Below are 55,827 nucleotides of genomic sequence, written 5' to 3'. Positions count from 1 at the left end.
GTGCTGTGCTGCGCCGGTGACGCGCCGGTCGGGGCAGCAGGACGCTGCGATCGTGTGAGGCGATGCTGCAGCAGCTCCTCCCGTACCTGGCCGCGGTGCTGGTGGAACAGGTGCGGGTAGAGGGGGAAAAGGTACTGATCGTCGCGCGGACCCGGGACGGCACGATCGTGCCCTGCCCTGACTGCGGTACGCCAGCTCGGCGAGTCCACAGCCGCTACCGGCGGCGCCTGGCCGATGCCGCCCTGGGCGACCGCCCGGTCGTCATCAACCTGTGCGTCCGGCGCTTGTTCTGCGACAGTGCTCACTGCGCTCGTCGAACCTTTGTCGAGCAAGTAGCGGGGTTGACCGTGAGATACGGGCGCCGCACGGCTGCCCTCGTCGAGATCGTGCAGGCGATTGCTCTGGCATTGGCGGGGCGGGCCGGTGCCCGGCTCGCGGCCGTCCTCCACGTGCCGATTAGCCGGGCCACCTTGCTCAACGTGGTGAGGGCGCTGCCGGACCCGCCCCAACCTGCATTGCACGTGCTCGGCGTTGACGATTTCGCGACCCGCCGGGGCCGACGCTACGGGACCGTGCTCGTCGACCTGAACTCCCATCGCGTCGTGGATCTGCTGCCCGGCCGTGAGAAAGCACCCCTGGCCGCCTGGCTGGCCGATCACCCCGGCATCGAGATGGTCTGCCGGGACCGGGCTGGCGCCTACGCGGAGGCGGCAAGCGCCGGAGCACCCCAGGCCCGCCAGATCGCCGACGCCTGGCATCTGTGGGACAACCTGGCCCACGCGGTCCAGCGCACCGTGATCGCCCACCGGTCCTGCCTGACGCCACCGCCACCGGAGCAGGCCGGGCCCGTATCGGTGAAGGCGCCCGATCCCGCCCTCAACCCGGACACCGGTGCCGAGAAGTGGCTGGTCACCCGCACCCGTGAGCGCTACCAGGCCGTCCAGGACCTGCTGGCCCAGGGATGGACGATCAGCGCGATCGGACGCGAACTCGGACTGGCCCGCCACACCGCCCGCCGCTACGCACGCTGCGAAAGCCCCGAGGCCCTCGCCGACCGCGCCATCCGCACCACCCGGCTGGACGCCTGGCGGCCCTACCTGATCAGCCGCTGGAACCAGGGCTGCACCAACGCCTCCGCCCTCTTCCGCGAGATCCAGGCCCAGGGCTATCCAGGCCGCACACCGCAAGCCGTCCGCCGCTTCCTGCGTCCACTGCGCGACACCGCGAAGGCGGCGCCCGCACCGCCGCCCAAACCCCAGGACCTCACCAACTGGATCACTCGTCACCCCGGACGCCTACGCGCCGAGGAGGAACGACAACTCGACGATGTCCTCTCCCGCTGCCCCGAACTGGCCGCACTGCGCACCCATGTCCATGCCTTCGCCCGCATGATCTGCGACCGCACCGGCACCGACCTTCCTGCCTGGATCCGCGCGGCCCGCGCCGACGACCTGCCCCAGCTGCACGCTTTCGCCGACGGACTCGAACGCGACTGGGATGCTGTCCTGGCCGGCCTCACTCTGCCCTGGAGCAGCGGTCCGGTCGAAGGTCACGTCAACCGGATCAAGATGCTCAAGCGACAGATGTATGGACGGGCCTCGCTTCCACTCCTACGCAAACGAGTCCTTCTCGCATGACTTTCCGTCACTGCTTCACGGAAATCTTGGCAGAGCCCATCGAGAAGCCGGCTTCGTCCTCGAAGACGATCCAGCCGCCGAGCGCCGCCGCGGTCCTTTTACCTGAGGCCAGGTCTCCTTCACCCAGCCGACGACCGCGTCCTCGTCACGCTCCAGTGCCCGTCGGGCCGGAACCTGGTGGCTCCACCCGTGACGCCGGAGCATCCGCGCGATGGCCGAGAGCGTGAGGGTCCGGTGGAACCGGCGCCCGATCAGCGTCTTGATCCTGGCCAGGGTCCAGGTCTGATCCGGCCAGCCGTGGGCGACCGGCCCCTTGGCCAGCTCCTGCTCCAGAACCGCGAACAGGGCCTCGTTCAGCTTGGGCCGGGCGGCCGATCCCTTGGAGTGCAGGGTCTGCCGGCCGCCTTCCTGCCAGGAACGGCGCCAGCGCTGCACCGAGCGCACACTGACCCGCAGCTCCTTCGCCACCGCCGCGTTGTCCTGTCCTTCAGCGAACATCTCGGCCGCCTCCATGCGGATGCGTTCGCGAAACGCCCGCCGCTCGGCGGTCAGGCCGCCACCTTGCGGATACCTCATAGTTCCGGCATACCGCGACAATCGTCACTTGTCAGCCTCGCGACATCACGCCGACAAGCTCAGTAGAGGGCCAGTTCTTCCGCGCCGGACATATCGCGCAGGCGGCTGTAGTGGAACTGGTGGGCCACGGTCACGGTGGCGGTGGGCCCGTTGCGGTGCTTGGCCACGATCAGGTCGGTCTCCCCGGCGCGCTCGGACTCGGGCTCGTAGTAGTCCTCGCGGTGCAGCAGGATGATCGCGTCGGCGTCCTGCTCCAGCGCACCGGAGTCGCGCAGGTCGCTCACCGCCGGGCGCTTGTCCTGCCGTTGCTCGGGCCCGCGGTTGAGCTGGGCCAGGGCGATGATGACCGCGCCGGTGTCGGAGGCGAGGATCTTCAGCTCGCGGCTGATCTCGGTGACGCGGTCGTAGGTCGACTGCCTCGGATTGCGCTGGTCGGTCTGCATCAGCTGGAGGTAGTCCACGACCACCAGCGGCGCGCGGCCGGTCTCGCGGATGATGGTCTTGATGCGGGAGCGGATCCGGGCCGGGCTGACGCGGGCGCTGTAGTCCATCCACAGCGGCAGGTCGCGCAGTTCGGGGGTGTGCCGGTCGAGGCGGTCCCAGTCGTCCTGCGTAAGGCTGTCGACGCCGTCGCGGATGTGGTGGAACGCCACCCGGGCCCGCGCCGACAGGATCCGGTTGCTGACTTCTGCGCGGCCCATCTCCAGGCTATGTACGAGGGTGGGAGCTCCCTTGCGGGCGTTGGCGGTGGCGACGCCGAGCGCGAACGCGCTCTTGCCCATGGCCGGGCGTGCGGCGACCAGAACCATCTGTCCGGGCATCAGCTTCATCAGGTTGTCCAGGTCGGTGAACCCGGTGACGGCGGCCGGCGGGACGGAGACGGCAAGGCTGTCCAGGTGCGCGTCCAGGTGGTCGCCGAACCGGCCGAAGGTGTCGTCGTCCTGGTCGTCGGCGGCCAGATACTCCAGCTCCGCCTGGTGGGCGGCGATCGTCTCCGGCACCGAAAGCGGATCCGCCTGGCGGGCGCCCTGCATTCCGCGCACCAGCGCCTGCTGGTAGCGGCGCACCTGAGCGTAGCCGTGCACAAGGTCGGCGTAGTGGCCGGCCTCAGCCGCGGAGCACGCCTCACCCGCGATGCGGGACAGACCGACCGCACCGCCCACGCGTTCCAGGTCACCGCTGCGCCGCAGCTCTGCTTCCACGGCCGGCACTCCGGTCGGGCGGCTGGCGCCGTGCAGCCGCTGCACGGCCGACCACACCAGCTCGTGCGCGGGCTCATGCCAGTCGCCCGCGCGCACGGCTCGCGCCACGTCGGCCACCGGATCGTAGGCCGGGGTGGCCATCAGACAGGCGCCCAGCGCTCGACGTTCGGAGTCCACGGAAACGGCCTGCTCCTGGTCCAGGGTCGTGGTCACTTGGCCGCCTCCACTTCGCTACGGGTGATGCCGGGGTGCGTGCAGCGGCGCTGCGGGCCGCTGTCGTCGTCGTCCAGGAGCCAGCCGTACTCGTCGCACGCAGGGCAGGCCGCGATGACGGCGCGGGCGGCCGTCGGCCGCGGGCCGCTGCCGGTCGGCGCGGGAGCGGTCTGAGGGCGCACCAGGGCGTACCGGCGCAGGTCCTCCACCCAGCCGGGCAGGCACTTGGTCCAGGACGCCGCGCCGCCGGTGTTCTTCAGCACCTCCGCCTCGAGCAGCGTGTGCTGCTCAGGACCCATGTCCAGCAGTGACGGCCAGCCCTGCTTGTGCATCGTGCGCAGCAGCTTGGGCGCGCACCTGTGTGCCGTGGCCGCGCCCGCTTGCCAGCGCTGCATCTGCTGGAGGAAGTCCTCGGCCGCAGTGATCTCCTCCGGAGAGAACTCCGCCTCCTCCCGCTGTGACGGAAGCGACCGCGAGGTGCGCGTGGGAGGGGTAGGGGAGGAGGAATCCTCCTCCCCCGGGGGGTGTGGGGGGGGCGAAGCGGATCGCGGGTTTTCCGCATTCCGGCTCTGACCAGGCGAAACGCGGGTTTCCGGATCGCGGGTTTTCCGCGATCCGGAGCCGGATTGCGGGTTTTCCGCATTCCGGCTCTGACCAGGCGAAACGCGGGTTTTCCGCAATCCGGGGGGCTGGGAATCGCGGGTTTCCCGCACTTCGGCGCTGACCTGCTGCGATGCCGCGATGCCGAGGTCGACGTACTGCTCGTTGTTCGCGGGGTTGCGGTAGACCCGCGTGACCCAGGTGGGGCGCTGCGTGGTGTCGTCATAGACCGGGATGCGGGCGAGGTGGCCGGCCTTCGTCAGGCGCGCTGCGATGGCGTTGTATCGGTCCTTGCCCATCTTCCAGCCCTGCGCCTGCAGGTCCCGGCGGATGGCTTCCATGGTCGACGGCAGGCGTGGGTCGCGCAGCAGCAGCTCTGCCAGGACTCCGATGTCTTCGGGCTGCAAGCCCGGCGTGCGTACCAGCTCGCGGCGCAGCACGACTTCCTCAGGCGGCTCCCAGCCGCGCTCGAGGTAGCTGGCGCCGAAGTCGTCAGGTGATGGCAGACGGTGTGGGCTGTGCAAGGGGGCATCTCCCCAGTTAGGGGAGTCATGACCAGCGACTGTGACGTACTGCCGACCCGGGATAGTGGCGATGCGCGCGGAGCCGCGCATATCCTGGGTATAGGTGACCACGCGGGCTCTAGGGTCCACGGGCATCACCCGGCAGACGAGGTCACCTCGCTGCTCACGACTCGAGCTTTTGGAAGGGTTGCGAGTCGATCGCTAGGAAGCGGTCCCGTTGTGGCGACGGGGCCGCTTCGGCGTTTACGGGCTGGTTGGCATCAGTCTCCTTATCCAGCCTGTCGTTCCGGTTCTGGAGCCTGTACCGCCTCTGGATGCTTTGCCGCCCAGCCGTTCAACAGGCGAACGTAAGCCTCGAGGTGGCGTCGGCGAGGCTTGGCCAGGCCGGTCTCCCAGCGGTGGAAGGCCACGCGGGTGACGCCGAAGACTTCGGCGACTTCTTCTTGCGTCAGCCCGTCGGCTTTCCTCAGCCGAGCCCGGACGTCCGGCGGCGGCATGGTGTCCGGCCGTGCGAGCAGAGCATCGACTGCGTTGAGTAGCTCAGACACTGATCCCCCTCTCCTTACGTGATCCGGAACTATACATAACGCTGCACTTTTTCAGGCAGAGATGACAGTGTGTCATGCGAAAACTTTGATCTGTGTGCAGTTCTAAGCGAGCCTGGCGCAGGCACAGGCTGACGAAGAGAGGGGCAAGGTTAAGGTCAATCGCATGCGCCTCGCCCTCTTCGACCTGGATGGCACCCTGGTCGACCGCACCGCTGCCTTCGCGGACGCCATAGCCGTCCTCAGCCACGACCACGGGTATGGGCCGGAGATTGAGCAGTGGCTGCTGAGCGAACTTGCCGACCGGGCTGAACGTCACGACTTCGTCCGCCTTTGTGATGCCTTCAACCTCGATGAGGACCCTGATCACCTGTGGCGGGTCTACATTGATCGCATGGCGACTGCCGTCACCTGTCGCCCAGAAGTTTTCGAAGCCCTGAGTCGCCTCAAGGAGGCTGGTTGGCGGATAGGCGTCGCGACTAACGGAGCCAGCGACATCCAGCGTGCCAAGGTGCGCGCGACTGGTCTTGCTGACCTGATCGACGGCATCGCCGCCTCGGGTGACATTGACGTTCGAAAACCCGATCCGCGACTGTTCGAGCTTGCCGCAGCCCGCTGCGGCACTCAACTGACCTCCAGCGACTGGATGTGCGGAGACAACCCCGAGACCGATGCTGTCGGCGGCTACAACGCCGGCCTGCGTGTGATCTGGGTACGTGACCGACCCTGGCCTGACGGCCTTACAACCCCACACCACACAGTCGATGATGTCACCCAAGCCATCGAGTACCTGCTCACCCACTCCGTGGAGTAGTCCAGTGACCCACCAGCCTGTCGTTGGCATCCTCCACCCCGGCAGCATGGGCGCCCCCGTCGCCGCCTGTGCTGCGACGAACGCGGCTGCAGTCCTATGGTGCGAGGCCGGGCGTAGCCCTGCGTCCGCGGCGCGCGCCCAGCAGTTCGGCCTGACGCCGGTGGCCACGCTACGGGACCTGCTGGACCGCAGTGACATCGTCATCAGTCTCTGCCCACCGGCTGCCGCCGAAGACCTGGCCCGCGATGTCGCCGAGCACGGCTTCGCCGGGGTGTATGTGGAGGCGAATGCCATCAACCCCGAGCGCATGGTCCGCATTGCTGAGCTGCTCAAACCTGCGGCGGCCGTTGTGGACGGCGGCGTCGTAGGCTCCCCGCCCGTACGCGGCAAGACGCCGACGTTGTACTTGTCCGGACCTGTTGCCGCGACCGCGCAGATCGAGGCACTTTTCGCTGATACTGCCGTGCAGATGAAGACGCTGGGCAGAGAGGTTGGGAAGGCGTCCGCGCTGAAACTGTCGTATGCATCGTTCCAGAAGACCAGCCGAGTACTGGTGGCGCTCGCAGTTGGCATGGCGCGTGAGCACGGCGTCGACCAGGAACTCGTCGAGGTCGCCTCCCGGCGCACCGACTCGTACCTCGCGGAACCGGAGTACGTCGCCAAGACCGCCGCGCGCGCCTGGCGCTGGGGCCCGGAGCTGCAGGAAGCCGCCGACGCCCTCGCGGCCGCTGGCCTTCCACCGGAGATGTTACGCGCAGCCGCGTCCACGCTGGCACGGTGGAACGACGCCAAGGGCGGCGAGCTTACGCTCACCGACGCCTTGGACCGACTCGCCCAGCCGTAGCCCGCTCTCATGCCGTCGCCGCTCTTGCCCGCTGCGCCAGCAGCTGGTCAATGAGCCGTGCCGCGTCCTGCGGAGACGCCGCCGTGGTGTCCACCATCAGGTCCCAGATCATGCCCGGGTGCGCGTCCAGGTCCTCGCGGGTCGCGTCCCATGCCGCCAGGCGCGCCGCAGTGTCTCTGTCGCCGCGATCCACCGACCGCTGCCCGGTCGCTTCACGAGGGCACCACAGCAGCACCGCCGACCAGTCGGCCGGATAGCCGTCGACCAGGGCCCGGATGCCGTCGACCTGCCCGAGGTGCACTACCGGCACCCCGGCGGCGAACGCCGCGTCTAGGCCGGGCGTGTCTATGACGTACGTGTTGCCGTATCGCGAGTTCGCGTAGACGACGTCGCCCGCGGACTCCAGCTCGCGCAGCTGCTCCGCCGTACCCATCCGGTAGCCGGCCGACTTGCCGGTGCCGACCTTGAGCCGCGCGAACTGCGCGTACCGAAGGCTCAGCTCGGTGAGGGCTGCGGTGACGGTGTCCTTTCCGGCGGCCGGCGGACCGTAAAGGATTACGCCTTGTCGTTCGGTCACGCGTACATCGCCCCCATCGCCTGCCGGGCTTGGTCCGCGAGCGACACTGCGGTGCCTAGACGGTTGTCGACGACCAGGTGCGGCACTGCCGGGCGCAGGTCCAGATCGATGGTTGCCATGTACTCGTCCCAGCGCTGGAGCTTCCATGCGTCCCGTGCGGCTGAGCGGAAGGTGATGTACTCGCGCATCGACTCTTCGTCGCACCGTACCCACACGGGGAAGACATCGACGCCCAGTGAGTTAGCGCGATTAGTCAGCCGCTGCATCCAGTCCGCATCCGTCATCTCTGAGATGAACGGCGCGGTCAGCACGGTTGAGATGCCGCACTTGATGTTGGCCATGGCGGACTGCATGAGGCAGTCGTACTCCACAGGCCGGACACGTTCCCGATAAAGCTCTGTGTGTCGATCGTTGGGGTCGCTGCCCAACGCCACCAGGAGCCGCTCCACCAGCGGTCTGGTGAGAGGGTCCTTATCGAGCAACGGCCAGCCGGTGAGCTGGACGAAGAACCTGGCTAGCTCTGTCTTCCCGCTGCCGGCGAATCCGCCGACCAGGATCAGGACAGGCCGGTGCGGGTCGCCGCCAGTATGCCGTCTCTTCCAGGCGTCGATAATGCGCTGCTGGAGCGCGATGTGGTCCGCACCGTCGCTGCCGGGTGTGATGCGGTGGATTGCACGCTCAACGGCGAGGACGTGCGATCCGTTGAGGCGACCGTCCATTGGCGTGAGCTTGAAGGACGTCTCTTCTCCGGGCAGTGGATTGCGGAAGCCGAGATCAGGTTCGGTGGCCCGGTAAAGGAGGCAGTAGGCGCGCCGGTAGTGGGGGCCTGGGTAGACCTCCCCCTGCTCATGCTGCCAGAGCGTCTGTGGATTGGCGGCGGGGATGCCCTTCAACCTGGCTTGCTCGGCCACCTGTCGGAGACGTTCGCCCGCCTGCTCCAGGGTCAGCCCGTGCGCTTCACGATGCTCACGCAACCGTTCAGGCCGCCACCCGATGTGGTTTTTCCCCACCTTTTGCGCCTCCGTCGTCATGATCTCGGAGCCTAGAGGTAGATCCCAAAATCCCATGTATACGCGGATGTTGAAACCGTGTGTATGAACAGGTGTAGGAGCTTCGACAAGCCGCCGTGATTCTGTTCCGAGCTCGCTACCGCTGTGATGTCCCCACAAGGAGAACCGTCAGACGGAGGGCGCGGTGAGTGGTGCTTGGTCAGCTTCTCCTGTTGTCGCCGGACTCAAGCCGCTCCAAGCGCTCAGTCAGGTCAGCCACCTGCTGTTCCAGTCGCTTGATCGCCTGGGCTGTTGGATCGGCGACGGCATCGACAGCCGTCTCCCGGATGAAGGATCCGCGACCCTGGTGGGAGTAGATGACGCCGTCTGTGCGGAGCTCTGTCAGCGCTCGCTGCACTGTGCCTGGGGCAACGCCGTAGTGGTCTGCGAGTTCTCGGGTGCTGGGCAGTTTGTCGTTGCCCTTCAGGCGGCCAAGCCGGACCTGGTCTTTCACTTCCTGCACGATGCGCTGGTAGGGCTGCAGGTCCTCGGTTGCCATGAGCCACATCGTAGAGACCCTTCGCTGATTTAGACAGGTTTACCAACTTGGTTGACACGGTTATGACTGTATCAGCTAAGTTGTGTAACGCAGCACGGTATGACGCCTGGAGAGCTCGTAAGGGCTCGAAGGAAGCGCCGAAGGAAGCGCCGGTTGATTGACAACTCAACAGAGGACACCCGGAGCCACGACTCGCTGACGCCTCCGAGCAAGAGATCTGCGGAGGGGCGTCATAGGGCGAATCCAATGGCCACCCGGGATCAGGCAACTGCGATAAGCCAGCCCTGCCTGCGCGAGCAGCCACGCACCTTCTCCCATGCCGCCCTCACAGGCGGACAAGTGATCCGAACGCGCAGGTGAGACAAGGGCAAAGATCGCGCCGCACCTTCGCAGCCCGCCGTACACCGCCCCACCTTCCTGGTCGGGCCGGTGGCCGGCGGAGTGCGCAGGACGCACTCATGCGACGGCCCCCAGGGATTGCGCCCCTGGGGGTCTTGTCGCGGTCACCCTTCGCGAGAGGACGACCCACCACATGCCCAGCATGACAGCACCTCCGGCCTTAACCACCCGACCGCCGCTACCGGTGAGGCCCCAGCCGCACGAGCGCGACGGACGCCAGCCCCAGCCCCAGGCCGACAGCCGACCGCACCCGCACAGCGCGCGGCATGAGGACACCGACACCCGCCAGCTCCTCGACAGCCTGTACCGCCAGTACGCCCCGATGGTCACCCGGGCCGCTGCCCGCGCGCTGCGCCCCGAAGACCGCGGCTTGGTCGACGACATCGCCCAGGACGTCTGGCTGGACACCTGGCAGCACCTGCTGCGCGGAAACCCGCTGCACTCCCCGGCCGGGTTCCTCACGATGCGGGCCCGCCGCCGGGCTGTCGACCACTACCGCTTGGCCCGGGTCCGGCGCGAGCAGTCCACCGACTTCACCGACGCCCTCGCCCTGCATCGCCTCGCCCAGCTGATCGGAGCCGCAGCATGAACCCCGCCACCGCTCTTCCACTGTCCAGCGCCGCCGACGAGATCGGCCCGCGTCGCCCCGGCGCGATCTACCAGAACGTGGACGGCCGCTTCGAGGTCTTGGTCCTGGTCACCGATCCGGCCGACGCGGCGAAGCTGCTGCGCCGTGACAGCGCCCGGTGGGCGGTCATCGTCCGCGACACCCTGCGCCCGGACGGCCAGCCCTTCGCGGTCGGTTCGGTGTGGACGACGTCGGACTACCTGATCCGACCGGCCAGGACGGCCTACGCCCCCGCCGCCTGACGGCCCGCCACGGTCCCTCTCCCGCCCCACCAGAGCGTCAGGGGGCGGGAGAAGGGCCGTGGCTGGCCGCCTGGCCAGTCACAAGGTGACAGCCCCGGAAGGTGAGAGCTCCGGGGCTGTCCGGTCAACGGAACCTTAGGAGAACCCTTGACCACGACGATCATGACACGGGCCATGGCCCGTGTGACAGAGTCTGCAGCCAACCCGGAGTACGCGTGCACCTGGTGCGGCAACTTCCACACCGGGGCCTGCCTCACCGTCGCGCATCGCCAGCTCGGTGACCTCCTGGAGCGCATGGTGCGCGAGGCTGACGCCCGGATCCCGGACGGCCGGCGCGCGCGCCGCACGCTGCAGGAGATGGCGCCCGGCTACACCCGCCAGCCGGTGCTCACCCTGCACCGGCCGGTGATGGCTGACGACGCCTGCCCGCTGTGCGGGAGCTGGTCGTGCGACCCGAGCACCTGCCCGCCCGCGTCGGTGGCCCCCGCGTCGGTTCCGGCCACTGCGTCCGGCAAGTGGCAATGCGACACCTGCGGCGGCTGGTTCGGCGTCACCGGCGCCCGGCCGGCCCCGGCCACCGCCTGGACGTGCGACGTCTGCCGCGCCATCGGCCGGTGACATCCCGCCTCATATACGCGGCCTGGGCAGCGCAGCACCGCGCGACCCGGGCCGCGTGCGCGGTCGGCCCCGCGCACCCGCTTACCCGCCTGTTGTTCGCGGCCGCCGCCGTGGCGGCAGCTGCGGCATGGGAGGCGGGGTACCGCGTCACCGACCTTCACCCCAACCGCCGGCACCAGCACCAAGGACAACCCCGTGCCTGACGACCTGTACCAGCGCTACCAGTCAGCGCACCGCGTCCACCAGGCGCACCGCGCTGACTGCACCCACTGCACGGACCGCGCCTGCTGCCCCGAGGGCACGCGGCTGTGGTCGGCGTTCGAGCGGCTGCAAGACGCCTACCTCGCACGCCAGCGCACCACCCGCTGAGGCATTCCTGCTCAGCCGACATCGCCACCTCTGTCGGTTGCCTGACCCGCCCGGCCTCGCCCCTCGCATTTCGCGTGCGGGGGCGAGGCCGGGCGCGGTCCAGGGGAGCCGCACAGCCCCGGCACCCGCCGTTTCGGCTCCACCGGCCGCTGTTTCGGGAACGCGCCGCCGCGTTTCGGGAGCGGCCCCCCTCATTTCGCCCGCACCTTGGACGCCCCCTTTGGAGGCCCCCGTGTCGATCACTGAGACGCCGCAGACGGCGGCTCTCGATGCCCCCGTTTCGCGCCCGCCGACCGCCGTTTCGGAGCCACCCGCCCCCGTTTCGGGAGCGGCGGGAAGCGTTTCGGGAGCACCGAACCGGAAGGCGATCAAGCCCCGACGGGACCGGCTGATGACCGCGCTGTCGGTGGCTGCCGCGATCGGCGGCACGCTCGTCGGCGTCATCGGTTTCGCGATGTCCTACAGCACCCTCGCGAAAGTTGCTCTGGCCTGGGGGTTCAGCGAGGATCTGGCGCCCTGGTTTCCGGTCGGTGTGGACGCGTCGATCATCGCTTTCCTGGCGCTGGATCTGTACCTGATCCGCAAGGACACCCCGTGGCCGCTGCTGCGGATGGCCGCCCACGCGATGACCGGCGCCACCGTGTGGTTCAACGCCAGCTCACAGGGCCACATCGCCGCCGACCCGGTCAAGGCCGCCAGCCACGGCGTCATGCCGGTCCTCTTCGTCATCGGTGTGGAGGCCGCCCGCCGCCTGATCATCCAAAAGGCCAGGCTGGAGGCCGGTACCGCGGTCGACCGGATCCCGCTGCACCGCTGGATCCTCGCCCCGCTGGACACGCCGCGCTTCTACCGCAGGATGCGGCTGTACGCGGTCGCCTCCTATGAGGAAATGGTCCGGCGCCAGCAGGACCTCATCGCCTACGAGCAGTGGCTCAAGCGCAAGCACGGCGGCGACCTGTCCAAGGCGTCCGACGACGAGCGGCTGCCGATGACGATGGCCCCCTACGGCTACACCGTCTCCGAGGCCCTCGCGCTGCCCGAGCAGCAGGAACGCGAAGCGCAGAAGCGGGCGGAGGAAGCCGAGCGCCGGCGCCTGGACGCGGAGACGCGTCGGGAACTCGCGCAGAAGAAGGCGGAAGCCGACCGGCTGGAAGCCGACGGTGAGCTGGAGGCCGTCCGCGCCCGGGTGGAAGGCCAGACCGCCCAGGCCCGCGCCCACGCACGCGCCCAGGCCAGCGCCGCCGAGCGGGCCGCTGAGCTGGAGGAACAGGCACTGGAGACGGCGCTGGCCGCCGAAGCCCGCGCCCGCCAGGCCGAGGCGCAGCGCAAGGAGGCCCAGGAGCGCGAGGCGAAGGCGGAGGCGGACCTGCGCGCGGCCGAGCTGGAGCGTCAGGCAGCCGAGAAGCGGAAGGAGGCGGCGGAGGCCGACCGGGTCGCCGCGGCGGAGGCGCAGGCGATCGAGACCCAGGCCGTCGCCGAAGCCCGCAAGGCCGCTGCCGAAGCGGACAGGGCCGCCGCCGAAATGGAGCGGGCCGCCGCCGAAACGCGGCGGGCTGCTGCCGAAACCGAGCGTAGGAAGGCAGAGGAGGAGCGCCGCCAGGCGATCGCTCTCGCCGACGCCAAGCGCGCTCAGAAGGACGCCGCCGAAGCCGAGCAGGCCGCTGCCGAAACGCGTCTGGCCGCTGCCGAAATCGAGCGGCGTGCGGTCGAAGCCGAGGACGTCGCGCGGCTCAAGCCGCGTGAGCGGTCGGTGCGCAGGGTCGCGCGAATGATCCTCGTCGCCGCTGACGGCGTCGCCGAGCGGCTGCCGCTGGCGGATATCCAGCACGAACTGGCCGTCTCCTCGCCCGCCACGGCGTCCGAGTACCGCCAGGAAGCGGCCGAGCTGCTCGCCGGCGGCTACCGCCCCTGACCACCCCACCGCATCGGATCGTCCGACGGTTCCGCCGGCCCCCGAACTGCTGCTGACAGCTCGGGGACGCGGCGAAGGCGCCGTGACGCCAATCCGCAGCTTCCCACCGATCCGGATCACACCACCACCCCGAGGAGAAATCCCTGATGAGCAAGGACATCGCCACCCGGGTCACCACCGGTGTGCAGGCCCTCGCACTGCCCGGGCAGCGTGAGGGCTGGCAGGCCCAGCACCGCGGCAGTCTGCTGACCGACGCCCAGACCTACGACGCCCTGGCCGACGCCATCCAGGCCGACCTCAAGGCCCGCCGCCTGGACGGAGACCTGCCCTGGGGCATCTCCGCCGCCGCCCGGGCCCGCAAGCGAGTCAAGCCGCTGCGGGACGCCGCGAAGGCCATGCGCCAGGCCGCCAAGGCCATCAACGGCACCGTCGCCGCGTACGAGGAGACGCAGCCCGAGGTGGTCCTCAAGCGCCGGGAGGACAAGGCCCTGCGCAAGGCGCAGCGCAAGCAGCAGCTCGGCGCCGCCGCCCACAACAGCGCGCAGGCCACGCTGCAGCGCCTCGCCCCGGCCGACAGCGACGACGGCCAGGCCGGCGCGCCGAAGCTGCTGGGCGACTACTTCGGCAAGCAGCAGCGGGGCGCCTGATGGCCGCTGGAATGTCCCCGCGCCAGGCGGCCCACTGGAACGCCCGATTCGAACAGGCCAGCGCGGCAGGCGAGAAAGGCCCGGAGGAGTTCTTCCGGGCCTGGCTCGACCTGGTGAAGATCTCCGCCCTCCGGAAGGTGAAGCGGACCGGCGACCACGCCACCTTCAACGCCCTGTCGGCGGAGCTGGAACGGCTCTACCGGGATCACTGCCAGTAATCGTCATCGTCATCATCATCACCGCCGAAATGGGGGTTGACGGGGGTCCCAACCACGCGTACGCGTACGCGTGCGAGGCGGCCCCCTTCCCTCACCGGCAGTCACCAGGAGAGGAGGGCGCGTGTCCGACGACGACAGCCCGGACAACGTGGTTTCACTGCCCCGGATCGGCTCCCCGCCGCTCCCGCCCGTCCCGTCCCCGCCCGTCCTCAACGACGACCAGGCGCAGCGGGCCGACGGGAACGGCCTTGTTCGAATCAGTGCCTTCGACGCCCCCGCCGTCCCCCACGCACCGTCCCCGCCGGACGCCGTGCCGACGGCCCTGCGCAGCGACGGACTCGACGAGCAGCAGGCCCCCGGCGACGCCGGACCGCCGCACGCCGGGGCACTGTCCCTGGCCGCGATCCTCGCCATCGCCCTCGCGGCGTTCGAGGGACTGCAGACCTGGATCCAGGAGTCCGGACCGCGCCGGGCGGAGGCGGCAGCGCACCAGCGGGAGCTGGAGTTGCTGGCCGCGAAGGCAGCCGCGGATGCCACCCGGCACCACGCGGAAGCCGGCCGCGAGCACGCCCGTGCCCGCCGCGTTCCCTCCAGCCACGACTACGGCCGCAGCGCCCTCGGGCGCGGCTCAGGCGGCCCGGGACGGAGCGGCGGCGGCATCGGTCCGGGCAGGACTGGAACGGGCCGCACAAGGCCGCACAGCGGCTCCGCGCAACACCGCACCGGATCCGAGGCCGGCGGCCGGTCGACCACCGGCCCCGGCTCTGGCTCCGGCCGAAATGGCAGCGGCTCCAACCGAAATGGGACCGGCTCGAATCGAAGCGGCTCCCTGGGGGACCGAAACGGCGGGCCGGGCACCCGAAACGGCGGCGGCTCCCGCCGAAAGGACGGCTCCGGGAGCTCCGGCGGCAGCGGCACCCGGGGCCCGGCCCATCCGGGCAGCGACCGCGGGAGTGCGGGCACGGGCGGGAGCGGGCGCCGCTCCGCCCGCCGAGCCGTCGCGGACTGGTGGGGCAAAGGCAACAAGAAGAAGTCCGACGGCAAGGGCGCGGCCGGTGCGGCGGACATGAAGGCCGCGCTCCGCAAGGCCGTCAAGAACAGCAAGCCGGGGCCGACGTTCTGGGAGAAGGCCGGCGACCGGCCGCAGGACCGGTGGCGCAAGCCACGCTCCGGCTCCGACGCTCCCGGCACGGGCACGAACGGGAAAGGAAACAGCAAGGGCAGGAGCACGGGCAACGACGGCTGGACACCTTCCGGCGACCGGGTCGGTTTTCGCGACGCCGTCTTCGACGCCGTGAACGACCGGTGGAAGAAACGGCGCGAGCGCTGGTCGGCCGACGGCGGACCGCGCCGCAAGCCAGGCCGCCCGTCCTCGTCCCAGCAACGCGACAGTTCGGACAGCACGACCAACCGGCCGGGACCGTCAACCGGCCCCGGCCCGTCTGGTCCCGGTCCCGGCCCCGGCTCCGGCCCGTCTGGTCCCGGCCCGGGGCCAGGCACTCCTGGCGCCGGGTACGGGCAGGCACGGTCCTCGCCGTTCGACGCCGACACCGAACCCCGCGTCACGATCACCGTCGAACAGGTCGACCCGCCCGGCGCGCACGCCAAGCGCTGGGAGCCCGACGCGATCGGCCCCGCACCCAAGGCGCTGCCCGCCCAGAGCCAGCCCGCCCTGCCGCGCGCCCCGCAGCGCCCCGCCGGGCAGCGCCCCGGAACCACCCGCAGAAAGGACCCCATCCCCATGCCCACACGCCCCGCGAGGACGGCCACCGCGCCGGCGCCGGTCACCGCCTCGGTATCCGCGCCGGGCGGCATGCCCGCCCAGCACGCCACCGACATCACCCTGGACGACGCGCTCAAGGCCCTCACGCTGCTCACCACCGCGGGCATGGAAACCCACGACGAGTGCGCCGCGCTGGCCAAGCAGGCCCGGCTGCTGCTGGGCGAACTGGAGTCGATGGCCAACGACCTGGCCACCACGCACAACGTCACCGGCACGCGCACCCTGCGCGCCGTGTCGGTGCTGATGGAAAGTGTGGCGCAGTTGGTCGTCCAGTCCGAGCGGATGGCCCGGGCCGCTCTGAATGCCGCCGAACTCGCCGAAGCGGAGGAAATGGCCATGGCACGGGACTACCGGCCCACCCAGGAAGCGACCGCCGACGCCGGCCTCGCCACCCCCAGCGCCCGCATCCACAACGAAAACTGACAGGAGAACAGCCGATGGGGCAGCTCGCACCCGCCGTCGGCGCCGACGGCGCCAACAACGGCTACACCGCGCTCGTCGCCAAGTTCACCGCGCTGCAGAACGCCGCCACAGGGCTGCTGGAGGAAGCCGAGCGACTGGCGCAGCGCATGCGCGCCAACGCGAACGCGGCCATCACCGTGGCCGACCTGAGCGCCGCCGCCCACGTCGACGACCGCCACGTCGCCGCTGTCGCCGACGTCGGCACGGCGTTCGGCCGCGTCGTCGGCGGCTGCAAGCAGCTGATGGGCGCGGCCGAGGCGATGCACACCGCCACCGGCCATCTCAAGGCCGAGCACCAGGCGGAGTACGGCGCCATCCACGCCGCCGTCACCGCATCCAGGGCACGGCAGGCCGCGCCGGGCTTCTACCGGCCGCAGTAGCCGCCCACCGCACCCACCCCCTTGTGGGGCCGCACCCGAGCGCCGGGTGCGGCCCCACCGCCGTCTCCGCCCACTGGCCACGCCGGACGTCGCACCGCCCCGGCCGAGGCGGTGCGGCGTCCAGCACGACCAGCGGACCCCCAAGCCACCGCACGAAAGGACCCGTCACCGATGAGCACGCTGCCCACCCGGGCGAAGGCAGAAATGGCCGCCTACGGGGCATCCGCCGCCGTCCTCACCTATGTCCCCTCCATGGAGCTGCTGCCCGCGCACGCCACCGCCGCCGCGATCAGCGGCGGCTGCGTGTGGTGGCTGTACCGCAAGGTCAAGACCCGCGACTTCCGCCGCACGATCCGCACCGCACAGCGCGTCCTGGGACCGGTCACCGGCGGCGCCGTCTACGCCGCCGCCGCGATCGTTCCCGGCCACTCCTGGTGGGAACCGGTCGCCGCGCTCGGCTGGGGCGCCGCCATGGCCGCCGCCCTGCCCATCACCCGCTCCACCTGGACCCCGTCGACCACCGAGACGGCCGTCTACCCGCCCGACTTTCGCGGCCTGGTCATGCAGATGTGGGACGCCGCCGAAGTCGCCCCCGGCACCTGGCTGGAGAACATCGAGCAGACCGTCTCCCCACAGCACCCCGACTTCACCGCCGACGTCGTGGCCCCGGCCGGCAAGCCCGTGCCGCGCATCGACCTGGTGGACGTCGCCGCCTGCTTCGGCTTCCCCCTCGGCTGCGTCGCCCTGGACGAGATCCCCGGCACCGGCCCGGGCCGCATGCGGCTCACCGTCGCCCCCACCACCCGCCGACGCGGCGGCAGCATCGAGGAGATGTGGGCGGAGAACGTCGCCCGCCCGGACGGCGCCATCCCCGGCAGCAAAATCGTCCGCGTCGAACAGTTCCCCGCCACCGGTGACCTGCCCGCACGCGGCATGATCCTCGCCCAGGTCGACATCGGTAAGCTCGCCCGCGTCCACCACGCCCAGCTCTGCTCCGCATTCGGAGTGGAACCCGAGGAACTGCGCCTGGTCGCAGAAACCCGGGGCCGCGAGGCCCTGGTGACGCTGTACGAGTCGGCGCCGCTGAAAGCCTCGCGCCGCGCCACCCGCGAGCTGCTGACCCTGGACGCCTACGGCCGCTACGTCATCGGCACCGCCCACGACGGCAGCGACGCCAAAGTCCACATGCAGTCCGCGGCCGGCACCCTGCACGGCTTCCTGGTCGGCGTCACCGGCTCCGGCAAAACCGTGGCGCTGGCGCTGATGTGCGCGGCGTGGGCGCTGGCCGGCCTGGCCACCTGGGTGACCTCCGCCCGCCCCGACGCGCAGATGAGCGCGGTCGGCCGGCACATCGACCGCCAGGACGCAGGACCGATCTTCACCTGGTGGATGCTGAAAGCCGCGATCGCCCTGATGGACATCCGCGGCGCGATCAACAGCGAGGTTGGGCACGACTTCTCGGCCCACTCCCCCTACCCGGGCCTGGTCCTGGTCCTGGACGAGTTCAACTCCCTCGTCGGTGACGACGCCCTGGGCGACGAGATCGCCCACATGACCGACGTCCTGGCCCGTGAAGGCCGCAAGTTCGGCATCGGCATCGTCTTCGCCGGCCAGTCCCTGAACCTGTCCAAGCTCGGCGGCGAGGCCTCCCTACGCGACCAGGTCCAGGGCGGCATCGGCGTCGTGCTGCGCATCGCCAATTCCTCCGGCGGCATCGCCGCCCGGCAGGCCACCGGAGGCCTCGCCGGAGACATCGACCTTGCCGAGATCCCCGACCGGTTCAACGCCTCCATGTCCCTGATGGACCGCATGCACGGTGTCACCGACGACGTGCCCGGCGAGCCCACCCAGGGCGTCGGCCACACCGTCACCGGCTCCGGCGCGACCATGATGCGCAGCCTGTACGTCCACCTGCCCAAGGACGGCAGCCCCGACGGCCTGGACGAGATCTTCCCCGAGGACGGCTCCATCAACTGCCTCACCGACCGGGAGATCGACACCCTGACCGAGCTGGGCCTGTGGCACGACTGGACGATGCCGCCGCCCTCCAAGAACGACAAGACCGAGGGCGACGGCGAGAGCGTCGCGCTGCCGCCGCAGTTCAACGGGATCGGCTCGTTCGCCCCACCCGCCGTCAAGCCGAAGAACCGCACCGTCAAGGACAAGATCCTCGACGTGGTCGACCGGCAGATGACCGCCAAGGAGATCCGCGCGCAGGTCGACGCCGCCGCCGGCACTATCCGCAACGCGCTGAGCGACCTAGTGGCCGACGGCCGCCTGCGCCAGGTCGACCACGGCGTCTACGCGCCCGCGAGCCCGGCCGGTGTCGGCTCCAGCCCTGAGAACGACTGACCGCCCCTCCTGCTCACTGCGGCCTCCGGCAACACGCCGGAGGCCGCTATCGCCTCATGCACGAAAGGACTCCGTCTGTGATTGTTTCTATCTCCCTGGCCTTGCTCCTGGCCGTCGTCGTGGTCGTGCTGCTGCGCCAGCGCATCGTCGGCTTCGGCAGCGCCCTGGCATGCGCCGCGTTCGGGTTCTGCCTTGCCTCCACCGGCCTGGCCCCCGTCATCGAAAACTTCCTGGCCACCATTGCCAGCCTTGCCGCGCTGGGCTGACGGGAGTCCTCGCCATGGCCGCCTCACTGCACACCGCGCCCGCCGCCCCATCCGGCCAGACATCCCCGGCAGCAGTGTCCGCCGACGGAGGCTGTCTCAGCCTGGACGCCCGGCTGGCCGCTGCAGAGGCGGCCATGACCGTCCGTCTGGAAGAGGCCGCCGTCGCTCATGAAGTGCGTACCGCGCACATCGACACCACCCCGGTCGACCTCGGCGACGTCGTCACTGTGCCGCTTACCCCGGCCCCGCAGGCACCGCCCCAGGCCTACACGTCTCCGGTCGCCGCGCTCCTCGAGCGCGCCCGGCACCGGATGGAGACCCGCGGTTGGTGCGCGGGCGCCGCGGTCGACGAGGACGGCGCGGTCTGCATGATCGGAGCGATCCGCGCGGAGGCCGGCGGCAACCGCGGCCTGGAAGCCGATGCCGCGTCCGTCGTACTGGACGCGATTCGGCGCCGCTTCGGGGACCACATCGACTCCGTGCCCGCCTTCAACGACGCCCACGGCACAGGCCGGATCCCGCTGCGCATGCTCGACCAAGCTGCCAGCCTCGCCGACGCCCGCGGTCTGTAAGCCCCGCTCCGGCTACGACGGTCAGTCGGCCGGCGTCCAGGGCGGAGGCGGGCTCGTGCTCTCCCCACCGCAGTTCCAGCACTCGAACTCGTCCGGCACCCGGTACTTCTGCGTCCACCACGAGACGACGGGCTCGCCCCACACCATGCACTCGGTACCGCACCAGCCGCACACGAAGACGAACTCCACGAACACCCTCCCCACTGCCTCGCCCCTGCCGGCCAGCATGCCCGGAAACCCACGTCAACGCTCCACCGATTCCGGCACGCTTCAGCGCTGCCCCGTCGCCCTGTCCGGCCCTCGCCCGCCCCGTATCCCCGGGAGACGGGCGAGGACGGGACAGGCCGCCCGGCCGAACGCACCACCTGCCGCGCCCCGCCGACACCAGCACCACGTCGACGGGGCGCAGCGCTGCCCACCGACGACTGGAGGAGATCACTCGTGCTCATCCCCCCGCCCGCGCCGCCGGATCGGCCGGCCCCGCCCCGCCGTGCCCGGCCCCCGCTACCCTCACCGCCCCCGTCGCCTGCCCCGCTCCTGGAAGACGCGATGACCACCCGCCGCGCTCGGAAACGACGCCAGACACACCCCCGCACCACGCACGGGTTACCCGAATACGACTGGAGGACCGCACCGGCCGAGCTGCTGGCCACGCGCCGCCAGCTGCGCGCGGACGGACTCCGTCCGGGCGGGCAGGAACCCGTGGCAATCCTGCGGTGCAAGGCGTGCGCGACCCGCCCCCACCGCACCTGCACCCGGCCCGCCTACCTGTACCGCCGCGATCTCGCACTACCGGTCCGGCCGATGACCCTCGCCAAGGAAGCCGCGCTCGACAAGGCAATGGCGGCACGGACCACGTGCCCGAAGTGCCGGCGCCGCTATCACCACGTCCTCCCACTGCGCACCCTCGGATCGTGCCTGGAGTGCCACGACGGGACGCCCGCGGACCCTGCCACCTACATCGCCCCGCCCGCCCACGCTCTCGCGGCCTGACCGGACGCTCCTCGTATGGCCCCGCCGCAGCGCTCCAGACGCGCGACGGCGGGGCCGGTATGGCGACACCACCCAGGTCGACGTGCTGCTCACGGAGCAGACCGAGGCCGCGTACACCGCCGCCGGACGCGCGGCCACTGAGCGCCACCGCACCACGACCGGCGGCATCAATCCCACCGAAGGAGATCAGATGGCCCTCGATGAAAATCCCGACACCCCAGGCACCTATTTGCGGCAGCTGGCTGAAGACCAGCAGGCCGGACGGCTCTGGAAGTGCCAGTGCGGTGAACCCAATCCCGGAACCTACGACACCTGCTATTTCTGCCAGCGTCCCAACCTCTCCCCGACTATCGACCCTGCGTAGGAGTGAGCACCAAGTGACCACAGCCCTCACCTCCCACACCGACAGGAACCTGGACGCTGCCTGCGCCGCGGGCGCCACCGAAATCGGCCGCACAGACGGCAAGGCAAGCCTGCTCCTGGCGTTCAACGGCGCGGCCTTAGCCGGTCTGGCCACCCTCGCCGATATGAACCTGCCGACTCCCGCCCGCGTGCTCAAAACCCTGGCCGCCACGGCGATCGGATGCGCCACGGTCCTGCTGCTGCTCGTCGTCCGCCCCCGCCTGGGCGGCCAGGACCACGCCTCATTCCCCTACTGGGCACAACTGGCAGAGACCGAGATCCACGCCAGCATGACCAGCGACACCCGCGCCGCCCGCATCCGGATCCTCTCCGGCATCGCGGCCGCCAAGTTCACGAAGCTGCGGCGCGCCGTGGACTGCACCCTCGCCGCCCTCGCGCTCCTCGCCCTGGCCGCGATCAGCACCCCGCTCTAGCCAGACCCCGGGACGGCCGCAGCCGCCCCGGCTACTTCCGTCTCCGTCAGTTCCGGAACGGAAGTCTTTCCAGCCTGCGGCCGACCACGGCCGACCGCAGACCATCACACGGCAAGAGGCGCACCCCACGTGCCGGCAAGCCCCGGGGTGCGCCTCCCTCATTCCGCCCGTACGGGCGAGAACGGAAATCCCATCATGCTCGCCAAAGCCCTCTTACGGCAGCCGTCCCGCACCCTCGTCATCACCGCGGCCGCCGTCCCCCTCGCCCTGGCCATCCTCGCCGACGACGTCCGCGTCCGCCGCCAGCTGCACGCGGCCCGCCGCGACCCGCTCTCCGGCCTGCCCGGCCGCGAGGAACTGACCGTCTACGGCGACCGGCTCCTCGACCGCCGCGCCGCGGTCCATGTGATGCTGCTGGACGGCAACGGCTTCAAGGCCGTCAACGACACATACGGCCACGACGCGGGCGATGCTGTCATCGCTGTAATGGGCCGGCGCCTGGCCCGTTGGACTTCCAGGCGCCAAGCACTGGCGGCCCGCCTCGGTGGCGACGAATTCGCCGTCGCCGCTGTCCTGCCCGCCCAATCTGCACTCGCCGACATCACCGCCCTGCGCGAGCAACTGCACCAGCCCTTCACCCACGACGCGCACACGCTACAGATGACCGTGTCCATGGGCATCGCCCGCGCCGCCGACCTGCCCGGCGAAGACACGGCCCGCCTTCTTCGCGGCGCGGACAGGGCCATGTACAAGGTCAAGACGGGCGAAGTGGAGTTCCCCTACCTGGCCACCCGCGCCGACGCCTACGCCGACACCGTTAACGGCCGCCGCGCCGGCCGCCCCGGCACCCACCTGCCCGCCGGATGAACCCGCAGCCGGTACAAGCGTGCACACGCAGCATGGGCCGCCCTCGCAGGAAACCGCTGTGGGAACCGGGCCTCATTCCCACCGCCGGTCATCCCTGGACTGGCGGGACGTCCGGCACTTCGACTGCTTCCGCGATCTGCCCTGCGTGCTGTGCGAACAGCCCACACCAATGCGCTCCCATCACGGCGAGCCTGCGCACAAAACGTGCGCCGAAGCATGGATCGCCACCCACCCGGCCGAGGCACGACTCGGTCGCTTCGCCTCCGACGTACAGCCCAAGAGCAAGCACGACGATGACCACGCCTGACAGTGAGGATGTTCGTGAGCGTTCCTCGGCGGGGTCTGACCCAACGCCTGACTGACTCAGGGTCCTCAACAGGATCTGTCGGCCCCGGCCGGGGGACGCTCACGAACATCCGCCGAACCGGGGGACGTGACTTCATAAGAGTCTGGTCAGAGACCCCATCACTGTCTTGTCCGCCCTCCCGTTCACCACCCCTCCGACCGCCTGCCGCCGCCAGCCCGGCCACTTCTCCCATAAAGAGACGACGAAGCCGACCGCACGGACAGACATCACCCAGGCCCGACGGGTTTGCGCCGACTGCCCGATCGGGGAAGCCTGCCTAAAATAGGCGCTCACCCACCCCGCCGACTCTCGCGTCGGCATCTGGGCAGCCACCACAGCCCACCAGCGCACCCAGCTACGCCGACGTCTGACCGCGCGACTCGAACCCGACTGGGCCGATGTGATTGCTCAGCACGGTATTGACCGCATTGCACCGTTTTCTTAGTGCACCGCACCCTTAGCGCCGCGACCTCAAGGCCCTGGAGACGAGATCCCTTCGTCTCCAGGGCTTTTTGCGTTCTTGGTTGGCTCACGCATCCTTGCAGCGGTCCAAGCCTCCATCACAGTTACGCCAGTAACAGCGTCAGATGGGCCAGGCCGAAGGTAGGAGCAGGCCAGTTGGCAGGGGCGATCCGGTTGGGGGAATCAGGCCAGACGGTGCTGTACCGTCAGCGCCGCTGAAGTCGACCGTGCCGCCGGAGAACGTTGCCCCATCAAAGTTGACCGTGCCGCCAGCGAACTCCGCTCCGCTGAAGTCGACCGTGCCGCCGGAGAAGTCCGTCCTGAAGGCGATGAACTGGTTGATCGCCCAGCTGCCGAAATCGACGGTGCCGCCGGAGAACTCCGCCGTGACGAAGCTGACGGTGCTGCCGCAGAAGGCCGCCCCGCTGAAGTCGACCGTGCCGCCAGCGAATGTTGCCCCACCGAAGTTGACCATGCCGTCGGCGAAGACTGCTTTGCGGAAGTCGACGGTGCTGCCGGAGAACTCCGCCGCGGAGAAGAGGACTGTGCCGCCAGCGAACTCCGCCCAGTTGAAGCTGACGGTGCCGCTGGCGAAGGTTGCTCTATCGAAGCTGGCCGTGCCGCCAGCGAACTCCGCCCAGTTGAAGCTGACGGTGCCGTCGGCGAACGTTGCCCCACCGAAACTGACGGTGCCGCCAGCGAATGTTGCTCTATCGAAGCTGGCCGTGCCGCCAGCGAAGACCGCTTTGTTGAAGCTGAGGGTGCCGTCGGCGAACGTTGCCCCACCGAAACTGACGGTGCCGCCGACGAAGACCGCCCCGGAAAAGTCTCCGCCGTCAAAGGTGACGTTGGTGAGGTCGAGGTCGTGGCCCTGCCAGGAGTGCGGGTGCTCAGGGGCGAGGCGGAGGTGGTTGCGGAGAAGTCGGACCACGGTGTGCCGTACTTCCCGCAGGGCCAGGTAGGCGTGCCGGGCTCCCGCGTCGCCCGCCGGCAGGTCGGCCTCGGCGGTGTAGGGCAGGCGGAGGTAGGAGCACAGCACGTCGATGCAGGTCTGCCGCAGGGCACGAGTGGGAGCGTCGTCGGCGAGGCCAGCCAGGGCGTGCACGCCGCCGAGGCGGACGGCCGCGGACTCTTCGCCGAGCTGGGAGACGGCAGTGGTGAAGCGCTCGGTGTGCAGGCGGGTGGCCTCGCGCAGAGCGCCGTCCTCGTCGACGCGCTGGCGCCGGTAGGCGACGACCAGGGCGACCAGGGCGCCGGCCCCGGCGACCACGCCGAAGGACAGCTTCACCAGGTCGAACAGCGTCTTGGAGTCGACGCGGTGCTCGAGCTTGAGCCCTCGGGCGCCGAGCAGGTCCCACCCGGTGTAGAACACCGCGGCGGCCACCAGCACCGCCGTGGTGAAGGACAGGACGAGCACGCGGCCGACCGGCCACAGGCGCAGCCCACGCCGTTCCGCCCGGAGCCGTAACGTAGGTATTCCCATACCTGGTCAGGACTGTTACCGGCGCGAGCTGGTTGCGCCCGCGGTGTCCGCGTGACGGCTGCGGGTCGGGTGCCGTCGTGTGGGCTCCGGATAAGCTTCCTATCTTCGGAGCCCTGACTTCCGCCAGGCCGTCCCCGGTTCCGTTGGCGAGAGCGCGGCCGATAGCGTCCAAGCGCATGAGCAGCGTTGAAATGGCAGGCTTGATCGAGGACTTCGGGCATGTGATCGCCCTGGTGGAGGTGGCTGGCGAGCGCGTGACCATCACTGCGGAGGCCAGCGGGTGAGCGTGCTTCTTCCAGCAGCCGAGCTGGCCGAGCTGGAGCACTTCGCACAGCGCGCGGACAGGGCGCCGATACCAGCTCCGGACGCGGCCGAGGAACGCGCCCGCCGGGCTCGGAGCAGCACGGCCCGTACACCCGGTACGTGCACGCGGATGGCGAGCGTATGACCTTCACCCGGGGCCGGGTTGTCGTGGCCGAGCTGCGGCCCGCGAGCTGGCTCGACTGGCTGGAAGAATGGGCCATGCACGGACGCCAGGGGTACATGGACCCGAGACAGTTGAAGGCGTTCGTCGAGTTCCTCGACCGTCAGCCCTCGGTCGGCGAGGAGTAAAGGGGGAGGGTTCGATGGGGCCTTATGCCAATAACCATGACACCGGGCGTAGCCTCGGCCGCTAAGTCCCGCACTGGCGTGCACCAGGTTCTGGGATGATCCCCAGGCGGGCTAGGTAGGACGGACGTTGCGGGGGGATGGGTGGTTACTCAACGCGGCAGTCTGCGGCGGTGGTGGCATGAAACGGCATCCGCTGTCCGGTGGACTGTGTATACCTGCCTGCCGACGGCTGTGGTCCTTTTTGCGGCAGGCGTCTATGGCGACAGCCGAGGATGGTGGGAGGACCAGGCGTTCCTCACGAACCTCTTCTCCAGTCTCACGAGCCTTCTCTTCGGTGTACCCACCGCTCTCCTGCTCATCAGCTCACTCGGCGAAGCACAAGCGCAGGCGAGGGAACAGCGACGTGTCCGCATGGTCGTCCGCCCTGAAGTGCAGGAGCTGGAAGCCCTTCTGCTTCGCAGATGCAGGGTGCAGAGCTTGGACGAACTCCAACAGCGCTGCTCAGGTATTCAACAGGGTCTCGCTCAGGCCCACCAGCGGGGTCAAGACACTCGTCCGTTGATCGATATGTTCGCGGACTTGTACGATCCGCGCGATGCCGCGGGGAACCGGCTTTCTGGCGAAGATGGCCGACGGGAGCAGGTTGCTTGGGTGCGTGATTTCCGAGCGCAGTGGGAGTTCATCGACAGCGATCTGCGCCCCCGCGCTGTGCAAGCGAGTATCGAATGGGTGCCGCACCAGTGGTCAGGGCGGGTCAAGGGACACCTGGATGCGCTTGATCCCAGAGTCCAGATGAGGCTTGAGATCAGCGATGCCTGTGAAGCTTTCTCTCATCTTGCCGCTGTTTCCCAGCGCCTAAGGCAGCTGTACGGCTAGGGCCTTTCGTTTGGATCATGGGGTTGCTGTTGCGTGGGCGGCTACGGGTCCTGAGTGGTCAGCCGTCGCTGTCCAGGGTGGAGGAATTCGTGGAGATGTGGATGCTCATCAGCGAACTGATGCGCGCCAGGACGCGCGAGTACCTCGCCTCTTCGCCCTTGAGCCCGGACGAAATGCCCGGGCTCAGGCCTCCGGCGACCCCCGCACAGGTCAGGGAACGGGAAGCCCTGGCCGGCCAGCCGCTGGACCCGGAGTACCGGCGCTTTCTGTCCTTGACGGACGGGCTGGACGGATTCCAGTACACGATGCCGCTCCTGGGATGTCGTGACTGGAAGGACCCGGAACGGAGCGGACTGGGCTCCATATTCCGCGACATCGTCCTGGAGGCTGGCCCGCTGACCGAGGCCGGAAAGCCGGGTCGTTCATTGAGCGCCTCGGTAGATGACCCTTCCCGGGATCAGTCGCAGACTGAGCAGCGGTGAGGGATCAGCTACCCCAGCCCAAGAGGGGGAGGCGGTAGCACAGGTCCTCCATGCATCGAGCTCAGCTGCTGCAGCCAGCTGTGGATCTGCTCGATGGGTCTATCCACATTCGGCAGGGTCAGCCACAAGGCCAGGAAGAACATCACCGTGAAAGCACCAGCGTCTCGGCTGTGCTTCTCGTTCTCCGCGACTGCCTGCTCCAACCACCCCTCTTCAGACTGACGGAACATGTTGACAATCAAGGCGCCGGGTGCCGCGTGAGCCTCTTCAGACCACACCCGGTACAAGATGTTGTAGTGATGCGTACGCATCGGATCCGGCGACGCTTCAGCAAGTTCGAATGTTGTCCGTCGGCACCAACTTGACACCCATTTCACCGGGCCCTCCTTCGACTTCGCTCGGAAGTCGGTGAAGTCGGACTGCAATAGCGACTCCAGCTCAGCACGGAGCTGGGTGTCAACCGGGCGGCCCTTCTCCTCTTCGTACGTCATCCGTCGAAGCTGCGCGAGGATCATCTGGAGCATGCCGTAACGGGAGAAGAGGAGCGTCGCTCCCTCGCGGCTTTCCTGCTTAGCCAAGTACTCCATGTTCACCAGCAACTCGAATAGCTGGCGAACGATGCCGACGGCGTGCTCCCAGAAACCCTTCTCCAGCAGGGCCCGAACAGCCTTCACGCTGTTCGCACCACGCATCAGAATTTCGACGTCGAACCGCACCACCGGATCTTCGGCATGGGGCGTGGTCAAGAGAGTCCGCTCTGCCGTCACTGCTATCTCATGGAAGAGACTCAGCAGTGGCTTCAAAGACGTCTTCGGGCTGCGCGTACGCTGCTTGCGGGGGTCGCGCGATCCTGTCGCACCTGACCTCTTCCGCCCCTTCTTCGTCTCACGCCGTCTGCTCTGTGTCATGGCCGAACGGTAGCCGTATCCACTTCCTACGGCGCAGCCATTTACTGGATGACTGCGGCTTCCCGGTCCCCCGAGGCAGCGTCCGTTCCACAAGCTGCCCGACTGCCGCCATCCGCTGAGAAGGGCCCTGGTCACCGCGTTACCGGTGACCAGGGCCCTTCTCAATTGTGTTCTTGGCGGCGAGGGTTCCTGACCGCCAAGGGTCAAGCCAGCTGCTGATCCTCGGAGAGTTCAAGCAGCAGAGCGCGGTACTCCTCAGGGTGCTGCGTGCGAAGAATCGTCAACCAAGCCCGCGCCCCCTGAGTGAAGTCGGCAGGCGTCATCTTTACGTGTAGGTGCTGGACGACGTAGATCGGATCGTCGTAGGGAAGCTTCCTCGGCTGGTCAGTACCCGCCTCCGATCCTCCGGTGGATGCCTCCATGTCAGCTGCCGGGGTATTAACGGCGTTAACGGTCGACGGCGCAGCCTCGGTACGTTCCGCCTCAGACGGCGAGGTATTAACGGCGTTAACGGTGGGGGCAGACGCCGGGCCGACCGCAGCGGTTTCCTCCGGCTTGGGGCGACGCTGCCGCGGGGGCTTAACGGCGTTAATAGCCTGCTGCGCGGCCTCCGCCTGTTGTTCCTTGGGCATACGGCCGATCCGGCGGGCCGGCTCCACCTTCAGCTCGCCGCTCTCGACCTTCTCCTGAAGGCTCGGAGTGAGCTCCAGGAGCGCCAGGCGCTGGGAGACCCATGCTGGTGTCTTCCCCAGCCTCCGAGCCACGGCTCCCTGCGAGCCATGGATTCCCACAAGGTCCTGGATAGCCTTCGCCTGATCCATGGGAGGAAGATCAACTCGGTGGATGTTGGCGATCAACGCGGATTCCACGATGTCCGCAGCACTTGCGGCGAGGTCGTCGTTGACATCGATCCGAAGTTCTTCAAGGCCAGCCAGCGTGGCGGCGGCCAGGCGCCGGTTCCCGTCGATGACGACGTATTCGGCCTCCCCAAGCGCCTCTTCCTGCCCCGGGTGAGCACTGAGGAAGGCCGAGCGACGGACAACGGTGAGGGGCTGGATCTGGCCCTTGGCCCGTAGCGACTCCGCGGTCTCTTCGATCTCGGTGAGCTCTTCGCGGGGGTTGAACGGGTTGTGCGCCAGCATCGCCAACGCGACAGCGGCTGGAGGCCGGCGACCTTCACCGTTCATGATCTGTTGGCGGGTACGGACCCGTCGTGGCGACGGCGAGGATCCCGCACTGTCGTCAACACTGAATCCGCGGGTGATGCGCTCCTTGCGCGGTGTCATACGGCAAGCTCCTTCGCCAGGTCGCGCATGACTTGCGCGTGTTCACTGTTCGGGGCGTAGACCAGCAGCGGGATCTCACCGTCTGCGGCTTCCCGGCCTTCTTTCAGATCGCCGATCACGGCCAGCACCGGTGGCGAACTGCTCTTCTCCCACTCGTCCTTGTTCTCCTGGACGAGCTTGCCCCGGCGGCTGTCGTACGCGTTGATGATCAAGCCCAGGTAGTCGACCTGGATCCGGCCCTTCTTGCACAAGTCATCCTTCTGCGCCTTCAGCAGGCGTACAGCACGGTGGGAGGCCCGGTTCGCCCACACCGGAGTGATGACGCCGGACCGGTCCTCAAGCTCGCCCTCCCGTCGGCGCACGTAGTACAGGGCGGTGTCCATGTTCAAGCCCAGGCTGGGAGGGCCGTCGATGATGATGACGTCGTAGTCGTCCTCGAGAGGTTCCAGGGCCCGCTCCAGCGCGGCCTCGCTGAAGCTCACCTTCGACAGGGCCACGTCCCGCAGGAACGCGTCGTCACTGGCGGGCAGCAGGTGCAGCCGGTCGCCGAAGACGTCTTCATCCAGCGCCACCAGCAGATCGTGTATGTCGCCCTTGGCGCTGCCGTCCATGTGCATCATCAGCGTCTCGACTCCGTCCTCATACATGAGTTCTTCGAAGCCGAGTTCTGCCGTCAGGTGGCCCTGGGGGTCGTAGTCCACCAGCAGGACACGGTGGCCGGCCTCCGCCAGTGCCTGTGCGATACCGGAGGAGAGGAAGGTCTTTCCGACGCCGCCCTTCTGGTTGGCCACTATCACCCGCACCACCGGTTGCTTCACCAACGGCGCGTTGGGGGAGGGGTGGTTGTCGAGCCACAGGGTCAGCGCTTGTGCCAAGCCCTGCACGTAGGTCACCCCCCGCTCGGTGCACACCGACTTGAACTTGTCGGGCTCGCCAACGGGAAGGAACGTCCCCCATGTCTTCGCGCCGTCCGTATCCACTTCCGGCGCACCATCGTTCTCGTACCAGGCCTTGATGGCGTGTTCCGCCGCGTCCTGGATGTCCATGCCGTGCTCGAACGCACGGATCTTCAGGTGCCTGCGCAGCTTAGGGGTGAGAGCGGTGATTAGCTTCTCTCGTTCCCCCCGAGGGCTAGGGATGCTCATGAGACCGAACATTACTAGGTCATGTCTGAATTGCTTCAACCGACGCGGTAACAACTCACGCGCGATGCTCCCGCAACAGCCTGGCGCAGGGAGAACCTCAGTGTGACGGGCAGGGCTTGCTCTCGGCCCGCCTCTTTGGAGTTCACAACAGGCACCCGTTCCAGAGGGGCTACGCGTTGTTGTGGCACTGAAGGTCCCGCTCTCAGTGCTGACAGGCTGCCTGCCACTGCCACCTGTAGCGCATGGGGGGCAAATTATTGTTCCGCAGGAACTTGGACATGAGCCGCGAGCAGGTCCACGAACATCTACTCGCGGCTCATCCACATCAGGTGGTGTGGCGGTCAATCTCGTGCTGCACTGCATGGCAGGCGGCCCTGATCTCAATCAGAGCGGCCTGTATGGGAGGTTTCAGTATTTAGCGGGCGTGCGGTGTGTGTCACGCGGTATACAGCGCGGCTGCAAACTGTGGGAGCGCCGCGACCAGGATGAGGGTGCCCCGTTCCACCCAGCGGTACTTCTTGCGGATGATGTCGCTGGTGACCATCAGAGAGGTGAGCAGCGGCCCGGCAGGGTCGCGTGAGGCACGCTCGAATGCGCGGCTCAGCCTCTGGGCGTTCATCTCCGCCGTGATGTGTCCGAAGTATCCGGGGCCAGCGACATCGTGCCGTCTGCCGGTCCGGTGGCGCGGCATGATGGCGCACACGAAGCACAGGACGGCCAGGAGCGAGGTGACGACCGCGCTCCATCGCAGGATTTCCGGGCTTGGGGAGACACCGATGAAGGCGCCGAGGACGGCTCCCGTCACCCCGAGCAGGACGGCCGCCTTTGTGTCTGCCCGTCCGATTTCCGCCCGGTTCGCCACCATGAAACGCTCCATCGCCGCTACGGTTTCCGGACCGCTGGCGCGCGGGTTGTTCATGGCGCTCCGTCGGCGCGTCCGGTGCAGTTGCCGATGGTGGTGTGACAGAGAGCGTGCGGCGGTACCCGTCACAGCACCCTCCCGTTTGCCGCCCCACCGTTGTAGGCCCATGCGTCCTGTTGTTTGGGAACGCGCCGTCCGAGCGAGTGGAGACGGTCACGCAACAGTTCGGACAGTTCCTGACGCTCCTCGTCGGAGAGCTTGCCCAGCAGTCCGGCCATCTCGTCCTGCCAGGTAGTCTCCTGCCGGATCAGGTTCTGATTACGGACGGACCAGTCCAGTACCTGGCTGACTTGGTCTGGGTGCCTGAGAAGCCACAACGCAGCGAGAGAGACCGGCCCGCTGCGTACGGCCTGAAGGCAGAACTGATACTCCTCGCGGCGTTCGTGGTTCCAGGCGAAGGGTGCTTCGGTGGTACTCGCCCGGCCCAGTCGCAGTTCGCCTTCCGTGTCCCGGGCCTGGATGTCCGTGACGCGGTAGGTGAGGCCGGCTTCGTCGAGGACGTACGGCTCTGCCAGATGGTGCATCAGCACGGAGGCGCTGAGCCCTTGGCCGTCGGCCTCGTAGGTGTCCTCCAAGTGGTGCAGGCGCTGTGTGAGGTCTCTGCGTACGGCGTCCCAACTGTCCGCTGTTCGGGTCCGTACGACTTGCACCGGATCGTGTACCCACCACAGCAGACGCAGGTTCATCGACTCGGTTCCGTACGGAGCCGCCAGGCTGATGGCCTGGGTCGCCGGCCTCTCTGTCAGATCGACGCGGAAGGCCCTCTTGTACCGGCCGAACAGACTCGGTGCCAAGGCATCGTCCGTTGTCTCCGCGCTGTGCTCGCTAGAACTCAGGACGTGATGAACGCCGTTTGCGGCCACGAGGACCAGGGCCCGGTCCCGGCGTCCGGACCAGCGCTGCCGGAGAATCTCCCGCCAGGGGGCGTGGGTGGCCCGGGTGCAGACGGGGCGGTTTCTTTCGGTGGTCACGGTGTCCTCCCGTGCGGTTGCGTGGGGTGGTCTGCATGCCCTGGGAATGAGGCCGGCGGCTCGCCGTTGCGCCATGCGTCCAGAGCCTGGCGAGCGATGTGCCGTCCGGTGATGGCGGGATCTCCGTCCCGGTCGATCATGACGAAAAGGCGCAGGACACCATGGCGCATGTCCTGGGCGAGCGCCGTCAGAAGGGTTTCGACGGCTGTGTTGTGCCGGTCGTCTCCGGTGGCCGCTCGACACCATAGGACCAGGGCCTGGCACATCGGGTCGGACAGTTCGTCGTCGTTGATGACCCGGCGGGTCAGGTCCACGATGGGGCCGGCGAACTCGTCATCGGCGAGGAGTTGTTTCTGGCACCAGGTGTCCGAGACCAGCAGGTGGGGGAAAATTTCCAGCGAAAGGCGTGCGACCCCGCTGCTCTTCGTGTCGGTCCATGTGGTGAGGTGCCGGAAGACCGTCGGCTGGTTGCCTGTCGAGAAAAGGTTCACCAGGGCATGGCGGACCGCCTTTCCGACCGCCACCTCTTGCCGGCTCCCCTGGCCTCGATAGGCGTTGCGCAGCAGCCGCATTGCCTGGTCCGGCCGGGCCGCACCGAAGTCCGTCCCGCATGCCCGCGCGACCGTCCAGCGGACCTGCCAGCTCGACCGGACGCTCCACTGGAAGAGGCGGTGCTTGACCTCGCTTGCGAGAACGGGATCCTCGGCGGCCATGCCCAGCGCGTACGCGGCGACGGCCCTGCCGGTGGCCCGGTCGGACTCGGCCAGTTCACGGATGTGCAAAAGAGCCCTGCGTCCACCACCCCACCGGGCTGCCATGCCCATGATCCGGCCGACCGGCTGCGTCAGGTCGCTCTCGCCGTTGACCTCACCCATCCAACTCGTCAGGAGTCCGGAAAGCCGGCCGTACTCCCGCCATACATGCCGCAACACAGCCTCCCCCTGCCGATGACGGGTGAATCTCACCGGCTCTACCACGTAGGTGTAGCCGTGCGCCGAGTGATACTCCTTGAGCCCGTACTCCGCGCCTACCGTGTGCAGCAGGTCCGCCAGCGAGCGCCGGAAGATGAAGCGTGGATTGAGCAGCGATTTCTGTGGGTTTTCGGGCTCGCCGGACGACTCCAGTGCTCCCGGCTGCCTGGCTCCCCCACCCGTGATTACACCGGTGCCAGGCCGGTTCCCGGTGCTCTCCAGAAGGACGGAGTGCAGTTGGCCGTCGGCCAGATCGATGAGGCGTTCCGCCTGTTCGCGCACGATGCGGTGGTCGAGTCCCTCGAACACGCAAGTTGCTAAGAGGAAGGCAAGACCGTCGGGGTCATTGCGAAGGCTTCTCAGAAGGTCGGGTACCTCTTCCTCCACGAGGTAGCTCAGACGGTTGCGGATGTCGCCTGACGTCATGCCCCCGTCGCCAGTGCTGACGACCGCGTCCACCAGTTCGCGGACCTGAGCAGGCATCAGCCGACCCGCGAGCAGTTCGTCCAGCAGGCCGGGCTCCAGGTTCGCGAGAAGTTGGGCCCGTTCCGTCTGGCTCGGTACCTCGGCCTCGAGCCGTGTCTCGAACACCGCCCGCGGAGGAGGCGGAGAGCACCGCACGGGCGTGACGTGAAGGGCGCGCGCCAGGCTCCGTACGATGACCGGATCGTCGGGCAGCACGATCACCATGCGTGCGCCGACGTCGTTCAGCAGGCGCCGCAGGTTACCGACCGCCCCAGGCTGCAGTGGGCGGGCCGGGAACAGTCCGTCCACCAGATAACCGCGGGTGGCGGTGTCGGTGGGGTGCCAGGCAGCAAGGTCCTCGTCGCTGTCGACTGCCCGCAGGTTCATGCTTCCTCCCGCGTGGCGGTGCAGCAGGTTCAGCGCGGCGGTCCGACGGCCGGTTCCCGGTTCGCCGGACAGGAACAGCACACGGCTGTCGAGTTCCGCCAGGGCTGCGGAGAACCACTCCGGCTCGGCGAACCCGGTCACCGCGTCCAGGATTTCCGTCGCCGAAATAGGGCCCTCGTGGGCTACAACCCGCGGGACACTGTTTCCGGCCCTGGCCAGACCCGCGCCGTTGTCCACGCGCTGACCGCCTTGGACGGAGCCGGTGTTGACGGTGCTGTTGGACACATAAATCTTGTTGTACGTGTACCTCAGGCCGTCTATGCCCGGAGCGCCGAAAAGTTCGTCGTCGAATCCGTCGTCGAACGTCTCGGCGCTGGATTCCTCGTCATGCGCGGGATCCAGCTCAACACCCGCCGGGCGGATGCCATCCGGCTCTGAGACGTCCGCGGCTTCGGCGCCGGCCATCGGCAATCCATGGCTACCCCCGGAGGAGGCGAGCGCAGATCGCTGACCGGGCGGGGACGGCTCGTCGGCGGCCGCGCTCACCGGTTGCCCTCGTACTTGTCGCCGTGGATGGTGTCGCCCTGATTGCCGTGGACCGTGTCCGCCTTGTTGCCCCGGACGTAGTCACCGCCAATGTGATCACGGCCCACGTCGATGTTGCTGACGCTCTGACCGCCATACACCGTCCCGCTGTTGACGTTGCTGCGGTCAGCCCTGACCACCGACCGGGATGTCGCGGCTGCTCCCTGGCCGGCCAGGTGCTGCCGGGAGCCGCCGTCCGGCTGACGCTTCTCCTGGTCGTCGATGACCTGGTCGCCGAGGACACGACGGTCGTACAGATTGCCGGATGGCACGGGCACGTACAGCCAGGCCCGCTGGGCGAACGGTTTGCCTTCGACAGTCGCCGGCACCTCGATGAAGTGGTCCGGATGACGGCCTGTGTACCCGCTCGCTACCACGTCCTGGTAACACCGTTCCGAAAGAATCGCCGCGACCTGCGTGACGTTGGCGCTTGAGGCCGCCAATACGGCTTTGACGGGGCGGGAGTCCAACAGCCGGTGGGTGTCGTTGCGCGGTGTGCCGTTGCCATCGAACTCGTCGCCCGTATCGGGCAACGGTCCGATGTTGAGGCTGGCGCGTAAGCGGATACGCACTACTCCCGCCGAGTGCATGTTGAACTCCGTCAGCACGTCCTGGAGAGCGGCCAGCCAAGGATGAACGACGAACGGCATGACCACCGGATCGAACCCGAATACGTAACCGTCGCCCGTGGAGTCGGGGAACCGCCGGTCCTTCCACACCTCCGAGATCCCGGCGCGCTCGAACGACATCTCCAAAAGCTGGGGGATGGCCCGGCTGATCGACCCGTGTTGCACGGCCGGATACCCGGTGAAGTCCTTGGCGTCGACGGCCAGGATCCCCCGGTAGGGAGGAAGAGGACGACTGTGCGTGTAGGGCTGATCGGTATGCGGCATCGGAGCTCCTTGCGTAGGCCTTCGTACGTCGTGGACGACCTTGAGCCTGCCGGGAAGAAGGGTGACCGTGTGCTCGAGGAGTGCAGAAACGGCGTGACGGCCGCCACATTCGCCAGCGACTGTTCTCCTACGCTTCCCGGCTCACGATGAGGCGCAGAGCCGGCAAGTCATCGATGAGGATCCGTCTCCGTCCCGCGCGTACACCACAAGACGCAAGGTCGTTCAAGGCGGCGGTGATGGTGTTCCGGGACGTCCCCAGGTGCTGGGCCAGCTCGTGACGGGTCAGCGCAAGTTCTACAGGGCCGCTGGCGCTATGCGCGAAATGAGGATGCCCCGAGATGTCGATCAGGTGTACCAAGGTGGCGGCCAGCCGGATGCGGACGTCGCCACCGCCGCGTGCCTCGTCCGATTCCCGCAACCGAGTGAGGGCATACCTGACGAGCACGGGGAACAGACCGTGCCCGTTGACGAAGGTCAGGAACTCCGCCTTGCCCATGACCCCCACAACACATTGGGAGATGGACTCGACGCTCGCCGAGCGGACCCCGTCATCCAGCACGGCCACCTCACCCAACAGTTCTCCAGGACCGCGGAAAGCGAGCAGCGACAGATCACCGTTGCGTTCCTGCCGGATGACCTTGGCTACGCCTGCTATGACAGCAAGCACGTGCGTGCCGGGCTCGCCCTGCCGTAGCAGTACGCTGCCCGCTGGGTGCCGCCGTTCAAAGGAATGCTTCAACAGGTCAGCCCAGACTGTTTCTCCGACGAAGTCGCGAAGGCTTCGCCGTGCTGGAGTCGACTCCCGTACTTTGCGCTCAGCCACGTCGTGGCCTCAGTCGCTGCACCTGGCTGGTACTTACCTGTACGCGGAAGATGAGAGAAGCAGATTTGCCCCGAAAGCTGCGCCTACGTGTCCTCCAGCTCCGCTGATGCAGCGTCATGCCGTCCATCATGCTGCATCCGTAGATGAGCTCGAGCCGTGTTCGCATCGCCACCACATCGTCAGCCACGCACTGACCGGCATTGGAGAGGCTGAACGCTCCATCCCCAGTTTCGTCATCGCCGCCTTGTCCTTGGCGATCATGCTGTTCCTGTCTGCCACTCAGTGCAGGGCGGGCCGAGAATTCGGCTCGGCCGGCGCGGTCGCCGACTCCAAGCAGACGCTGCTGTGCACCTCTCTGTCCGCCGTGCTCCTGGTCGGCCTGGTCCTCAACGCCCTCCCCAGCTGGTCTTGACGAGAGATGCGGTCGGCCCGGTCGGCGTCGGTTCAGTGACGGAAGGCGCCGGGGGCACAACCTTGTGCGGTCTTCCTCCTGGATCCGAGGGCGGTGAGTGCTCCGGGGACGGACGGGGCGGGCTTGTGTCCGAAGCTTGGCTGGCGCCTTGCCCGCAGGGGTGATTGTCCGCGGGCTTCCTTGCGGTGGTTGGTTGTGCGCGGGGTGGCTGGGGGTGGCGAGCCGTGGCGAACGTTTGATCGGTAAACGTGACTCTGATCACAGTTCTTTACGTATATGCAGGTCACACCCTGCGTCACAACCGGATGACTACGCTCCGCTGAGAACTTGTGCCGCACAGTTAACTCCCAGCGTCCTTCCCAACGGTGAACGGGTTGAGGGCCACGGTCCTCCCCCCGGACGGCAACTGTGCAGCCTGGGGGACGAGTTGAGTTGAAGGAGGGTCTGTGGGGCTTCACTGGGCCTGGTACGCGCTGGCGTTGGTCGGCGCCTACCGGATGACCGCAGCCGGACTCGACGCCGCCGTCAGGCGCATCGTCCGCACCGCCTCGCTGGCTCGAGACGAACACCGCTATCACGCGCGTCTCTCCGCACCTACGGCACCGGCACACCCTGCCGCGCCGGCCGTACAGCCCATGGGGCTGCCGTTCGATCCGGGGCTCACCGCCGCGCTGCAGGAACAGGAGGAGCGGTGACCAACCCCGACGAGCGGGACTTCGGGCTGATCGAGCCCGTCGACCTGCCCAACGACTTCGAGGTTTTCTTCGCCCGCTATAAGGGCGACTTCCTGCGCATCACTGGCTCCCGCCTGCGCGATCCCCACGACGCCGACGAAGCCCTCATGGACGCCGCCGTCGTGATGTACCGCAAGTGGCCGCGGATCCTTGCCCACGCCAACCCGATCGCGCTCGCCCACCGCATACTCGACAACGCGATCACCGACTTCTACCGGCGCCGCGCCCGCACCGCCGGTCGTGAAGTCAGCCATTCAGAGTTCAGCTACGCCGACGTGCCGACCGCCGATGACCTAATGCTCCTGCGCGGTCATGACCGCCTGGATCGCGCCCTAGCCGACCTGGACCAGCGGGCCCCGCTCCAGGCCAACTGCGTCCGCCTGCGCTATCTCACCGAACTCGACTTCACCGAGATCGCCACCCGCCTGGGCATCACACCCAGCGCGGCGAAAACCAACGTCCATCTGGGCCTGAAGAAACTCCACCACCTGATGGGTCTCCCAGACACGGGGAAAGGGGACACCTGATGCTCGAAGATCTCCTGCGCGCCGAAGCGCAGGCCCTTCACGAGCAATACGACCACCACGACACCGACGACTTCCTGCGCCGCCTTGCCGCCCGCATCGCCCAGGAAGCGGCCCGACCCTCCCGGATCATGCGCGCAGCCACCGACCCAACTTCACCACCCGTGCCAGTAGAGGCACCGGCTCAGATCTCGCCACCGGCTGGCGCCCCCGTACCCAACCGGCCCACTGACTCCCGGCCCCGCACCCGCCGCGGCCCACGCCGCCGCCCCACCCCCATTCTCACCACCGACCCCGCCACCACCCCGACCGCCGTCATCGATCACGTCCGCAGACTCTGCGAGACCGTGCTGCGCTCCAACGACATAGACTCCCTCGCCGCTTTTGCCGCCGACTACGACCAGACCGGAGCTCGCACCTTCGCCTGCCTCCTCTACACCCTCGACCGACGCGAAAGCGCCCTGTACTGGTGGCGCTTCGCCGCCGGCGCCGGAGACCCCCTCGCCGCACACCTTCTCGCCGCCCACCATGCAGCCGTCGGCCACAGCAGCCCCGATGCCCGCATCTGGCGCGCCATGGCTCGCATGCTCGGCTTCACCCGAGACCGCCACCTACCGCAACCTGTCCGATCCGCCACCCACCTCGCTGAAGGATTCGCCAGCACCGTGCCTTGGGGGTCCGCTCTCAGCGCCTTCATGACCACAGACCGACTCCCAAGAGAACTCGCTCACCACTGACCACCGCAATCACCCGAAGCTGACGATGGGGCGGCCGCGGGCACCGGCCGCCCTGGGGAAGGTGTACCCACGAGGCATAGGTGCCCGGCGACAACGCAGCCGGAGCAGGAACTTCCTGGCCCAGCTTCCTGGCTCATCCGTACAGCTGCTTCGTGCGTATGTTGAGTTCGACCACGTCTTGGTTGTCTATTTGCAGTCTGCCGGCTGAGCATGGTGACGTTCGTCCGGGGCGAGCGAAGCCACACAGCAGGATGGAACCTGCTGTTTGTGCGCGGCAAGACGCTGGTCAGGTGGTGAGGATGCGGGCCTGCTGTCAGGCCAGCGGTACTGACCCGGCAAGTTGGGCAGAAGACCGCCTCGCTCTACTGTCCGCGGCCATGGCTGGTGAGGTAAGTGTCTGGTTCGCTGTCATATACGTGGGCGGCACTATCCCGCCCACGCGCTGGCCCACTGCCGGCGACGATGCAATGTCGGTGGGGCGGGTGAGACTGGTGACGTGTTGATCTGGTCTCTCATCGTGGTCGGCGAGCTGGTGCTTGGGATCGCGATCCTTCTCATCGCCATTCCAGGACCGGTTCAGCGCTGGTGGTTGGGATGTCTGGACCGCTTCGAGCGACTGCGTGCAGATTCGGGGGTGCGTCGAGCTGCTCCGCTTCTTACGCAGATGCTGCTGCTGCCACCACGAATACGAGACCGGGTCGGCGGCCACGGATTGGCCCCTGGGTATGTCGTGCGGTGGTGGCGTGCCCGGCCTCTGGCCGGGCCGTTCAAGATCCTCCGGTTTGTACTGCTGCTGTTCGTCGTGGCGCGCATCGACGATATAGCCGACTGGGAGAGTCTGCGGTGGAGTGCGGACCCCGGACCGCACCCCGGTGTGATGCAGACGCTGCTCAGCAGCTTCGTGGCCATGCCGACGTCGGTTGTCACCTGGGACTCTTCCATGATCAGCAGAGTGTCGGCGCTCTTGCTCGTGGCCTTGATTCTGATCGCCGAGGTGCGGTTCATCAAGCGCGTGAACCTGACCGGCTCTGGCAGAGGCACGACACTTGCCGCCTACGACCTGGAGGTCCTCACCAGGCACGCGGACGGGGAGAGTGCGCTCATCGAGGACCGGCGCTGTTGGCCGGTCGTTGCCCTGCTGACGGTCGCAGCCCAGTGCGCCACGGTTCTGCGGCGCTGGGAGGAAACCCAGCCGGACTGCCAGATCCCGCGTGTTTCCGTGCAGCCGGTCGAGCGCGCCATCTGGAGGGCCCACCGCACGCGCCGTGCTAGAGCCAGACGACACAACGAACGGCAGTTCAAGGCCCATGCCGCACTGGTGGTGGGCGCGCTGCGACGGGCGGAAGCACGACAGGACTCCAAACCGGGCCCCGCTCTGGAAGACCTCACCGTAATGCTCCTGACCATCGCCGAACGCTACGCCGAGGGCCGTATCGATGACCTTCTCGACGCAGACCAACTTGCAGGTGCGACTCCGGCCGCACCGAGAGAGCGTTTGCGGGGGCTTGTGGTGGGGCTCACGGTCGTCCTGGTGATGACCGGCGCAGCCTTCGTTGGGTTGCCCGACGCGGCCCTCATCCCTCTGCTGCCGGTCGTGGCCATCTTCGTCGCAGTCGTTGTCAACCGCGGGCGGATACCCACCGCGGGACAGCTCACCGATCTGATTATCCCCCGGTGAGGCGGAAAACCCCGTGGACCAGCTGCCCGTCCTGAAGCCCTGCGGGTAGCCGGTCCACGATGCCTTCCTCCAAAAGATTCATGAAGTCTGTGGCCGGACCTCACCCGATGAGTGAAGGGGTACGGGGACGCTGACGCTGGCTGCGGTCAGACCGGCAAGAACAGCAGCGGCCACGGCACCGCCGTTGAGGAAGGTGAGCCCTTCCCACGACGACCGCGGTCACGCCTTGGCGGCGGAGCCGACGCCCAGGGCGCGGCGCCCGGCTGCCGGACGCGGTTTCGGGGCGGCGGCCGGGGCAGTGGGCAGGCGTTCGGCGGCGAGTTGTGCACGCGGTGCCGGAGGTAGCTCGGTGTCGGTGACGGCGCGGTCGGTTCCGGGGCCCAGCGGGCGGCGGTCGGTCATTGTCTGATCATCCCGGTCTTGGGAACTTCTTCTTCACCACCCTGGCTCGGTTCGGCCCAAGGCGTGCCTGCACGGCGGTGAACTTCTCCCTGCTCAGTCACCGGCTTTGACTTGCGTATAGGTCACAGCCGCGACGTCCTGGACGTCACGCTCGTCGACCCGCGGCTGGTGGTGGATTTCGCCTGCGATGCCGTCGGCCGGCGGCGCCACCCTGTACACCTCCACCGTGTCCGCCTTGACCTGTCCCGGTGGGCCGTAGCGCGGTTCGGCGACTGATAGAGCAGGTCCCAGGCCCGCTGTGGCTTGCTGATTTTCGCTGCTTGCCGAGCTGTGGCAAGTTGATATAACTGGAAAACTTGCCGATTTTTCGAACTTGCCACTGAAGGGCAAGTCTCTTGAATCGGCAAGTTTTCTGGTTCTCGTGGAGTTGCCGTGCGACGATCAGGGGGTGGACGACGTCACGACTAACGCAGAGGCTGCCAGCATCTTGGAGCTGGGCACCCAGAAGCTGCGCGAGCTGCTGGGAAGGGAATGGGACGTCATCGCCCAGCCCGAAGAGTTCTCCAAGGTTAATGAGGGAAGCCAGGGGTGGGACGCGGTCCTGCGGATCACCTCCCCCGGAGACGGGATCTTCACCGAGTTGCTCATTGACGTCCGTACCCGTGTCATGCCCAAAGAGGTCGCCGACGTGCTCGGCCCCACTGCGATGCTGGTGCGCAGGGTGAACCACAACACTCGGCTGATGGTGTTCGCCCCGTGGATCAGCCCTCGGGCCCAGGACGAACTGAACAAACGGGGAATCGACTATCTGGACCTCACCGGCAACGTGTCGCTTCGCGTGTCCAGGCCAGCCATAGTCCTTCGCACTCAGGGCACAGAGAAGGCCCCTGCCAGCCACCGGCCAGCCAACAAGAACAAACCCATGCTCACCGGTCCGCGAGCGGGCCGGCTCGTACGGCTACTCACGGACGTCCGCCCCCCTTACCGGGCAACCGAACTCGCCAACCACGCCACGCTGAGTCTGGCGTACGTCTCCAGGCTGCTCGACAGCCTGGAAGACCAGCTGGTGATCGAGCGCGACGGCAAGGTCGTCAGCCACGTTGACTGGCAGCAGCTGCTGCGCCTGCGTGCCAGCACTCTGGACCTGATGCACCAGACACGGCCCATGGGGCTGCTGGCCCCCATGGGCATCCAGCATGTACTGGGCCAGGTGGTCGCCCGCGACGGATACGTTGCAGACACAGAGGTCCTGGTAACAGGCTCCTACGCCGCCCGCTCGGTTGCCCCGGTCGCTGTCGGCGGGCAACTGATGCTCTACACCTCCTCCAATGAGATTCGGAACGCGGCGATTGCTGGCGAACTCGGCCTTCTGCCCGTTTCCGAGGGCGCCGACGTTCTGCTCCTAGGGCCCTGGGATTCGAGCGTGCTGTATCGGCCCCGCAAGTATGAGGGGACCTGGCAGGTCGGCCTCAGCCAGCTCGTCCTGGACTGCCTCTCCGGCCCCGGCCGCATGCCCGCAGAGGGCGAGGAAGTGCTTAAGTACATGGCCAGAGACGAGAGCGCCTGGCGTCTGGACACCCTCCAGCAAGCTGGGACCTACCGGAACACCAATTTCGGTACAGACCCGACGGCCCTGTTCTAAGATCCCCCCACGAACACGGGGGGCAACATGTCGCAGGCACCAGCAGGCGTCGACGCAGCGGAACTCAACCAAGCAGCACGCAGTGCCCTGCTCGATGCCCTCATCGCTCTGCAGAATCACCGTGATGCTCTGACCATCGTCGGGGCACAGGCCGTCTACCTGCGCACCCAGACCGCAACACTGCGCAGCGCCGCCTACACCTCCGACGGCGACATCAGCATCGACCCCCAGCACCTGGGAGACGATCCGCTCCTCGAGCAGGCCATGCACGCGGCTGGCTTTGTCCGGCGGGACAACCAGTCCGGCTTGTGGGAACGCCCCCAGCAGGTCGGCTCGCTGACCGTCCCAGTAGAGGTAGACCTCCTGGTCCCGTACAAGCTTGCGCCGCGCCCCAACAGCAGACGCCGCACAGAGCTGCCGCCCCACCACGAGTGGGCGACGAAGAAGGTGCCCGGCCTCGAAGTGGCCGCGGTCGACCGTTCACTCATGACGATCACCGGTCTGGCCCCTGGGGACTCCCGTCGTCTGGAGGCCTACGTCGCGGGCCCCACCGCCCTCTTGGTCGCTAAAGCCATCAAACTGGACGAACGGATTCAAGACGCAAAAAGGCGGCCCGACCGGCTTAGCAGCAAGGACGCCGGCGACATCTACCGCATCATGATGACGGTGCCCCCTGCCGAAGTCGCACGCACTTACGCAACGCTGCGTGATGATCAGCGCGTTGGCGACACTGCACAGGAAGGTATGGAGCTGCTGCGGACACTGTTCGGTGCAGCGTCCACTGCCGGCACTAGGCTTGCCGTGCAGGCTCTCGCGGGTGACGTCCCTGTCGACCGCATCCGCCAGCTCATGCCGAGTTACATCGCCGCTGCTCTCAGCAGCTGAACCCGGAACGCCTGCCACTGCCGACCGGCGTGCACCTCGTGGTGGAGGTCGCTGTGAACGTCGCCCGCAGTGAGGCCGGCCGGTGGCACCATCCTGTACGCCTGCACCGCCCGCGCCCCGACCTCCTGCTGGAGGTTATAACGGTGTTCGGCGTGTGACCGTGCTTGTAGCACAAGCTGTGTCATCACGTGGTGATGTTGGGGCAACCAGGGCGTGAGGTGCTGCGGTGCGATTGGATGATGCTCGGCAGGCGCAGGGACGAGCGAGCCGACATGTCGTTGGTCCCTGTTGTGATCCGTGAACCACGACCCGGACTCCTGCACTCAACCAGCCGCTTGCGGACGCCTTGGCCTCCGCCTGACCTCATCAGCTGTGCCTGAGCTTTACTGTCGGCGTGGAACTCAGTTCTGACCGTCTTCTGGTCGAACTGAGCCACATCGTCCCGGTTCGACCTCTGTCACGAAGGTATCGAAGCGGTGGATGTGCTCACGTTGTGGATCTTGGGTGCGGCGGGCGCGATGAGCGTCTTGTTGTTTACTGTGCGGGCCCTTTTGGATCAGCTCCCTGAGGTTTTCGCGGCCTGGCATCGTGCCAAGAGAGCGGTCCGAGACCGAGCTGGCGAGGACGACCAGCTGTCGTAGCCCACCCACATCTTGCCTGTGCAACCGACTGTGCAGCGGTGGCGTGGGATGTGCACTGTGCATGGCGTCGGCAGCCTGCACAATTCGGCCGTTGTGGCTGCGCGATGCTGTGACCTGCGGTGGTCGGGCCCACGGTTGGGGTTGCGCAGCCCTTGGTCGAGGCTGCGCATTGGCCTGTTCCCGCTGTTACCTGATGTGCGCAACGACTACGGTGGCGTCGACCTGATGAAGATCACTTGGAGGCGCACCGGGTAGACGGTGGTGCGCATCGTGGTGCGCATCGGATGGACGCGGTGCGGACTGGATGGGCGCTCCACCGCACCGGTGCGCTCCTACCCGGTGCGGTGGAGCGGTCAGTGGTGCAGAGCCACGGCGTTCTCCACCACCGCGCGGGCCCGCGCCACCTGTTCATCGTGCAGCGCCTGCAGAGTCGGGACGGCGTCCGTCGTTGCGTCGGCGAGGATCTGGCCGACGAAGTGCGCGATGGTGTGGGCGATCCTCGGTGCGGCAGGCGCGGGGGCGTGCGTGGCCCACTCGCGGATCGCCATCAGGTAGATGACGCCGACCTCGTCCAGGACGAAGGAGTCGGCGCAGGGGTCGGTGTCGTCGGACAGTGCGGTCACGGGGAAGACGATCAGCTCCGCGAAGCCTGGCATCAGTCCCGGCAATTGCTCCACCTCGGGCGCGAGCCGCGCGGCCTGGGCGTCGTCTTCAGCCTCCACGGCCAGGACGTAGTCGAAGCCGAGCTGGACCAGGTGCGGGGGCAGGGAGGGAACGATCGGGGACATGGGCAGCTCCTGACGTACGGGCGCCGTGCCGATCGCGGCGACGTCCCAGCAGGGTCGGCCCGCCAGCCTGTGGACAGAGGGCAGAGAACTCTTCCCCTCCTCCTGGATGGGATGAATCGGGGCTGCAAGGGTCAAACCCGGCTCACTTGTTTAGCAGGGTCGACCCGACCACGGACCCGACCATGCCCCCTTGTCCACCTCTGCTACCGCCCCGACCACGACCGCGTTTCGCCTTGACCACGTTTGCTGCCGGTGGCCGTCAGACCGCGGACAAGGGGGTCCCGGGGACGCTGCTCCCTCGAGTCCCCGCCCACCAGGGCGGCCTGAAGCGAAGGAGCCACCGCGATGACCATGCGCCGACCCCCGGCAGGCGCCCGGCGCGCCCGCCCCGACCACGGGCCCGACCAGTACCGGGCAAGCCGCCCCGGACTCCTGCGGTACGCACTTGGGACGCCACTGTGGAACCCACTTTGGTGCCCGGCACCGATCGGGACGAAGAAAGCCCAGGTCATCACGCAGGTACGGCTGCGTGCCGCGTTGTCACGACCCTCTTTTTTCCTCCTGAACTTCTCTGTGATGTCCGTGGAGGAGGAGATCATCGGGTCCGGGGGCCGGATGCCCTCTGCGGCCGGCCGGCGCCCGGCCAGTGGCCGCGTGGGACAGACGACGGGGAGGGAGCGCAGCTGATGGCGGGGAAGCGTGAGGAGAATCCGGCGGGGTCGTCGAACAACCTGCGCGGTGACGTGCTGCGGGTGCTGGGGGTGCTGAAGGTCGCGACGGTCGAACAGATCCAGCAGATCGCGGCCCCGCACCTGAGCTACCGGCACACCGACAAGCCGACCCCGTCGAAGCGGAAGCAGGCCCGCACCGCCTCCCACACGGGTGCGCTGTCCGATCTGCGCAAGCACGGCCTGGCGGAGAACGGCGGGCAGATCCCGGGCGGGGACACGCTGCGCAACCTGACACCCATGGGCCTGAAGGCCGCCGCTCGCGAACTGGGGCGGCCGGTGGGAGAGATGGGCGACCCGGCCCGCGGCGCGGGCCGCACCGGCGCCTCCCACCCGATGGCGGTCAACGAAGCCGTGCTCGCCCTGCTGCGCCCGAAGCCGGACCTGTCCCAGCTTGCAGGCGAGCCAGCCGACGTTCGCGCCGCCGCGCAGGCCGCCTTCGACGCGCCGGACGGGTTGGGCACGCTCGCCTCCTACGCGACCGAGGTGGCGCTGCCCGCGACCGGCACCTGGTCCAACCCCAGTAAGGGCGGCGCCCAGGCGGACATCGTCATCACCGCGCCCGAGGACGGGGTGCCGTTGCTGTTCGTGGAGATCGACAACTGCTACGAGTCCGCACAGGTACTCGCCGCGAAGATCGACAAGTACATGCGGTTCTGCCAGCGGAAGGTGAAGGACGTCGACGGCACCGAGCGGCCGATGTGGCGCACCCGCTGGTGGGTGCCCGACGGCCGCCACGCCGACCAGCCGCACCCGCCGTTGCTGCTCGTCTTCAACCGCGTCGGCCCCCGCAACCCCGACACCGTCACCGCGCAGCTGGCCGAACTCACTCGCCGGCACTGGCAGGGCACCGCCCACGACGGCTTTCACCTGTACGACGGCAAGCTCCCCATCGTGACCACCGGCATGAAACAGCTCCAAGAGCACGGCCCGGCCGGGGCGATCTTCCGGCGCTTCGGCCGTCGACACCACCAGACCCTCGTGGAAGCGATCGGTAACCCCCGCCGCGAAGCGGCCGACGCCCGCCAGCAGGCCGAGTACCAAGCCCGGATGCGGGAGCACAAGGAGCAGCTGCGCCGCGCGGCCGAACAGCAGCGGGCCGAGCGGGAGGCCCGCCGTCCCGTGTGCGTCGGCTGCGGTACCCGGTTCACCGACGCACGGTGGAAGGCCATCGAGCCCGCCGGGTGGGGCGTCCCGCGCGAGACCCACCCGCACCTGTGCGACGACTGCAAGCAGCAAGCCGTCACCGCCGAATGCCAAGCCGAGCACACCGAGGACGGGCACCAGGTGCAGGACCGGGCCGTGCCCGAGCAGAAGGCCGGCAGCACCTGGCTCTCCCGCTTCCGCACCTGACGCTCACAAGACCCGCCCCGTTCAGCACAACAGAATCGGAGCGCGCCAGATTCTTCCCGGCACAGACCAAGAACTGAACGCTGACTTCGACGGATCGTCGGTCCTGGCGGCTCCAGGCCGCGCAGCCGTCGGCCATCGTCAGAGCCGACTAGTGGCCCAGGCATGTCGACGAAGGGCCTGTGCTCGACGTACGGCCCTCCGCTGGCGTCCGCGCCGCTTCGGTCATGGAGTCCCGCGTGGACGTCGCCCCGGTCTTGCGGACACGTGAGCGTGACCGCAAGACCGGGGGCGGGCTTCGCCGTCCAGCCGCGCGCCCCCGCGGACGAGGCGGGATCGCGCGGCGGCCGGACGAAGGTGGCGGTGAGCAAGAGGCCGCCCTTGGACAGGGCGGCCGGTCACCGGCGGGACCCGGTCCTGTTGTTCTTCCGCGTGGGCCGATGAACCTTCACCTGGAACCGGCGCTCGCGGTGGCGCAGCCACGCGAGCAACAGGTCCCGCTTATGCTCGGACTCTTCCGGCATGACGATCTGCGCCAGGCCCAGGACAAGGGACACCACGAGCGTCACGGCCACGGTGCCGACGACGGCCTCCCAAGGGGCCCCGGCCATCGTCAGGGCACCGACAACAGCCCCACCACTAATGGCTCCGACCGCTGCGCGGCGCGCACCGCTGGTCCTCGGGGACGGCTGGACCGGGGTACTCATCGGCCCGCCCCCTTCGTCGCGTTCTTCTCGGCCGCCGCGCCCCGGGCCCACTCCATGTCGATCTCCGGGGGCACGTGCAGAGCGCCGGCCTTGCGCAGATTCTTGACCTTGGTGCGGAAGGCGTAGCGGGCATTCTCGACGTCGCCGATCTTGATGCCGAGCTTGTCGGCTATCTCGCTCCTGGACAGCCCGTCCAGGGTCATCAGCCACACGGCCCGGTCCCGCGGCTTGAGCTCGGTGATCATGCCGGTGAGGGTGTCGCACAGTTGGGCAACACCCGCGGCCGCCGGTTCGGAACCGTCCAGGCCGAGCACGCGGACGAGCATCTCGGCAGGCATGCGGCGCGCGTGACGCTCGAAGCGGTCCTCGCGCTCGTCCCGCCAGGTGTAGAAGACTCGAGGGAAGACCAGCCCGCACCGCTGGTAGAAGAACGAGGTGAGCTTCGCCGGCCGACCGTTCTTACCGCAGTTGGTGGACGGCGCGTACCCGCCGCGCTTGAGAACCGTCGGGAAGGTCTCCAGCGCGACGTAGATCGTGCGTACGGCGAGGTCCTCACGGTCCGCGGAGTTACGGTGCAGCGTGGAACGCTCCTCGTCACTCATCCTCAGCGGCGTCTTCGACTTCTTGGTCAGCGCCACGAGCTTGTCGGTACGACGCATCGCTCCCCTCAGAGGCCTGAATGCGTAGCCGAAGAGCTCGTCGGCCGTCTGCTGCCACAGACGCCCTGTGAAGCCGGTGTCGACAAGTTCGGCGACGCGGTCGACGTCGCGCCGGATGTCCTCGGGGAGTCTGTCGGTGGGACTGCCCGTGCTGGTCCTGGACTGGGTCTCCAGACCTTCCATACTGTTGGAGCGCATCTTCTTCCTTGTGTCCCCACCGCTGATCAGCGACCGCGGATGCTGGTTATAAGGCCTGACGCTCTGCTGTATGCAAGGCAACGACGAAAACCATTAGATTCGCGCGAAAAAGTTTCCTGCCGCGCTCTAATCACCCGCCCAACTGGGCTTATTTCAGACCCGCGACATCTACGGAACCCCGACCGGGAGCTGTCTGGACAGCACTGATGCGGAGTGGGCCGAGGCGAACCGGTTGGAGACCGAGGCAGCGGAGCAGTGCCGTCGAAAGAAGACGGTGGAGGCAGAGACGCCGCAGATGATCGCCGACGCGGAGCAGGCGCGGCGGCCGATGCCCGGCACCGGATCGCGGTGCTGGAGGCCAAGGCCGCCACGATGGACGACTGGGCCGGCCTTACCCTGCGCCGGCGCAGGGCGCGCAAGGTGGCCTGCATGATCGTGGCCGCCGGAGGCGACGCCGACCACGTCGACGTTGTCGCGCTGGTGGACATTGAGGCCGCAGTGGCTGTCGGCTGGACCGTGGCCGGGGGCATCTGCAAGGAGGCGCAGGGGCTGCTGGTCGGCGGCCACGACCCGGCCACCGCGTACACCCCTCGGAACACCGCTGACGAGACGACGCCGCCCGCCCCCTGCGGGCGGCGCTCCCACGACGGGGGTGCCGCCCGCAGTCGTGTGCGGGGCCCGGCGGGAGGCCGGGACGGTGCGGGCCCGACCACGGCATGCCGGGACCCCGACCACGGCAGGTCAGCCGCCTTGCCGGGCCGGGGCAGTTGCCGGAGCAGGCACCGCCTCATGCGGCTCGGCCTGCGCGGCCCCGACCACGAGAGTGGCCAGGACACCTGCCGCGGCCACGGCGACCGTGACCGGGCCCATGAGCGCCGGGTGACGGTGGACGAGATAGCCGAGGCCGACGACGACGACCAGGCCGACGAGCACTAGGAGCAGCAGGACGAGCAGAGCGAGCGTGGACACGAAGTCCCCCTAGAAATCAGGCACGCGGCGGATCCGGGTGCGGTGGATGGCGGAGCGTGGGCTGTCTTCGCCCCTTGCGTCTCGGGGAGAGCACTCCGACAGCAGACGTCAGGTTCGTTGAGGAGAGGGCTAGCCGCGCAACCCCGCTCTGACCTGCACCTTCCGCGCTGGAGGGATCCTCGTCACACGGTTGAGTGCGGGTGTATCCAAACACTGGCGCGGTGCTGACTCTGCTCAACGAAGGAGGTGCATTCAATCCTCCTGACCTGCGGATGCGCTGCCCCGTGGGCTTGAATGCACCGGGCAGACCCGGTAGGCCTCACGGCTCCTGCTCTTATTTGTGTTGTGGGGCGCGTGTTCGTCAGCTACTCAAAGTCCAGCGAGTCGAACGCCCGCGCCCTGATCCGGCCGGTACGGGGCCTGGACTGCACGTCGGTGTGCCAGGAGAGACGGCGGCCGGGGAGAACACGGAGCCATGAGTACCACTCGCCCCCTGCTGATCCAGCGCAAAGCCACCGCCGCGTACGACGCGTGAGCCGTACAACGATCCGACGCCGGGAGACTGGCGAACTGCCCGAGGCCGTGCTCGACGACAACCGCAGCTCACTCATCCCCCGTGGATGACCGGCTTGCTGCCCGATTCCGGCCCGACGCCCCGCCCCATCCGACGAGACGGCAGTCGGCGACCAGGCGCCGGACGGGACGCGGCAGGACACCGCTCCCAACAAAACGGCGGCGGCCCTGCGGACCGAGCACGCCCTGGCGCTCGCCGACGAACACGACGCCTACGACCTGGAGGAGAGGGTGGGGAGGGGACGGGCGGGTGGCGCGCTTCGGGGGATCGGGCGGCCGGGAGTTGCTTGCGTGTCGGCGGGGCCTCCGCGGGGTGTCCCGACGCCTGGCGTCATGTAGCCATATGTGGAGCAGGGCTGGGGTGCAACCTTGCACGTTGACCCCGTACGATCGAAGTGCGGATGACACGTAAAACTTGACGAAGAGGGCCCCGTCCTCGGGCTCCTACCCCCGGTTCCAGGGCCCTCTCCATCCGTGACACAGCTAGTGGGCCCGGCCGTCCGCAGTTCGGGTGGGCCCACTGCTGGACCCTCCGTGGTGTACGTCCGGGATCACGCGCTTCCCGCTTACGAGAAGAAGTGCTGTATCACGAGGTTGGCGACGCCCGCCGCCACCGGTGACCAGTCGATCAGAAGCTGCCTGATGAGCCGGCGCTGTTCCCGACGCTGCTCGGCAGTCTCCTGCTCCTTGTCACCGTCTGAAGCGGCCGTCTGTCCTTCCATGTGATCCTCCGTGGCATCTGGAGACAGCCCGGCTGGGCTTGCCGGGCTCTTCACCGGTTGGTGAAGCGCTGGGCAGACGCCGTGGAGGAACGGGACCAAGCATAGGGCCGCATCCCGCGACCGAAGACCCGGGGACCACAACTTCTGGGCGCTTGCGGACCCTGACCTGCGAGGATGCCTCACACCTGGTAGAGGTTCCTAGCTCATCAATCAGGTTCTCGAACGCTGTGCTGGTCCTCGCGGCTCTGACCGATGGCAAGTTGCCGAAGCTACCGACGATCCTGTGAGGAGGGTTGGGAGTTCATGTACTGCCCCTTCTGCAGGCTGTACGCGCCACCAGAGCCGGCGGACGACGAACACCTTGCCCCTCCACGCCCGCTTTTCTCTGCATAGTGAATCCGGCCTCGACGCGCTCGGCGTCTCGCAGCGCACGGTGGAGCGGTACGTGAAAGACCAGATCCGCCGGCCCCGCGCCGACCTCGCCCAGCGTCTGGCGGGTGCGGTGCGCGAGCGCTGGCAGCCCTGCGTCCGTGAACGCGCCCGGCGCCAGGCAGCCACCAGCACCGGCCTGGTCGTCGACACCCGCGCCCGGTTCGGCTTCACCGCCGCGCCCGGGACCACCGACGACGCCCGCATCCGTCACCTCACCCTCGCCCTGCCCCCGCAGCACGCGGCCCGCCTCTTCGACGCTCAGGATGCTGGTGCCAGCGAGCAGCAGCTGCGTGCTCTCGCTGGGGAAGCCCTCGGAGAGGTCTACTTCCGCGACGGCGGCCGCCGCGCCCACGGCCTGGAGGTGGAGTTCACCGACGTCGAGCACCTGGAGTTCGACCTGTAGCTGTGTCCTGTTCCAGTGGGATCTGGGTGTCCGCAGGAGATGAACCGGGAGAGGTCTCCTGGAGCGGTGCTCCGTGCCAACGGCCGCCTTCTGAGCGGTTGGTGCCTCCCTCCACATCGACTGTGTGCTCTTAGCCCACTAGATTGGGAACGCTAGTTCGAATTTGGTTACGAGAAGCGATCGAAAGCCTGCGAATGCCGAACTGTGCGTCCCAGTACGCCCGTCCCAACGGCATCGTTAGGCACTACAACCGCCAAGCCCGCAGTCGTGGGCGGTGTGCCCTAGGTACGGCAGCAGGAGGAGAACAGTGAGCGACCGCAGTTCCATCGAATGGACCGAGGCGACCTGGAACCCGACCACCGGCTGCGACCGCGTCTCCTCCGGTTGCGACAACTGCTACGCCCTCACCCTGGCGAAGCGGCTGAAAGCCATGGGAGCGGCGAAGTACCAGAACGACGGCGACCCGCGCACCTCCGGGCCCGGCTTCGGCGTCACCCTGCACCCTGACGCTCTCGACGTCCCCTATGGCTGGAAGAGTCCACGGGTGGTTTTCGTGAACTCCATGTCCGACCTCTTCCATGCCCGGGTTCCGCTGGACTTCGTCCGCCAGGTCTTCCAAGTCATGGCCGATACACCGCAGCACACGTACCAGGTTCTGACCAAGCGAGCCCGCCGCCTGCGCCAGGTCGCGCACAAGCTTGAGTGGCCGGCCAATCTGTGGGTGGGCGTCTCCATCGAGACCGAGAATGAGCTGGCACGCGTCGACGACCTGCGTGAAGTCCCTGCCGCAGTCCGGTTCCTGTCCTGCGAGCCGCTCCTCGGCCCTTTGCCCGGCCTCAGCCTCGAAGGCATCCACTGGGTCATCGCCGGCGGTGAGTCCGGACCACGTCACCGCCCCCTGGAGGAGGCATGGGTCACCGGCATCCGAGACGCCTGCCAGGACGCTGGCGTCGCTTTCTTCTTCAAGCAGTGGGGCGGCCGCACACCAAAGGCAGGCGGCCGCGAACTGCACGGCCGCACCTGGGACCAGATGCCGCTGCCCGTTGCCGTATGAGCAGGGTCGGGCGGCATGTTGCCCGACCCAAGCACGTCAAGCGACGACACGTCCCGGAAAAACCTTGATCTCCCGGGTTCGCTTCACGCCCACACCATTGCTGGGTGTCTTGCCCTCGCCGTGCAGGCGCTGCACTGCTTGGCGGGCCGCGGGCTCGGTCACCTGCCCGTAGAAGTCTCCAAAGATCTCCAAAGTGTGGTCCACGAGCCTGACCGGGCCCCGGGCGCGCAGCAACAGCTTCTCCAGGTTCTTTGCGATCTCGGGAACCGCCCGATTCGTGATCTCCTTCGGGTCCGGACGCATGGGCCACAGCGCCAGCTTCCCCTCGCTCTCCTCGCGGGCATCCAGCGTCTTCCACCATTCGTCACGAGCCCGGGCAACCGAGTCGCCAAAGACCCACAAGCCGTACTGACTCCGGGTGGCGAAGACCAGCCGGTAGACGGCCCGCTTGTGCGCGTCGTGGGAGACCGGCACCGACTGCACGAACATGCCGGTGCGCTCCTCAAGCAGACGGGAGTACTCAGCCGCCACGGCCTCGATGGCGTCCTCAGCAGCTCCCTCCTTCGCCTTCGGGGCAGCAGCCTCTGCGAAGTACTCCCGCCACCAGGTGCCACCGCACACATCGTCGAAGCGCTGCAGCGACCTCTCGTTGCCCTGCGGGGAGCGCACGTGGCCGCCCAAGCGCCACACCGCCATCATGCTGAAGTTCATCAACAGCTCGGTCGGCGGTTTCGTCTCACGCCGCTGCCGGGCCAGCACGTCCACCAGACGATCCTGAGGAAGAACCAGCCCGCACGGATCCAGGAACAGGAACAGCGGCGCGCCTGCAGCCCGCTGAACAACACTGTCGAGAATCCCGTCGACCTCACCGCGGCGGGCATGTGCCAGCACACCGCCGGCCCGATACTGCTCGACGACCTGATGCAGCCGATCGAACGACTTCTGCTGCGCCTCCGTGAAGAAGCACTCCACAGTGATCCCGTGCTGGGCACGGAAGTGGGAGGCAACCCGCAGAGCGATCTCCGCCGAAGCAGGATCACCGTTCTCGTAGCGGCCCTCACCTGCGTATCCGTCGAGGTACACCACACGCTTGTCCCGCGTCTGCGAAGCCGTCATGCCACCGAACTGAGGCATGTAGCGCTTCAGCAGCTCGTGCTTGAACACGCTGGGCAGAGCCTTGTCCGCCCAGTAATCCCCACCCGTTCCAGTGGACATGGCCCCCCACTCCGTCACGGCTCAACTACCCGTCTGTAACGCATAGTCAGCTACACGCCAGATTCCGACAAGAGGCCCACCACGCCACCTGTCCCAGTTCTGGGGCGGCTGTACCGGTGCAGAGAGCTGCGGACCGTCCCTTGGTTCCGGGCATACCTCGATCGAGTGAGTTGACCAAGCCAGCGCTGTGCACCAGGCGGCTGCCAGCATGCGACAGCAACAACCGCCGCCCGCACGGACTCCTACAGCGCTGCGTCGAACAAGAAATTGGGAGATGTGGCATCCTTCGCCGTTTATGCTTTGAGCCATGCAGAACGAGTGTAAGCAAACCTACGTTGGGCAGTGGTGGCTCCCTCAGCATCCCGAGCAAGTAATGCACGGCAGCCTAGAAATCGAGCTAAACCACCCAGAACTCTCCGTCTATGAGAAGCTTTCACCCGGTCAGAGCAGCATAGCCAAGCGGAGCCACTCCGTCATACACGGCAGAAGTATGGGCGTTGGAGTGACTCTACTGGGCGCCCTTTCCACTGGCGGAAGCAGAAGCAAAAACGTTGAGGGTGAAGAAGCATACGAGGAAACCCAGAATAGGTTCGTGGCAAATACTGCACTGATCGGCGACGAACTCCTTAACGAGGAGGAGTGCAGTTTCAACCGTGCCTACTTTCGCTTGTATAACTTGGATCAGTGGGCCAACCGCACGGTGTATAAGCATTCTGACAGGGTGGTCGAAGCGCTCGATGTACCAGACCTGGTAGCCAACATTCCCGGATGCCAGGTGTTACTGCGACGAATTACCACATCCCACCTAGGCCGACTGACGGATGCAGGGTTCACTAGTCATGAAGTGATTGAGCTCAAAATCGAGGAACGAGTATCCCTTGAGGATCTGGAGCAAAGATTCATCAGACCGCTCGAACAATTGATTACCCTGGCCACAGGGCGGCATTGCGAAGCGTTCTCTCTCCAGGTAGGGAACTATGACGAAACCAAAGAATGGCTAGAGACCTGGCCCGTGAAGCTCTACCACGTTCGCCAGAAGAGGAGTGACCAGGGACAACCGGGTAAGCCGATGATTCGCGAGCATATGCGCTTCGGAATGAACAGCAATCATTGCCCACCCAATGTTGAGTTCGGTGCCGTCGTCCTGAAGTGGTACGAGCAGCAGGCCAAACTGGCATCCGCATGCGACTGGGTGTTCTCTCTTCAATCTGAGGTAGGAGGGTACCTGCAGCAACAGGTGTTCACGATTGCCTCAGCGATCGAAGCACTGCATCGAGGCCTCAACCCGCACTATGAGGAGAAAACAGAAGAGGACCGCGCCAGAAACAGGGCGATCCTTTCAGCCGTCAAGAAAGAATCTCCAGAGCATCACCAGTGGCTGGCGGGCGTCATTCAGTACGGTCACCGAAAGTCTTACGTGTTTCGCGGGCGTGAGCTACTTCAGTACACAGACCATTTCATGGCTGAAATTGTAGGAGATGAGGAAAAGTGGATCCAGGAGGTTCGGAAAATCCGTGACGGGATTGGTCATGTGCTGAATTCGAGTGACGAATATGACGTAGAGCAGATGGTTGCCTTGCTTAGGACAGCCCGCCTGTTCGCCGAAAGTGTATTGCTTCGACAACTCGGTTTCAGTGCAGAAGAATGTCGTCAAGCGTTTTGTCATGATTGGGAGCTGCAGAATGCCGAGCGACGAATGAGGAAAAGCTTCCCGGAATGGTTTGGTGTGACCGAGGGCGAAGGCTGAGTCCAGACTCCATCCTGAAGACTGTTTGAAGCAGGGGGTGGCCCGGTTCTGTCAAAGCTACATGCTGCATCACCTGATGCAGGGTCACCCCTCCCTCTTACTGCTCGGGCCGTAGGCCCGTTGGCCGCACCGCGTAGCGGGGCCGGCCTTTCGGGCGCGGAGCGCCCGGGGTGGCTGGAGCGCAGCGGAGGCCGCCTTGCGGGGGCGTAGGCCCCGCTGCTCCGGGAGCGCAGCGGACGGAGCGTCACCGGCCCGGCGCAGCCGGGCCGGTGGGCTGGTCGCGCAGCGACCAGCAGCGCTCACGCGGAGCGGGAGCGCAACACCCGCGCGCAGCGCGGGTGTTCGCTTGCCTCCGGGCGCAGCCCGGAGGGGACCCGCTCCGCGGG

Annotated in this window: 57 protein-coding genes and 1 pseudogene; 34 read left to right on the top strand and 24 right to left on the bottom strand. The window is 67.7% G+C overall.

Annotated features, from left to right (window positions below; all coding sequences use genetic code 11):
- The first annotated feature begins 62 nt into the window (after nt 1-62).
- Entirely contained in the window at nt 63-1,637 is a 1,575-nt protein-coding gene (locus ACF1DX_RS36550) for an ISL3 family transposase (RefSeq protein WP_391795457.1), read from the top strand.
- Between the two features lie 15 nt (nt 1,638-1,652).
- On the opposite strand, the gene ACF1DX_RS36545 is transcribed toward ACF1DX_RS36550, so the two are convergent.
- The 4 genes from ACF1DX_RS36545 to ACF1DX_RS36530 all read right to left on the bottom strand — a co-directional run bounded on the left by ACF1DX_RS36545 (nt 1,653) and on the right by ACF1DX_RS36530 (nt 5,300).
- Nucleotides 1,653-2,213 carry a winged helix-turn-helix domain-containing protein gene (locus ACF1DX_RS36545; RefSeq protein ID WP_391795456.1) on the bottom strand — a complete coding sequence of 187 codons (561 nt, stop codon included), beginning with the start codon at nt 2,211-2,213 and terminating at the stop codon, nt 1,653-1,655.
- Between the two features lie 59 nt (nt 2,214-2,272).
- A complete protein-coding gene (locus ACF1DX_RS36540) occupies nt 2,273-3,628 on the bottom strand; it encodes a replicative DNA helicase (RefSeq protein WP_391795455.1) in 1,356 nt (451 codons plus the stop codon).
- Nucleotides 3,625-4,752, bottom strand: a complete 1,128-nt coding sequence (locus ACF1DX_RS36535; RefSeq protein WP_391795454.1) for a hypothetical protein — start codon at nt 4,750-4,752, stop codon at nt 3,625-3,627. Before ACF1DX_RS36535 ends, ACF1DX_RS36540 begins: the two co-directional genes overlap by 4 nt.
- 269 nt (nt 4,753-5,021) lie before the next feature.
- Nucleotides 5,022-5,300: a helix-turn-helix domain-containing protein gene (locus tag ACF1DX_RS36530; protein WP_391795453.1), complete on the bottom strand. Its 279-nt coding sequence runs from the start codon at nt 5,298-5,300 to the stop codon at nt 5,022-5,024.
- A gap of 163 nt (nt 5,301-5,463) precedes the next feature.
- Between ACF1DX_RS36530 and ACF1DX_RS36525 the strand changes: the two genes are divergently transcribed.
- Together ACF1DX_RS36525 and ACF1DX_RS36520 are read left to right on the top strand one after the other, a co-directional pair.
- Nucleotides 5,464-6,111, top strand: a complete 648-nt coding sequence (locus tag ACF1DX_RS36525) for an HAD family hydrolase (protein WP_391795452.1) — start codon at nt 5,464-5,466, stop codon at nt 6,109-6,111.
- Nucleotides 6,112-6,157: 46 nt separating this feature from the next.
- Nucleotides 6,158-6,955, top strand: a complete 798-nt coding sequence (locus ACF1DX_RS36520; RefSeq protein ID WP_391795479.1) for a DUF1932 domain-containing protein — start codon at nt 6,158-6,160, stop codon at nt 6,953-6,955.
- Nucleotides 6,956-6,962: 7 nt separating this feature from the next.
- On the opposite strand, the gene ACF1DX_RS36515 is transcribed toward ACF1DX_RS36520, so the two are convergent.
- From ACF1DX_RS36515 to ACF1DX_RS36505, 3 genes are all read right to left on the bottom strand, one after another.
- On the bottom strand, nt 6,963-7,532 hold the full coding sequence (locus ACF1DX_RS36515) for a guanylate kinase (RefSeq protein ID WP_391795451.1): 570 nt from the start codon (nt 7,530-7,532) through the stop codon (nt 6,963-6,965).
- Nucleotides 7,529-8,563, bottom strand: coding sequence for an AAA family ATPase (locus ACF1DX_RS36510; RefSeq protein ID WP_391795450.1), 1,035 nt, complete (start codon nt 8,561-8,563; stop codon nt 7,529-7,531). Before ACF1DX_RS36510 ends, ACF1DX_RS36515 begins: the two co-directional genes overlap by 4 nt.
- A 178-nt stretch (nt 8,564-8,741) precedes the next feature.
- Entirely contained in the window at nt 8,742-9,080 is a 339-nt protein-coding gene (locus ACF1DX_RS36505) for a GntR family transcriptional regulator (RefSeq protein WP_391795449.1), read from the bottom strand.
- Between the two features lie 583 nt (nt 9,081-9,663).
- Here ACF1DX_RS36505 and ACF1DX_RS36500 point away from each other — a divergent pair.
- From ACF1DX_RS36500 to ACF1DX_RS36445, 12 genes are all read left to right on the top strand, one after another.
- Nucleotides 9,664-10,068 (top strand): RNA polymerase sigma factor, encoded by a 405-nt coding sequence (locus ACF1DX_RS36500; RefSeq protein ID WP_391795448.1) that lies wholly within the window; start codon nt 9,664-9,666, stop codon nt 10,066-10,068.
- On the top strand, nt 10,065-10,349 hold the full coding sequence (locus ACF1DX_RS36495) for a hypothetical protein (protein ID WP_391795447.1): 285 nt from the start codon (nt 10,065-10,067) through the stop codon (nt 10,347-10,349). The genes ACF1DX_RS36500 and ACF1DX_RS36495 overlap by 4 nt, the downstream gene beginning before the upstream one ends.
- A 183-nt stretch (nt 10,350-10,532) precedes the next feature.
- Nucleotides 10,533-10,967, top strand: coding sequence for a hypothetical protein (locus ACF1DX_RS36490; RefSeq protein ID WP_391795446.1), 435 nt, complete (start codon nt 10,533-10,535; stop codon nt 10,965-10,967).
- Nucleotides 10,968-11,162: 195 nt separating this feature from the next.
- On the top strand, nt 11,163-11,336 hold the full coding sequence (locus ACF1DX_RS36485) for a hypothetical protein (protein ID WP_391795445.1): 174 nt from the start codon (nt 11,163-11,165) through the stop codon (nt 11,334-11,336).
- 391 nt (nt 11,337-11,727) lie between these two features.
- Complete coding sequence (locus ACF1DX_RS36480; RefSeq protein ID WP_391795444.1) at nt 11,728-13,248, top strand: DUF2637 domain-containing protein; 1,521 nt, start codon at nt 11,728-11,730, stop codon at nt 13,246-13,248.
- Nucleotides 13,249-13,394: 146 nt separating this feature from the next.
- On the top strand, nt 13,395-13,895 hold the full coding sequence (locus ACF1DX_RS36475; RefSeq protein WP_037940351.1) for a hypothetical protein: 501 nt from the start codon (nt 13,395-13,397) through the stop codon (nt 13,893-13,895).
- On the top strand, nt 13,895-14,113 hold the full coding sequence (locus ACF1DX_RS36470) for a hypothetical protein (protein ID WP_391795443.1): 219 nt from the start codon (nt 13,895-13,897) through the stop codon (nt 14,111-14,113). The genes ACF1DX_RS36475 and ACF1DX_RS36470 overlap by 1 nt, the downstream gene beginning before the upstream one ends.
- A gap of 121 nt (nt 14,114-14,234) precedes the next feature.
- Complete coding sequence (locus ACF1DX_RS36465) at nt 14,235-16,319, top strand: hypothetical protein (protein ID WP_391795442.1); 2,085 nt, start codon at nt 14,235-14,237, stop codon at nt 16,317-16,319.
- Between the two features lie 14 nt (nt 16,320-16,333).
- Nucleotides 16,334-16,738 carry a hypothetical protein gene (locus ACF1DX_RS36460; RefSeq protein ID WP_391795441.1) on the top strand — a complete coding sequence of 135 codons (405 nt, stop codon included), beginning with the start codon at nt 16,334-16,336 and terminating at the stop codon, nt 16,736-16,738.
- 171 nt (nt 16,739-16,909) lie between these two features.
- On the top strand, nt 16,910-19,090 hold the full coding sequence (locus tag ACF1DX_RS36455; RefSeq protein ID WP_391795440.1) for a hypothetical protein: 2,181 nt from the start codon (nt 16,910-16,912) through the stop codon (nt 19,088-19,090).
- A gap of 77 nt (nt 19,091-19,167) precedes the next feature.
- Nucleotides 19,168-19,356, top strand: coding sequence for a hypothetical protein (locus ACF1DX_RS36450; protein WP_391795439.1), 189 nt, complete (start codon nt 19,168-19,170; stop codon nt 19,354-19,356).
- A 14-nt stretch (nt 19,357-19,370) separates the two neighbouring features.
- Complete coding sequence (locus ACF1DX_RS36445; RefSeq protein ID WP_391795438.1) at nt 19,371-19,928, top strand: hypothetical protein; 558 nt, start codon at nt 19,371-19,373, stop codon at nt 19,926-19,928.
- Nucleotides 19,929-19,949: 21 nt separating this feature from the next.
- On the opposite strand, the gene ACF1DX_RS36440 is transcribed toward ACF1DX_RS36445, so the two are convergent.
- Nucleotides 19,950-20,156 (bottom strand): hypothetical protein, encoded by a 207-nt coding sequence (locus ACF1DX_RS36440; protein WP_391795437.1) that lies wholly within the window; start codon nt 20,154-20,156, stop codon nt 19,950-19,952.
- Nucleotides 20,157-20,477: 321 nt separating this feature from the next.
- Here ACF1DX_RS36440 and ACF1DX_RS36435 point away from each other — a divergent pair, with 321 nt between their 5' ends.
- From ACF1DX_RS36435 to ACF1DX_RS36420, 4 genes are all read left to right on the top strand, one after another.
- Entirely contained in the window at nt 20,478-20,921 is a 444-nt protein-coding gene (locus ACF1DX_RS36435; RefSeq protein ID WP_391795436.1) for an RRQRL motif-containing zinc-binding protein, read from the top strand.
- An 82-nt stretch (nt 20,922-21,003) separates the two neighbouring features.
- Nucleotides 21,004-21,285, top strand: coding sequence for a hypothetical protein (locus ACF1DX_RS36430; RefSeq protein WP_391795435.1), 282 nt, complete (start codon nt 21,004-21,006; stop codon nt 21,283-21,285).
- Nucleotides 21,286-21,298: 13 nt separating this feature from the next.
- The gene (locus tag ACF1DX_RS36425; protein WP_391795434.1) at nt 21,299-21,757 is read left to right on the top strand and encodes a Pycsar system effector family protein; all 459 of its coding nucleotides are present in this window, start codon (nt 21,299-21,301) and stop codon (nt 21,755-21,757) included.
- A 195-nt stretch (nt 21,758-21,952) separates the two neighbouring features.
- Complete coding sequence (locus ACF1DX_RS36420) at nt 21,953-22,624, top strand: GGDEF domain-containing protein (protein WP_391795433.1); 672 nt, start codon at nt 21,953-21,955, stop codon at nt 22,622-22,624.
- Nucleotides 22,625-23,553: 929 nt separating this feature from the next.
- On the opposite strand, the gene ACF1DX_RS36415 is transcribed toward ACF1DX_RS36420, so the two are convergent.
- Entirely contained in the window at nt 23,554-24,849 is a 1,296-nt protein-coding gene (locus ACF1DX_RS36415) for a pentapeptide repeat-containing protein (RefSeq protein WP_391795432.1), read from the bottom strand.
- Between the two features lie 510 nt (nt 24,850-25,359).
- On the opposite strand from ACF1DX_RS36415, the gene ACF1DX_RS36410 reads away from it, so the two are divergent.
- The 3 genes from ACF1DX_RS36410 (at nt 25,360) to ACF1DX_RS36400 (ending at nt 26,885) form a co-directional block, all read left to right on the top strand.
- Nucleotides 25,360-25,527: a hypothetical protein gene (locus ACF1DX_RS36410; protein WP_391795431.1), complete on the top strand. Its 168-nt coding sequence runs from the start codon at nt 25,360-25,362 to the stop codon at nt 25,525-25,527.
- 558 nt (nt 25,528-26,085) lie between these two features.
- Complete coding sequence (locus ACF1DX_RS36405; RefSeq protein ID WP_391795430.1) at nt 26,086-26,403, top strand: hypothetical protein; 318 nt, start codon at nt 26,086-26,088, stop codon at nt 26,401-26,403.
- 17 nt (nt 26,404-26,420) lie between these two features.
- Nucleotides 26,421-26,885, top strand: a complete 465-nt coding sequence (locus ACF1DX_RS36400) for a hypothetical protein (RefSeq protein ID WP_391795429.1) — start codon at nt 26,421-26,423, stop codon at nt 26,883-26,885.
- An 8-nt stretch (nt 26,886-26,893) separates the two neighbouring features.
- Here the strand turns inward: ACF1DX_RS36400 and ACF1DX_RS36395 are convergent, their stop codons facing one another.
- From ACF1DX_RS36395 to ACF1DX_RS36360, 8 genes are all read right to left on the bottom strand, one after another.
- On the bottom strand, nt 26,894-27,793 hold the full coding sequence (locus ACF1DX_RS36395) for a DUF5677 domain-containing protein (RefSeq protein WP_391795428.1): 900 nt from the start codon (nt 27,791-27,793) through the stop codon (nt 26,894-26,896).
- Between the two features lie 203 nt (nt 27,794-27,996).
- Nucleotides 27,997-29,079, bottom strand: coding sequence for a ParB/RepB/Spo0J family partition protein (locus tag ACF1DX_RS36390; protein ID WP_391795427.1), 1,083 nt, complete (start codon nt 29,077-29,079; stop codon nt 27,997-27,999).
- Nucleotides 29,076-30,224 (bottom strand): ParA family protein, encoded by a 1,149-nt coding sequence (locus ACF1DX_RS36385; protein ID WP_391795426.1) that lies wholly within the window; start codon nt 30,222-30,224, stop codon nt 29,076-29,078. Before ACF1DX_RS36385 ends, ACF1DX_RS36390 begins: the two co-directional genes overlap by 4 nt.
- Before the next feature lie 436 nt (nt 30,225-30,660).
- Nucleotides 30,661-31,143 (bottom strand): Pycsar system effector family protein, encoded by a 483-nt coding sequence (locus tag ACF1DX_RS36380; protein ID WP_391795425.1) that lies wholly within the window; start codon nt 31,141-31,143, stop codon nt 30,661-30,663.
- A 68-nt stretch (nt 31,144-31,211) separates the two neighbouring features.
- On the bottom strand, nt 31,212-32,117 hold the full coding sequence (locus tag ACF1DX_RS36375; protein ID WP_391795424.1) for a hypothetical protein: 906 nt from the start codon (nt 32,115-32,117) through the stop codon (nt 31,212-31,214).
- Nucleotides 32,114-34,405, bottom strand: coding sequence for a hypothetical protein (locus ACF1DX_RS36370; protein WP_391795423.1), 2,292 nt, complete (start codon nt 34,403-34,405; stop codon nt 32,114-32,116). The genes ACF1DX_RS36375 and ACF1DX_RS36370 overlap by 4 nt, the downstream gene beginning before the upstream one ends.
- 77 nt (nt 34,406-34,482) lie before the next feature.
- Nucleotides 34,483-35,418: a hypothetical protein gene (locus ACF1DX_RS36365; RefSeq protein WP_391795422.1), complete on the bottom strand. Its 936-nt coding sequence runs from the start codon at nt 35,416-35,418 to the stop codon at nt 34,483-34,485.
- A 127-nt stretch (nt 35,419-35,545) separates the two neighbouring features.
- Nucleotides 35,546-36,241, bottom strand: coding sequence for a Crp/Fnr family transcriptional regulator (locus tag ACF1DX_RS36360; protein ID WP_391795421.1), 696 nt, complete (start codon nt 36,239-36,241; stop codon nt 35,546-35,548).
- A gap of 187 nt (nt 36,242-36,428) precedes the next feature.
- Between ACF1DX_RS36360 and ACF1DX_RS36355 the strand changes: the two are divergent.
- From ACF1DX_RS36355 to ACF1DX_RS36335, 5 genes and pseudogenes are all read left to right on the top strand, one after another.
- A pseudogene (locus ACF1DX_RS36355) lies at nt 36,429-36,650 on the top strand (cation transporter); the annotation flags it as partial.
- 449 nt (nt 36,651-37,099) lie between these two features.
- Entirely contained in the window at nt 37,100-37,348 is a 249-nt protein-coding gene (locus ACF1DX_RS36350; RefSeq protein WP_391795420.1) for a hypothetical protein, read from the top strand.
- Nucleotides 37,345-37,914, top strand: coding sequence for an RNA polymerase sigma factor (locus ACF1DX_RS36345; RefSeq protein ID WP_391795419.1), 570 nt, complete (start codon nt 37,345-37,347; stop codon nt 37,912-37,914). The genes ACF1DX_RS36350 and ACF1DX_RS36345 overlap by 4 nt, the downstream gene beginning before the upstream one ends.
- Complete coding sequence (locus ACF1DX_RS36340; RefSeq protein WP_391795418.1) at nt 37,914-38,648, top strand: hypothetical protein; 735 nt, start codon at nt 37,914-37,916, stop codon at nt 38,646-38,648. Before ACF1DX_RS36345 ends, ACF1DX_RS36340 begins: the two co-directional genes overlap by 1 nt.
- Before the next feature lie 496 nt (nt 38,649-39,144).
- Nucleotides 39,145-40,326 carry a hypothetical protein gene (locus ACF1DX_RS36335; RefSeq protein ID WP_391795417.1) on the top strand — a complete coding sequence of 394 codons (1,182 nt, stop codon included), beginning with the start codon at nt 39,145-39,147 and terminating at the stop codon, nt 40,324-40,326.
- Nucleotides 40,327-40,545: 219 nt separating this feature from the next.
- Here ACF1DX_RS36335 and ACF1DX_RS36330 read toward each other — a convergent pair whose 3' ends face one another.
- Nucleotides 40,546-40,728, bottom strand: a complete 183-nt coding sequence (locus ACF1DX_RS36330; RefSeq protein ID WP_391795416.1) for a hypothetical protein — start codon at nt 40,726-40,728, stop codon at nt 40,546-40,548.
- 93 nt (nt 40,729-40,821) lie between these two features.
- On the bottom strand, nt 40,822-40,953 hold the full coding sequence (locus ACF1DX_RS36325) for a hypothetical protein (protein WP_391795415.1): 132 nt from the start codon (nt 40,951-40,953) through the stop codon (nt 40,822-40,824).
- A gap of 148 nt (nt 40,954-41,101) precedes the next feature.
- Between ACF1DX_RS36325 and ACF1DX_RS36320 the strand changes: the two genes are divergently transcribed.
- Together ACF1DX_RS36320 and ACF1DX_RS36315 are read left to right on the top strand one after the other, a co-directional pair.
- The gene (locus ACF1DX_RS36320; protein ID WP_391795414.1) at nt 41,102-42,370 is read left to right on the top strand and encodes a hypothetical protein; all 1,269 of its coding nucleotides are present in this window, start codon (nt 41,102-41,104) and stop codon (nt 42,368-42,370) included.
- 27 nt (nt 42,371-42,397) lie between these two features.
- Complete coding sequence (locus ACF1DX_RS36315; protein WP_391795413.1) at nt 42,398-43,255, top strand: hypothetical protein; 858 nt, start codon at nt 42,398-42,400, stop codon at nt 43,253-43,255.
- Nucleotides 43,256-44,249: 994 nt separating this feature from the next.
- On the opposite strand, the gene ACF1DX_RS36310 is transcribed toward ACF1DX_RS36315, so the two are convergent.
- Nucleotides 44,250-44,684 carry a hypothetical protein gene (locus ACF1DX_RS36310; RefSeq protein ID WP_391795412.1) on the bottom strand — a complete coding sequence of 145 codons (435 nt, stop codon included), beginning with the start codon at nt 44,682-44,684 and terminating at the stop codon, nt 44,250-44,252.
- A 686-nt stretch (nt 44,685-45,370) separates the two neighbouring features.
- Here ACF1DX_RS36310 and ACF1DX_RS36305 point away from each other — a divergent pair.
- Nucleotides 45,371-46,765 carry a replication-relaxation family protein gene (locus tag ACF1DX_RS36305; protein ID WP_391795411.1) on the top strand — a complete coding sequence of 465 codons (1,395 nt, stop codon included), beginning with the start codon at nt 45,371-45,373 and terminating at the stop codon, nt 46,763-46,765.
- Nucleotides 46,766-47,160: 395 nt separating this feature from the next.
- Here ACF1DX_RS36305 and ACF1DX_RS36300 read toward each other — a convergent pair whose 3' ends face one another.
- Both ACF1DX_RS36300 and ACF1DX_RS36295 read right to left on the bottom strand, forming a co-directional pair.
- Entirely contained in the window at nt 47,161-47,337 is a 177-nt protein-coding gene (locus tag ACF1DX_RS36300; protein ID WP_391795410.1) for a hypothetical protein, read from the bottom strand.
- Between the two features lie 128 nt (nt 47,338-47,465).
- A complete protein-coding gene (locus ACF1DX_RS36295; RefSeq protein WP_391795409.1) occupies nt 47,466-48,326 on the bottom strand; it encodes an RNA polymerase sigma factor in 861 nt (286 codons plus the stop codon).
- A 348-nt stretch (nt 48,327-48,674) separates the two neighbouring features.
- On the opposite strand from ACF1DX_RS36295, the gene ACF1DX_RS36290 reads away from it, so the two are divergent.
- The gene (locus ACF1DX_RS36290) at nt 48,675-49,262 is read left to right on the top strand and encodes a hypothetical protein (RefSeq protein ID WP_391795408.1); all 588 of its coding nucleotides are present in this window, start codon (nt 48,675-48,677) and stop codon (nt 49,260-49,262) included.
- A 1,172-nt stretch (nt 49,263-50,434) separates the two neighbouring features.
- On the opposite strand, the gene ACF1DX_RS36285 is transcribed toward ACF1DX_RS36290, so the two are convergent.
- Complete coding sequence (locus tag ACF1DX_RS36285) at nt 50,435-50,590, bottom strand: hypothetical protein (RefSeq protein ID WP_391795407.1); 156 nt, start codon at nt 50,588-50,590, stop codon at nt 50,435-50,437.
- Between the two features lie 283 nt (nt 50,591-50,873).
- Here ACF1DX_RS36285 and tpg point away from each other — a divergent pair, with 283 nt between their 5' ends.
- Nucleotides 50,874-51,425 (top strand): telomere-protecting terminal protein Tpg, encoded by a 552-nt coding sequence (tpg, locus tag ACF1DX_RS36280; protein ID WP_391795406.1) that lies wholly within the window; start codon nt 50,874-50,876, stop codon nt 51,423-51,425.
- Between the two features lie 307 nt (nt 51,426-51,732).
- Nucleotides 51,733-52,479: a DUF5131 family protein gene (locus tag ACF1DX_RS36275; protein ID WP_391795405.1), complete on the top strand. Its 747-nt coding sequence runs from the start codon at nt 51,733-51,735 to the stop codon at nt 52,477-52,479.
- 36 nt (nt 52,480-52,515) lie between these two features.
- Here the strand turns inward: ACF1DX_RS36275 and tcmP are convergent, their stop codons facing one another.
- A complete protein-coding gene (tcmP, locus tag ACF1DX_RS36270; RefSeq protein WP_391795404.1) occupies nt 52,516-53,694 on the bottom strand; it encodes a three-Cys-motif partner protein TcmP in 1,179 nt (392 codons plus the stop codon).
- Nucleotides 53,695-54,001: 307 nt separating this feature from the next.
- On the opposite strand from tcmP, the gene ACF1DX_RS36265 reads away from it, so the two are divergent.
- Nucleotides 54,002-55,441 carry a HEPN domain-containing protein gene (locus ACF1DX_RS36265; RefSeq protein WP_391795403.1) on the top strand — a complete coding sequence of 480 codons (1,440 nt, stop codon included), beginning with the start codon at nt 54,002-54,004 and terminating at the stop codon, nt 55,439-55,441.
- The last annotated feature ends 386 nt before the right edge of the window (nt 55,442-55,827 follow it).

The sequence above is a fragment of the Streptomyces sp. NPDC014676 genome (genome assembly GCF_043084105.1).
Taxonomy (GTDB): domain Bacteria; phylum Actinomycetota; class Actinomycetes; order Streptomycetales; family Streptomycetaceae; genus Streptomyces.
The sequence above is the reverse complement of the archived record's forward strand: the minus strand, read 5'-3'. Positions and strand labels throughout refer to the sequence as shown.

Excerpts from the sequence above, each read along its gene's own strand:
- ACF1DX_RS36550 (WP_391795457.1), top strand. The coding sequence starts at position 63 with ATGCTGCAGCAGCTCCTCCCGTACCTGGCCGCGGTGCTGGTGGAACAG.
- ACF1DX_RS36545 (WP_391795456.1), bottom strand. The coding sequence starts at position 2,213 with ATGAGGTATCCGCAAGGTGGCGGCCTGACCGCCGAGCGGCGGGCGTTT.
- ACF1DX_RS36525 (WP_391795452.1), top strand. The coding sequence starts at position 5,464 with ATGCGCCTCGCCCTCTTCGACCTGGATGGCACCCTGGTCGACCGCACC.
- ACF1DX_RS36520 (WP_391795479.1), top strand. The coding sequence starts at position 6,158 with ATGGGCGCCCCCGTCGCCGCCTGTGCTGCGACGAACGCGGCTGCAGTC.
- ACF1DX_RS36510 (WP_391795450.1), bottom strand. The coding sequence starts at position 8,563 with ATGACGACGGAGGCGCAAAAGGTGGGGAAAAACCACATCGGGTGGCGG.
- ACF1DX_RS36505 (WP_391795449.1), bottom strand. The coding sequence starts at position 9,080 with ATGGCAACCGAGGACCTGCAGCCCTACCAGCGCATCGTGCAGGAAGTG.
- ACF1DX_RS36495 (WP_391795447.1), top strand. The coding sequence starts at position 10,065 with ATGAACCCCGCCACCGCTCTTCCACTGTCCAGCGCCGCCGACGAGATC.
- ACF1DX_RS36480 (WP_391795444.1), top strand. The coding sequence starts at position 11,728 with ATGACCGCGCTGTCGGTGGCTGCCGCGATCGGCGGCACGCTCGTCGGC.
- ACF1DX_RS36475 (WP_037940351.1), top strand. The coding sequence starts at position 13,395 with ATGAGCAAGGACATCGCCACCCGGGTCACCACCGGTGTGCAGGCCCTC.
- ACF1DX_RS36470 (WP_391795443.1), top strand. The coding sequence starts at position 13,895 with ATGGCCGCTGGAATGTCCCCGCGCCAGGCGGCCCACTGGAACGCCCGA.
- ACF1DX_RS36460 (WP_391795441.1), top strand. The coding sequence starts at position 16,334 with ATGGGGCAGCTCGCACCCGCCGTCGGCGCCGACGGCGCCAACAACGGC.
- ACF1DX_RS36455 (WP_391795440.1), top strand. The coding sequence starts at position 16,910 with ATGAGCACGCTGCCCACCCGGGCGAAGGCAGAAATGGCCGCCTACGGG.
- ACF1DX_RS36445 (WP_391795438.1), top strand. The coding sequence starts at position 19,371 with ATGGCCGCCTCACTGCACACCGCGCCCGCCGCCCCATCCGGCCAGACA.
- ACF1DX_RS36440 (WP_391795437.1), bottom strand. The coding sequence starts at position 20,156 with ATGCTGGCCGGCAGGGGCGAGGCAGTGGGGAGGGTGTTCGTGGAGTTC.
- ACF1DX_RS36435 (WP_391795436.1), top strand. The coding sequence starts at position 20,478 with ATGACCACCCGCCGCGCTCGGAAACGACGCCAGACACACCCCCGCACC.
- ACF1DX_RS36420 (WP_391795433.1), top strand. The coding sequence starts at position 21,953 with ATGCTCGCCAAAGCCCTCTTACGGCAGCCGTCCCGCACCCTCGTCATC.
- ACF1DX_RS36410 (WP_391795431.1), top strand. The coding sequence starts at position 25,360 with ATGACCTTCACCCGGGGCCGGGTTGTCGTGGCCGAGCTGCGGCCCGCG.
- ACF1DX_RS36400 (WP_391795429.1), top strand. The coding sequence starts at position 26,421 with ATGGGGTTGCTGTTGCGTGGGCGGCTACGGGTCCTGAGTGGTCAGCCG.
- ACF1DX_RS36395 (WP_391795428.1), bottom strand. The coding sequence starts at position 27,793 with ATGACACAGAGCAGACGGCGTGAGACGAAGAAGGGGCGGAAGAGGTCA.
- ACF1DX_RS36390 (WP_391795427.1), bottom strand. The coding sequence starts at position 29,079 with ATGACACCGCGCAAGGAGCGCATCACCCGCGGATTCAGTGTTGACGAC.
- ACF1DX_RS36385 (WP_391795426.1), bottom strand. The coding sequence starts at position 30,224 with ATGAGCATCCCTAGCCCTCGGGGGGAACGAGAGAAGCTAATCACCGCT.
- ACF1DX_RS36380 (WP_391795425.1), bottom strand. The coding sequence starts at position 31,143 with ATGAACAACCCGCGCGCCAGCGGTCCGGAAACCGTAGCGGCGATGGAG.
- ACF1DX_RS36370 (WP_391795423.1), bottom strand. The coding sequence starts at position 34,405 with ATGGCCGGCGCCGAAGCCGCGGACGTCTCAGAGCCGGATGGCATCCGC.
- ACF1DX_RS36365 (WP_391795422.1), bottom strand. The coding sequence starts at position 35,418 with ATGCCGCATACCGATCAGCCCTACACGCACAGTCGTCCTCTTCCTCCC.
- ACF1DX_RS36340 (WP_391795418.1), top strand. The coding sequence starts at position 37,914 with ATGCTCGAAGATCTCCTGCGCGCCGAAGCGCAGGCCCTTCACGAGCAA.
- ACF1DX_RS36330 (WP_391795416.1), bottom strand. The coding sequence starts at position 40,728 with ATGACCGACCGCCGCCCGCTGGGCCCCGGAACCGACCGCGCCGTCACC.
- ACF1DX_RS36315 (WP_391795413.1), top strand. The coding sequence starts at position 42,398 with ATGTCGCAGGCACCAGCAGGCGTCGACGCAGCGGAACTCAACCAAGCA.
- ACF1DX_RS36310 (WP_391795412.1), bottom strand. The coding sequence starts at position 44,684 with ATGTCCCCGATCGTTCCCTCCCTGCCCCCGCACCTGGTCCAGCTCGGC.
- ACF1DX_RS36305 (WP_391795411.1), top strand. The coding sequence starts at position 45,371 with ATGGCGGGGAAGCGTGAGGAGAATCCGGCGGGGTCGTCGAACAACCTG.
- ACF1DX_RS36295 (WP_391795409.1), bottom strand. The coding sequence starts at position 48,326 with ATGCGCTCCAACAGTATGGAAGGTCTGGAGACCCAGTCCAGGACCAGC.
- ACF1DX_RS36285 (WP_391795407.1), bottom strand. The coding sequence starts at position 50,590 with ATGGAAGGACAGACGGCCGCTTCAGACGGTGACAAGGAGCAGGAGACT.
- tcmP (WP_391795404.1), bottom strand. The coding sequence starts at position 53,694 with ATGTCCACTGGAACGGGTGGGGATTACTGGGCGGACAAGGCTCTGCCC.
- ACF1DX_RS36265 (WP_391795403.1), top strand. The coding sequence starts at position 54,002 with ATGCAGAACGAGTGTAAGCAAACCTACGTTGGGCAGTGGTGGCTCCCT.